The organism is Collinsella aerofaciens, assembly GCF_019131995.1.
GTDB lineage: Bacteria > Actinomycetota > Coriobacteriia > Coriobacteriales > Coriobacteriaceae > Collinsella > Collinsella aerofaciens_S.
In genome coordinates, this window is the sequence record NZ_JAHONA010000007.1 from 1 (window position 1) to 57,671 (window position 57,671).

Genomic DNA, 57,671 nt, shown 5'->3' on the forward strand with positions numbered 1-57,671 from the left:
TCGAACTGGTGATCTCCGCCTTGAGAGGGCGGCGTCCTAAACCGCTAGACGAACGAGCCACATGACATCTGCACTGCCGTGCTGCGAGGAAATATATTACGGGACAAAAAACGTCAGCGCAAGAAGAAATTCCAAATTGCCCAAATATTGTCGGCAGGTTATGGAACACGCAGGTAAACTGGGTAGCTAATTCAAGTTGAGATGGACCAAAAGAGCTTCGCGCTCGTTGGGAATATTGTCTTCGATCACGGCGTCGAGGGCGGAGTTGAGAAGCTGACCCAGTTCCGGCCCGGGCTTGACTCCGGCACGGATCAGGTCGCCGCCGTTGATGGCGAGCATCTTGAGCGTATGGGGCTCCCCTGCCTTCAGCAGCTCGTGCGCCAGCGCGCGCATCTCCTCAATCGTCTCAACGTAATAGAAGCACGATGGGGCCTTGCCAAGCGTGTCAGCACGCTTGAGGTCCATGAGCTCGTCAATCAGGCGGGCCGTGTCGACGCCCTCACCCGAAAGCGCGCGCATCATATTGAGCAGACAGGAGCGCTCGGGGCGCAGCGGCTTGTCATGGTATTTGATGAGCAGGCACACGTCGCGCACCAAGTCGTGCGAGAGCGCCAGGCGATCCATAATGACGCGCGCCTTCTTGGCGCCGAGCTCGGGATGACCGTAGAAGTGTCCGCTACCGGCATGGTCGACCGTGAAGCACTCGGGCTTGGAGACATCGTGCAAAAACGCCGCCCACATAAGGCTCGACGATGGCGCGACGCCGTCGCACAGCGCCAGCTCCCCTGCCACCGTCAGCACACGGGCGATATGCTCGTAGACGTTAAACGCATGATAGACACTTCGCTGATCAAACCCGCGACCCGCTGCCAACTCGGGCACAGCGGCGCAGATGAGCTCGGGATAGCGAAGCATCGCGTCTCCCCCATGACCGGTCGAAAGAATGCCCTCGAGCTCAATACCCACACGCTCGCGCGCCACGGCATCGAGCAGCGGCGCGCACTCGGCAAGCGCACGCTTAGTCTCGGGCTCAATCATAAAGTCCAGACGGCAGGCAAAGCGCACCGCACGCAGCATGCGCAGGGCGTCCTCGTTAAAGCGACGCTTGGGATCACCGACAGCGCGAATCAGCTTGCGCTCCAGATCACCCTGGCCGTCGTAGCGGTCGACAAGCCCGCGCTCGGGATGCCAGGCCATGGCGTTGACGGTAAAGTCGCGACGGGCCAGATCGTCCTCGAGCGAGGCGGCACGCTCGACACTCTGAGGATGGCGCCCATCGGTGTAAAAGCCATCCAGGCGGTACGTGGTGACCTCGATACGCTCGCCATCGGAAATAGCCGTGATTCCGCCAAATTTAATGCCCGACTCCACGACCGCGATATCAGCGGCCTCGAGCGCCGCCTTGGACTCCTGCCACAGGCCGCTACAGCACATATCAACATCGTGGCTGGGGCATCCCATCAGGGCGTCGCGCACCCAACCGCCCACGTACCAAGCCTCAAGACCAGCCGCCTCAAGCGCACGCAGGACACGGATGGAGGCATCGGACGGTTGCGTACCGTTGAGCGAAACATTGCACATGCCTATGGCCTCCTGCACTTGCGAGCGTTAATCGATGGTTCTCAAGAAGTCTAACAAGAAACGAGAAAGCAGACGCCACATACGTTCAGCGCACAAAAAACACCCGCCTCGGAGATCCAAAGCGGGTGTTCGGCAGCGATTTTTCGATGCGGCTAGCAGACCTGGCGAACCTCGATGTGCTTCTTGTATTCGTCCACCTTGGCAAAGTCGCCCAGGCCCGGGCACTCGACCACGTTGGCGCCGGTAGCCATCGAAAGGCGCAGGGCATCCTCGACTCGCTCGGGGGCGTCGTGCCATACGGACAGGAAGGCAGCCAGCGAGGAATCGCCGGCGCACACCGTCGACAGCAGCTTGACGTCGAAGGTGCGGTTGGCAAACCAGATATGCTCGCCGTTGGAGAAGTACGCACCGGCGCCACCAAGGGTCAGCAGCACGTTCTTGGCGCCCTTGGCGTGCAGCTCGGCCATAGCGCCCTTGACGGACTCGTCGTCGCCACCGCTCACCTTGATGCCAAAGATGTCAAGCAGCTCGTCGTCATTGGGCTTGATCAGCAGTGGCTCCAGAGCAATGAGGTCTGCCAGCTGATGGCTCGAGATGTCGAGGACGAACTCGGCCCCCTTGGCCTTGACACGGCGCAGGACCTCGGCCAAGAAGCCCTCGGAAGTGTTGGGAGGCAGCGAGCCGCTGATGACCAGGCAGGTCATGTCATCGAGCGAATCGATAAGTTCAAACATCTCCTGCTCGTTGGCCTCATTGATGGCGGCACCGGCATTGACCATGTTGTACTCGGTGTCGGGACCGGCGTTGAGGAACACATTGACGCGCGTAATACCGTCGGTCCACACGGGCTTGACGGGCACGCCCAGGGCCTCGGCGCCCTTAACGATAAACTCACCCGAGAAGCCGGCGAAGAAACCCAGGATCGTGGTGTCGACACCATAGTGGTCAAGCGTAAACGAGACGTTGAGGCCTTTGCCGTTGGGCGTGTAGACGGCATTGCGGGTACGCGTGACGGTATTGGCAGTAAGGCCGTCGCAGGCGATGTTGTAATCAATGGCGGGATTAGCAGTGAGCGTGTAAATCATGAATGTTCCTTTCACGAAGCAACGTGTTAATGAAAGTATATTCCACGCATCGGTAAAAGGCTAGGACAACTCGCTGAACGGTGTGGAAGCGATGAAGTACGGCAGGACACCTCTCCCCCATGGCGGAACAAAAAAGGCGCCCCGGCCGAAACCGGGGCGCCGCATGCGCACGAATATGTCGCGTTTCGATTACTGACGATCGAGCTTGCGGACAGCAACGCGCTTGCTGTACTCGTCGACGTGACCGAAGTCGCCGATGCCGACGGACTCGGCAACGTTGGCGCCGGTGGCCATAGCGAGCTTCATGGCCTCCTCGACGTTGTCGCGATCCCTGTACCACTTGTGCAGGAACGCAGCGAGGGTGCAGTCGCCGGCGCAGACGGAAGAGACCAGCTTGATGTTGAACTCACGCTTGGCGTACCAGATGTCCTCGCCGTTGGAGAAGTAAGCGTCGCCGCGGCTACCACGGGTGAGCAGCACGTTCTGAACGCCAGCGTCGTGAGCCATCTTCATGGCGACACGAACCTCGTCGTCGGTGTCGACCGGCACGCCGAAGATGGCCTTCATCTCGTGATGGTTCGGCTTGATGAGCAGCGGCTTCTTGTGAGCGAGCTCCTTGAGCTTGTCGGAGGACAGGTCCAGGACGACGTCAGCGCCACGAGCCTGAGCGTGCTCCATGACCTGAGCCAGGAAGTCGGGCGTAGCTTTGGGAGGCACGGAGCCGGAGACAATCAGGCACTCGAGATCGCCCGCGGTGTCCAGGATGTTGTAGAGCTCCTCCTGGTGCTGCGGCGTGATCGGGGCGCCGGGGTTCAGGATGCCGTACTCGTGCTGGCCATCGTTGACGTAGGTGTTAATGCGCGTGATACCGTCGGTCCAGACCGGGCGGCAGAGGCAACCCAGGTTCATGACCTCCTCGACGATGAACTTGCCCGTGAAGCCAGCGAAGAAGCCGAGCGCGACGGTGTCGACGCCCATCTTCTTAAAGGCGAAGGACACGTCGAGGCCCTTGCCGTTAGCCGTGTAGCTGGCCGAGCCGGTGCGGACGTTCTCGTCGGGCTCGAGCGGAGAGCTCGAAACCGTCATGTCGACAGCCGGGTTAGCGGTTAGCGTGTAGAACATTTACAGTACCCCCTGTATATGTGAGGGCCGCGTGGCCGGCCCATTCCAACCACGCGGTTACCTCTGATACCAAATTAGCGAGCTGCGGACTCGAGCAGTGCCTTGACCTCGGCTGCGGTGTTGCAGGCGAGCGCCTTCTCGGCGAGCTCGTCGCACTCGGCCTTGGTCCACTGGCTGATGGTCTTGCGGGCGCGCAGGATAGAAGGAGCGCTCATCGAGAACTCCTCCAGGCCCCAGCTGATCAGCAGCGGCTCGAGCAGCGGATCGGCAGCTGCTTCGCCGCACATACCGACCATGATGCCGGCCTTCACGCCGCTCTCGATGATGTTCTTGAGCGAGCGGAGCACGGCGGGATAGTAAACCTGGTACAGGTTGGAGATGGTGTCGTTACCACGGTCGGCGCACATGGTGTAGCCGATCAGGTCGTTGGTGCCGATGGAGAAGAAGTCGGCGACCTCGGCAAGACGGTCTGCGAGCAGCGAAGCGGCGGGCGTCTCGACCATGATGCCGACCTCGATGTTCTCGTTGAACTTGCGACCCTCTTCGGTCAGCTCGGCCTTGCACTGCTCGACGAGCTCCTTGACAGCCAAGACCTCCTCGACGCAGGTGACGAGCGGGATCATGATCTTGACGTCACCGAAGGCGCTAGCGCGCAGCAGAGCGCGGAGCTGGACCTTGTACTGGTCGGGATTGGCCAGGCAGTAACGCACGGCGCGGAAGCCCATGAAGGGGTTATCTTCCTTGACCATGTGCAGATACGGAATCTCCTTGTCGCCGCCAACATCGAGCGTGCGGATGATGACCGGAGCACCCTTGAGCGCGCTGGCGACCTTACGGTAGGCGTTGAACTGCTCCTCCTCGGAAGGAAGCTCAGCAGAGTCCATGAACAGGAACTCGGAGCGGAACAGACCGATGGCCTCGGCGTCGTGATCGAGCGCGTTGGGCACGTCATCGGGGTTACCGATGTTGCAGGCGATGATCTTCTTGATGCCATCGGCAGTCACGGACGGCTTGCCGCGGAAGGCCTCGAGGGCTGCCTTCTCGGCAGCGAAGGCCTCGGCCTTGGCGGTGTATGCGGCGAGCGTCTCCTCGTCGGGATCGGCCTCAACGATACCCTTGCCACCGTCGACGACAACGGTCATACCGTTGCGCAGCGCGGTGCAGCTATTGGAAACCGAAAGGACAGCCGGGATCTCGAGGGCGCGCGCAATAATCGCGGAGTGCGACGTGCGGCCACCGGTCTCGGTGACGATACCGGCAACGTGGGCCTTATCGATCGTGGCGGTCATGGACGGCGTAAGGTCGTGAACGACAACGACAGTATTCTCGGGCAGGACGGAGAGGTCGACGACCTCCTTGCCCAGCAGCTCGGCCAGAATACCGGTGCGGATGTCGGCGATGTCGGCCGCGCGCAGACGAAACATCTCGTCGTCCATAGACAGGAACATGTTCTCGAACATGGTCGAAGTGTCCATGAGCGCCTGCTCGGCGCAGGTACCGCCGTCAATGGCGGCGTTGATGGCGTCGGTCATGCCCGGGTCCTGAGCCAGGACAATGTGTCCGCTCATGATCTCGGCCTCGGCCTCACCCACCGTCTCCTTCATGTGGTCGGCCTGAGCCTGGGTCTTCTCGCAGAAGACCGAAAGAGCGGACTGATAGCGCTCCTTCTCTGCTGCCGAATCAGCAACCTCGTGCGGCTCAAACGTCAAGTCGGGATCGACGGCGACCATGACGGTGCCGATACCGATGCCCTCGGAAGCGTTGACTCCCTGATACATTCCCATTCCTCTCTCCGTGTCATGTGATAAAGCGTTTTGCCATATCCATGACAAAAGAGCGCAGCTACCTTACAACAGGTCACTGCGCCCCCAAATATGAACTTAGTTGTTCAACATGCGACCCGTTTGAGTTCTACTCGCCAAGACCGCTCTTGATGAGCTCGATGGCAGCAGCCAGAGCCTCGGCCTCGTCAGCGCCGTCGCACTTGACCTCGACCTCGGTACCGCAGGGGATACCAGCAGCCATGAGGGCCATCGGGGACTTGCCGTTGACCTCCTTCTCGGGGGTGACGACCGTCACGTCACAGGCGTACTTGCCCATGGTGGAGGCGAACAGACCAGCCGGACGCATGTGCAGACCCTGAGGATTAACGAGGGTAGCCTTCTCAGAAACCATAATTGACTCCTTTTTGTGTTTAACCCCTGTCATGCATGTGGCAGGAGTCAGATTCACGACGTTGTTTATATTAACTCACATCAAACGGTTTTTCATTGTGTTTCAGACGAATTATTGGACAGATGTGTTTGTCGTCCGCTTGCTCGCCGGGCGGGGCGATTAAGTTTGCTGCTCTACAGTCCTGCGCAAGACGGAAAGCACATTAAGTGCTTTCCTTTGCGTGCGGAACTCGCGACAAACTTAATCGCCCCGCCCGGCGAGCAAGCTGCGGAAAATCGGTCGGTCCAGAGTTATGTCGGCTGAAAGGAATTCTGGCTGATGAACTGTTCGCGATAAAGACTCGATAGGTAGCCCCCTCTATACCCTTTTATAAGTTGCGGTGAAATAGGGGCTGAATTTGGGGTTGAATCGTTTAAACAGTCCCTATTTCACCGCAACTTATTTGGGGATGAAAAAGACGGAGACCCTGGGGAGGGACTCCGCCTTATATACAGGGTGCGATGTTATTCGCGTAACGTGGAATTAGACCAGGCGGGCGTTGATCGTCTTGGCGATCTCGGCGGCGTCGGTGGAACCCTTGACGGTGGCACGGAAGTCCTCGTCCATAAGCGCCTCGGCGACCTTGGACAGGATCTTGAGGTGCGTGGTTCCAGCCTGAGCGCCCGGGATGAGCAGGGCGATGGCAACGTTGACGGGAGCGCCGTCCATGGTGTCCCAACCGGTCACGCCAGAGTCGTCCTTGACGACGATGACAGCGGCCTCGGTGATGGCGTCGGACTTGGCATGCGGAATGGCGAAGCCCTCCATCATGCCCGTGGTGCCCTCGGCCTCGCGGGCCAGGAAGGCGTTCATCACGGCGCCGGCATCGCCGGCGATACCGGCCTTAACGGCCTGGTTGGAGACAAAGCTCAGAGCCTCGTCACGAGAAGCGAAGTCCTCGGCGACAAAGACGTTCTCGACCTTCACGAAGTCAGCAGCCTCGGCCTTGGGGGCCTCGACGGCAGCGGCCTTGGGGGCCTCAACCGGCTTGGTTGCAGGAGCGGCCTTCTGGTTCTTCTCAAAGTCGTACTTCTTAAAGGCCACGAACAGGATGCCACCGACCACAGCGCCGATGAGGATCGCGAGGACCCACTGCGGGCCGTTCTCGACAACGGGCAGGACCAGGAAGCCACCGTGAGGCGCCGGATCGTGAACGTTGAAGAAGATGGTCAAGATAGAAGCGATGGAAGAACCGAGCATCATGATGGGCATGACGGGCCAGATGTTCTTGGTCATGAACGGAATGGCGCCCTCGGTGATGTGGGTGCAACCAAGGATGAGGTTGACGATACCGGCGTCATGATCCTCCTGGCTGAAGTACTTCTTGCCGACAACGACGGCGAAGGTGGTGATCAGCGGCGGAACGATGCAAGCGGCGGAGACGGCAGCCATGAAGTTGGTGCCGAAGTTGTAGGTCTCGGTGCCGACGCCAGCTTCGAGAGCGGTACCGAGCAGGAAGGTGCCAGTAGCGTAAGCAGCCTTGTTGACCGGGCCGCCCATATCAAAGGCGCACATGCAGCCGATGGCCAGGCCAAGGATCACCGGACCGGAGTTACCGAGGCTCTGCAGGAAATCCATCATGCCCTGGTTAATGGCAGCCATGGGGCCGGAAATACCGAGCATGACCAGGCCGACGATGGCGGTAGAGCACAGCGGATACAGGAAGATTGCCTTCAGGCCATTAAGGCTCGCGGGAATTTTAGAGAAAGCCTTCTCGAGCAGCAGGATGACATAGCCAGCGAGGAAGCCGCCGACGATGCCGCCCAGGAAGCCGAAGCCCACACCCGAGCCTCCAGCGTCGATCATGCCGGTATCGGCGTTGATGGGAAGACCCTGGATGGCAATCATACCGGCAACAAAGCCGGGGACGAGCGCCGGGCGCTTGCCGATAGACTCGGCGATGTAGGCGGAGAGCACCGGAACCATGAGGTTCATGGCGATACCGCCGATAATCTTGAGCATCGCGGCAAAGCTGTTGTAGTCGGCAGCCGTCGAATCAAAGGACGTGATGCCCCACAGGAACGAAATGGCGGTCAGAACACCACCGGCAACGACGAAGACCAGCATGTGGCTGACGCCGTTCATGAGGTGCTTGTAGATGACGTGACCGATGGACTCCTTCTCCTCGACCTCGTCCTCGACATCGGCGGCAGCGGCAACCGTGTCGTCGCCCTTGGCGGCGAGCGCGCGGTCGATCAGCTTACCAGCAGCCTCGACAGACAGGGCCTTGGAAACACCAACGGAAACCATGGGCTTACCGGCGAAACGCTCAGCCTGGACATCCTTATCGGCTGCGACGACGACGGCCTTGGCACCGGCGATCTCGCTCTTGGTGAGCTCGTTCTCGACACCGACCTGGCCATGTGTCTCGACCTTAATGGTCAGACCACGCTCGGCAGCTGCCTTCTCCAGCGCCTCCTTCGCCATGAAGGTGTGCGCAATGCCGGTCGGGCAACCGGTCGCGGCGATGATGTCAAACTTAGCCATGTGTCCCTCCTTCTTGAGTACAGCGCCCGCGGGCGCTCCCCTACACGCGCGTCCTTGCGCGCTTTTCCACAACTGAAAGATACCAACCTACCGTCCGCGTGAGAAGAGACAAGGCGCAATTCTCCGGTGAAAGGTTCTTTCATAACCGTAAACGGTAAGTGAAAGTTTACCATCAACACTTGAAACGGCAAGGTGTATCTTGTAATTGAAAATCCCCCTATACTATGACATTACAAAACGAGTCCGATTTTCATGCCAACCAGGAGCCATCCATGACCGATAGTAGCAAGAGCGCACTTTCCCTCATTAGTACCCATCAGGGATACAGCGAGTCCGAGCAGCGCATTGTCGACTATATATTGGAGCACCAGTCCGAGGCGCCACGCCTCACGGCGGCTCAGCTCTCGCGCGCCGCCGCCACGTCCGAGGCGACCGTTTCGCGCTTCTGCCGCAAGCTTGGCTTTGGCAGCTTCCGCAGCTTTCAGTTTTCGTTGGCGCGCGACTTGGAGAGTCAGCGCAACGAGGGCCTGACCGACGAGGTATCGCTCGACAACATGGAGCAGAGCCTTAAGAACATCCTGGCTGCCAAGGTGAGCGAGCTTAATGCGACCATCGACGGGATCGACCACGATACGCTGGCGGCTGTTGTGCATGCCCTTAAGCATGCAGGGGTTATTGAGTTTGCAGCTGTGGGCAATACGAACGCGGTCGCGCTCGATGCGACGTTTAAGTTTTCGCAGCTGGGCCTGCGCTGCATGGCGAGCACCATTAGCGAGACATCAATCGGCTTTGCGCTCACGTTGCGCCCGGGTGACGTCATCGTGCTAATCTCAAACTCCGGCAAATCGCGCCGACTGAATCGCATGGCAAAAGCGGCTCGCAACTGCGGCGCAACCGTAGTCGTCATCAGCAGCGACAGCAAATCCCCGCTCGCGCGTCTGGCAGACTACACTTTTAATACCGTCAACCACGAAGCGCTGCTGACGACAGGCGACTTTGCGTTCTCTAAGATCAGTGCCACGATGATCATCGAAGTCATCTACAACTTCCTGCTGCCCGAGATTGAAGACGCTCGCGAACATATCAGCTACTACGAGGAGCTCATCCAGCCGGATAAGGTCGTTGAGTAAAACGCGTAGTGGGACAAAAATTTCAGTCTATTTTGTCCCATCAACACCGCTGATACGACCTAACCTCGAGCTTCTTTGAGCATCTGCTTTGCGTGGGCCAAGCTTGCCTCCGATTGATCGCCGCTCAACATGCGGGCGATCTCGGCGGTACGCGCTTCGCCGGTTACCTCGTCCAAATGCGTCCGGGGAACATCGCCCGGTTCCTTGCTGACAACATAATGCTTGTCAGCCATGACGGCGACCTGCGCCAAGTGGGTTACGACAATCACCTGATGCGTAGCGGCGAGATTTGCCAGCACGCCCGCGAGCGCACGCGCCGTAGAGCCGCCGACACCAGCATCGACCTCGTCGAACACCAGTGTATCCACGCCATCCGCGTTGCCGAGGACAACCTTGCTCGCCAGCATAACGCGGCTGAGCTCGCCACCCGACGCAATACGGCGCAGGGGACGCGGCGTCAATCCAGCGCCGCTGCGATACAAAAGCTCATAGCTCGAAGGGCCAGCAAGCGTCCACTCGGCGCGGGGAAGATCACGCGACTCCCAGACGAGTTCGGCGCCCCCCATTTCCAGACGCGCCATTTGGCGGCCAACCTCATGACAAAAACGCGGGGCCGCCGTATTGCGTGCACGTTTAAGCGCCTTGGCGGCGGCGAACAGTTCATGCTCCGCTGCGCCAAGCGCTTCACGCGCCTTCTTGATCTGCCCATCACCATCGTCTACCAGCGACAACAGCTCTTGTGAGCGATCGCGCATGGCAAACACGTCATCCATGGTAGGACCCCACTGACGCAGTAGGCCCTTGAGGTCTGAATATCGCTCGCGCATGCGAGCGAGCTCGCGAGGGTCAAACGCAACGCCATCGCGATAAGCACGCAGCTCGTTGGCACAATCCTCAAGTGAGATGCAGGCATCCGAAAGTGCATCGGCGATGTCACCGAGCTTGCGGTCAACGGTCGCCATGCGTGAAAGCTCGGCAACGGCGCCATTCACGGCATCGAGCGCTCCCCCTTCGGCAGCAAGCGATGCATGGGCCTCGTTGGCCGTCGCAACCAAGACCTCGGCGTGCTCCGAGCGCGGCAGCAGCTCCTCGAGCTCCTCGTACTCGCCTGGCTTGGGGTCGACCTCGGTGATACGCTCAAGAGCAAAACGCGCTTCCTCGACGCGACTTCCCTGCGCGCGTGAGGCTTCCTCCACACGGCGAAGCTCCTTGGCGGCGGCACGCGAAGCCTTAAAGCAGGTGCGATACTTCTCGAGCGCCTCAAGCGCCGCGCGCCCAGCCCAAGCATCGACCATGGCAACATGGTGCGCCGGGTCGAGCAGACGCTGATGTTCATGCTGGCCGCATAGATCCATCATCACGCCAACGCGCTCCGAAAGCTCGCGCACGCTGGCGATGCGGCCGTCAATTTTTACGCGGCTGCGGCCCTCGGCAGAAAGGCTGCGCTGTACGGTAAAACCCTCCGTGTCGTGCGGGCCGTCAAACAGGCGCGCCTCGACGCTGGCAAGCGCCTCGCCCTCGCGAACCGTCGACGAATCCGCGCGCTCGCCCAAAATGAGCTTGAGCGCCGAGAGCAGCGCGGTCTTGCCAGCACCGGTCTCGCCGGTCAGGACGGTCAAGCCGGTACTCGGAACCAACGTCGCCTCGCGAATGAGCGCGATGTTGGAAACCTGCAGCTCATCGATCATGGCGCACTCCATAGAACACGCGGCTCACCGAGTTATAGAAGCTCTCGGGGCCGTAATCCAGCAGCAGCACATCGCCGGGACCGCGACGAACAGCCACGCTCTCGACCGTGCCATCGCAGGTAATAAACTGTCCGTCGATAGCGATGGCAGGCACGCTCGGGCGATCATCGGACATAAAGATTTCGACGACATCACTCGGCGAGGTCAAGAAGGCGCGAGCCTGAATGGTATGCGGAGCAATCGGCACGCAAACCATGCCCGTGTAATCAGGGCTGACGATAGGGCCGCCGGCGGAGAGCGCATAGCCCGTAGAGCCGGTCGCCGTCGACACGACGACACCGTCACCGCGCAGGCGATCGATATGATGGCCGGACACCGTGATGTCAAACTCGACCATATCGGACAGGGGCCCACGCGTGAGCGCCATATCGTTGAGGGCGAACGAACGCACGACATCCTTCGTGCCGTCATCGCGCACCGAGACGATATCCGCGGCGATGGTGGCGCGGCGGCTCACGTGGAGCTCACCGGACAGGGCATCGCTCACAACCTGCAAAATATCGCGTTCCTCGGGACTGGCCGCCGTCAAAAAGCCCAGGTGGCCATAGGAAAGACCCAAAATGGGAATCTCGCGGTAGTTGAGAATACGAGCGGCGCGCAGCAGTGTGCCGTCGCCGCCGAGCGTGATGACCAAGTCGGCATCGTCAACATCGGGCGTGCTCTGGATCTTGGAGCGCTGGTCGGCAGCCCATGCAACCTCGTAGCCCTGGCGCGTCAGCCAGAGCTCGAGCATCAGGCCGCTCTCGACCGCCTCTTGCTTGTAGTAATTGGGAACCAGAAAGACCTTCATAGCGTTGCCGCTTTCTCGCTCAAAGCCGATACCTGGGATTGCAACTCATCTTCGGCGCGCTCGCCGGGGGCAAACCTCGTGCCGTACAGGAAAAACTCAACGTTGCCCTTAGCGCCATGGATTGGCGACACGCACACATCGAGCGGGAACAGGCCCTTGGCGGCAAAGAGCTCAATCGCCGCCACGAGTGTATCGCGGCGGACGGCAGGGTCGGTCACGATACCGCCCTCGCCCACCAGCGCAGCCGGCGCCTCAAACTGCGGCTTTACGAGCGTGCAAAACGAACCCGAAGGCTTCAGGCACGCCAGCACGGCGTCGATGATATTCGCGATACTCGTAAACGACACATCGCACACAGCCAGGTCAATAGCAGCGCCGTAGCCGAGCTCGGGCAACTGCGTCACATTCGTGCGCTCGTGGAGCGTCACGCGATCGTCTTGGCGCAGCGACCAATCAAACTGGGCACGGCCCACGTCGACCGAGACAACGGTCGCGGCGCCGCGCTTGAGCAGGCAATCAGTAAAGCCGCCCGTGGAGCATCCCACATCGAGGCAAGCAAGGTCCGTCGGATCGATCCCAAACGCATCGAGCGCGCCCTCGAGCTTAAGGCCGCCGCGCCCAACATACGGGATGCGCCCCTTAACGTGCAGTGGCAGGCCCGGCGTCACCTTGAGCCCCGGAGAGGTCAAACGCTCACCGCCACTCGAAACCAAGCCGGCCATAAGAGTGCGAAGGGCATCCGCGCGATCGGCGCAGATGCCCTGTGAAATCAGTTCGTCATCGAGACGCACGCGTTTCATGAATGCCATCAACCATTCGTATCCGGAGATGCAGCCTGTCTATCTTGGGACTCGTTTGCCGCATCCTCATCGTATTCCTGCTCGAGCTTGTCGGCCTCACGCGGCGTCAGCTCAAACTTGTCGACCATATCGACCGCTCGGGAGCCCAGCTCAATCGCCTCGTCAAACAAATCGAGCGAACGCTCCAAGGACGTATCCTTGGAGCGAACGGTGGCGATGATCTGGTCCAGGCGATCCGAGATCTCATCGAAGTTGCGGACGGAACCCTCTGGCATGGCTACTCCTCGACGGAGTCGGCCTCGACGGCCCCAGCAGCGTCCGCATCCTCGTCAAGTACACCGGCGGCAGCCTGAGCAGCAGCGACCTTGGCGGCTGCCTCGGCAGCCTGTGCCTCCTCGCGAGCGCGATCCTCGGCCAGCAGCTCCTGGTACAGGTCCTCGCCCGGCAGCTCCTCGCTGCGAGCGATCTTGCCCAGCACGCCGTTGACAAACGATGCGGACTGGTCGGTACCATAGGCCTTAGCGATCTCGACGGCCTCGTTGATGACGATGGCGTCCGAGACCTCCTCGTCGGTGAGGAAGCGCATCTCGTAGACGGCGATACGCAGCAGGTTGCGGTCGGCACCGGGCATGCGCATAAGATCCCAGTTCTTGGCGACGGCGCGCAGGGCACAATCGATGCGATCAATGTGCTCGTAGGCACCGCGGCAAAGCTCCAGCGCATAGGGGTCGAGGGGACCCTTCGAGATCAGGAAATCGCCCTCGAGGACGCGCTCGAGCGGGCTGTCCGTGGCTTCGGCCTGGAACAGCAGCTGCAGCGCCTGACTGCGGGCAAGCGTGCGCCCGCGATAAACCTTAAGGCTCAAAGGTTACTCCTTGGGGAAAACGAGGCCGTCGATGCAAACGTCAACGCGCTCGACCTCGACGCCCACCTGGGCATCGATGGCGGCGACCATGGCGGCGCGAACGGCCTCGGCGAGCTTCTTGAACGGATAGCCAAAGAACACCACGACACGCACGGTGAGTGCGAGCTTGTCGCCGACGACCTCGGCCTCGACCGCCGGCTCGGAAGCCGGGGCCTTGGACGAGAGCATCATGGAGACAAGGTTGGTGGCAAGGTCCTTGACGCCAACGGAGGCGATGCCCTCGACATCCGACACGGCGCGCGAGACGATGGCGGTCAGAACATCGGGCGAAATGCCGATGCCGTCAATCTTGATTTCCTGGGGCATGAGTCCTCCTAGAAGAGTTGGTTGCTAGACGCGGGAGACGAACTTGCCGTCGCGGGTGTCAACCTTGATGACCTCGCCCTCGTTGAGGTACATGGGGACCTGGATGACAGCGCCGGTGTCGATCGTGGCCGGCTTGGTGGAACCCTGGACGGTGTCGCCCTTAAAGCCCGGGTCGGTCTGGACGATGGTGGTCTCGATGAACATCGGCGGGGTCACGCCCATGAGCTCGTCGTCGGCAAAGAGCAGCTGGCAAATGTCGTTCTCGCGCAGCCACTTGGAGTTCTCGCCCACCATATCCTCGGGAACGGGAACCTGCTCATAGGTCTCATTGTCCATGAAGATGTAGTCGGCGCCATCGTTGTAGAGGTACTGGAACTCACGGGTGGTGAGCATGACGCTCTCGAACTTGGTGCCGGCGTTGCAGGTGTTCTCGACGACGCGGCCGCTCTTGATGTCGCGGGTCTTGTAGCGCACGAACGCGCCGCCCTTGCCCGGCTTGACATGCTGGAACTCGACGATGGTGTAGACCTTGTCCTTAATGCGGAGACCGAGGCCGTTCTTGAAGTCGGCGGTAGAAATGGTAGGCATAGCGACCTTTCTTGTTATGGACAGAACGCACAAGCGTCCAAATTACATACGACCAAAATTATACACTTGCAGAGCTCGCCTGCAGCGAGCGCATAAAAAGAGAACGCGGGGCGTCCGAATCATTTCGAACGCCCCGCACCAAACTATCTACAAAGTAGACTAGCAATCGATGACGTGCAGGTCGTGCGGGGTCTTGGTGAAGGGCTCGTAGCCGTTCTCGGTGACCACGCCGTAGTCCTCCAGGCGCACGCCGCCCACACCGGGCAGGTACACGCCGGGCTCCATGGTGACAACCGAGCCAACCTCGATGATATTCTTGCTGCGGTTGAAGTTGGGCAGCTCATGGATGTCGATACCGACGCCGTGGCCCAGGCCATGGTTGTAGTAATCGCCATAGCCGGCATCGCCGATGATCTTCTTGGAAAGCTTGAAAATGTCGTTGCCCTCGACGCCCGGATGGATAGCAGCGACACACTCCTCGTGGGTGCGGCGTACGAGCGCGTACAGGTCGAGCTGCTCCTGGGTAGGCTCGCCCATCACGACGGTGCGCGTCATGTCGGAACGATAATCGCAGTAGCCCGCGCCGTAATCCATGAGGACGAAGTCGCCCTTCTCGATCACGCGGTCACTCGGGACGGCATGCGGGTTGGCGGTGTTGGGACCACTTGCCACAATAGAGCCAAAGGCCAGGCTGTCGGCGCCGTTGGCGAACATAAAGTTCTCGAGCTCGTTGCGAACCTGCTTCTCGGTCATACCGGGCTTAATAAAGCCGAGCATGTGCTGGAAGGCGGCGTCGGTAATCGACTGCGCATGGCGCATGAGCTCGATCTCCTCAGCATCCTTGATGGCGCGCATCTTGCGGATGTCGTCGTGCATCAGCGGCAGCATACAGGCGACGGAGCGGTCCTCCAGGCCGCGCAGAATACCCTGGTAGAAGTTGATCTGCATGTCGTCCTCGACAGCGCAGACACGGCACTTGTTGGCCGCGATCTTGCCGGCGACCCAACCGGGGATGGTGCCCTCGTCCATGTCGTAGACCCAGGGGCTGCCGGCGGGCGTGTTCTCCTCAAAGCTGTTGAGGTAGCGCGAGTCGGTATGAAACAGGCAATGGTCAGCCGTAATAAACGCCGCGTGCGGGAACTCGAAGGTGTAGTCGAAGACGCCCTTCACGCCCGTGAGCCAACGAAGATTGGCCTCGTCGCGTACCACGATAGCGTCGTAGCCGCGCTCGACCATCAGGGCACGGACACGTTCGATACGACCGGCAGGACCGGCAGCAAACTCAGACATGCAGATTCCTTTCTTATTGTCTCCATAAAGACGGGACGGGCCTCGATCGGAAGATGGATTCGCATGCGATCCGCAACCGATTGGAAACCCGCCCCTCAACATGATACGAAAGACGATGGATGTCAATAAATCTTAGAGAAGTTCTTTGCGAGAAGCCAAGTAGGCGTGAGCATGGCGCTCAAGAACCTCGTCCTCGACGCTCGTTAGGCGAATGGCGCCGAGCGCCGCGGGCAGCGGCAGCATGCTGCGGTTCGAGCGGACAAACTGCTGTCTGCGGAACTCCTCGATATATGCGGCAGGCTCCAAGTCGAAGGCAAGCTCCTCGATGCCAAAGTCCTCCAGGCAGTCATCGAGATCAAACACATAGTCGATATCGAAGTCGCAGGCATCGTGTGCTAGGCGCGCCTCAAAGCGCATGCCCTCGGACAACAGCTGGTAGGCAGGGACCTGCGAAGCGGCATCGCCCAAGCAAGCGCGCAGGGTGCGCTCCCCCGTCTTGCCAAAATCGAGCGCATGGCGAGCGCTCGGGTTCGTGGCCGTCAGCACGTCCTTGCGGGCAGTCTGAGACCATTGAACGGCATTGACGAGTGCGACCTCCTCGCCCGCGAGAATCTCGGGGACGGTCTCAGTAAACTGATTCCAGCGGGACTTGCTGCTCGAAAGCATGGTGCCAACAAGTACCGCATAGCCGAACTTGAGGTCCTCGGGTTCCGCCTCGCGAACAAGGTCGAGGTCACACACGACCAAGCCCGGTTCGGGACGAAACGCGATAGCGGGAAGCGCATTGGCCGACGAGGCGACGAGCGGCTTCATGGTCGTCGCGACCGTGAGCATGGCGTCGAACGTCGTCGGCAGCAGCGCGCACTCGGTGCGACCGCACCACTGGTTGGCGCACCAGCTAACAACCGAGCAGGTTGCGGCATCGCCAACGGCGACAACCAGATCGTCGCAGGTAATGCCGTTGGCAGACAAGGCGCCAAAGATAGCATCGGCATCGGCCAGCGTGGCACCAGCAGGCGAAACCTCGAGGACGAGCAGCGACACGGCAAAACCGGCGTCGACCAGCGCATGCTCGACGACCTCATCAAAACGTTCTGACGAGGCGGAGTTCCAAACCACCATCGCGCGCTTAGGCTTGCCCACAGCCGAGGCAAACATGCGCGACAGCTCCTCGAACGCGCCCAATCCGACACGGACATCGACGCTGCGGTTTTGGAAATTGATCAGTTGACGGCGAATCATAGCAGCCCACGCTCCAAAAGCATCTCGGCACAAAGGTAGGAAACGTCCTCGAAGGACTTGTTGCGAATATCAAGGGTAATATCGGCGGCCTGGCGATACAGCGGACGGCGATGCTCAAACAGACGCGCGGCATGCTCGGGCGAGCGGAAATCGGGGCGCGTGTCGGACCGACGAATCTGGCGAATCGAATCCTCGAAGTCGCCCTCGAGGTACACGCACGTACCCATTTCGTGCATCAGCTCAATATTCACCGGCGTCTCGACGATACCGCCCCCGCACGAAACCAACAGGCTGCGCTCGCTTTGGAGCGAACGGAGCGCCGAGGTCTCGAGCTCACGAAAACGATCCTCGCCCTCGGTCTCAAAAATCTCGGTTACCGACTTGCCGCAGCGGCGCACGACCAGGCGGTCGGTATCGATAAAACGCCGCTTGAACATAGTGCCGACGTTGCGCGCGAGCGTTGATTTACCCGCGCCCAAAAAGCCGATAAAGAAGATATGGTCGCAGCCGTGTTTAGTGTGCTGGGACATAGCGAGACCTATTCCTCGCAGGGAAGGTCGCGCAGGGCCCGGCGCTCAAAGATACGGAAGATCTGCGTATACCACAGGTCCTGCGTCGCCTGCGGCTTTACCAGGATGGTATCGACGCCGGCGAAGTTACCGCTCCACACGTCCGTGTAGAGCTGATCACCGATCAGCACCGCCTCGTCGGCCGTGGCGCCGAGGCGCTTAAGACCCGCCTTGAGAGCAAACGGCGCCGGCTTCATGGCGTGGCTGATGGCCTCGAGTCCCAGCTCGCGTGCAGAGCTCATGACCTGGTCGCGATGCCAGTTGTTGGACACCATGCACAGCTTGAAGCCTTTGGCGCGGGCGGCGTCAAGCCAAGCGGAAACCGCGGCGGGAACCTGCTCGGTGTCGCGCGGCACCAGGGTGTTATCGCGATCGAGCAGAATGGCGCGTTTGCCGTCGGCCCACAGGGTATCGAGGTCGATGCGATCGACCGAGGAAACGTATCGTTTGGGGCTAAAAATCCTCATGCTAATTCCAAGACTGTTGATGCTCTTCGTAGGTTTGCGAGAAGTACTCCTCGTCCTGCGTAATGTAGAAATACAGGTCATCGGAGTCGGTCGGCTCAAGCGTGGCCTTGAGTGCCTCGAGCGACGGAGAGCAGATGGGCGTGGGTGGCAGACCCTCGTGCTTATAGGTGTTATACGGACTATCGCTCTGCAGGTCGTCGGCGGTAACCTCGCCACCGGTGACATACATCATGGTCGCATCGCTGTTGAGATAGCGCAAACCATCGAGCTTGCCGGCAAGGCGGTTGTAGAAGACCGAGGCCACGTGCGCACGCTGATCGGCGTTGAGGCCCTCGCGCTCAACGATAGAGGCCAAATTGACGATGTCGTAGTCGGACATCTCCACACCGTAGCGCTCCTTGATCTTGGCTTCGCAGCTCGCAAAGTCAAGCGACTTATACTCGGTCTTAAACTGATCGAGCATAGCGCGAATCACGTCATCGGCCGTCGGCGAATCGCCCAACGAATAAGTCTTGGGGAACAAGAAACCCTCAAGCGAGTCATTGGCGGCGCCCTTAAGGAAGCTATAGTCGTCCACGTAGTTGGAGGCCTTGGCCTGGTTGAGGAAGTCTTCCTTAGAGATGCTGTCGTAGGCCTGGGCCACACGGTCGGCGACTTGATCGACCGTTAGGCCCTCAGGGATAGTCAGCGCATTGGAGCCCGCGTTGGGGCCTTCCATGAGCTGCTGAACCACCTTAGTCGCGTCCATGAGCGTGTTGAACGAGTAGGTGCCAGGCTTAAGCGACATATCGGCGTTGAGCTTTTTCACCGCCGCATAGTAATCCTTGGGATTTTCGACGATATGGTTCTCGGAAAGTATCGAGGCGATCGTATCGCCCGATGCACCGTCGGGAATGGTTACCGTAACCTGCTGACCAGCCGTGACCTTCGTATCCCCACCGGCAAAGAAGCCCTTGACGGCCGGCACAACAAAGAAAGCGATCGCAGCAAGCGCAAGCACCGCCACCACAACGCCGATGATCATGGGAACCGGAGAGCTCTTCTTTTGAGAACCGCGACGAGTATGCGTGTTGTAGCTCGAGCGGGTCGCCGGAGCAACGCCATGCGAACCGCGAGCGTGACGCGAATGCGATTGGGGGGCCTGCGTTCGCTGGGTAGGTGCCTGCTGCTTAAAGCGGGTACCGCCTGCAGGCTGGGCCGTACGAGCAGCGGGCTGCTGAGCCGCGTGAGAAGCCGGATGCTGAACCGAACGAGCAGAAGGCTGCTGACCCGTCCGTTGAACAGGATGGGCCGAACGAGAGAAGGACTGCACCGGGCGCGCGGCAGACTGAGCCGCGCGCTGCGTCGGCTGTGCTGGACGCTGGCCAGGCTGGGCAGGACGCGACGCCGGCTGCTGCGTACGATTCGGCTGGCGCGGATCGGAAGCGCTAGACATGCTGGACCTCCTCGTTTTTACGATCGAGCCACGTCTGCAAAAACAGGCTGGCGGCAATCATGTCGATCTTACCCCTCATCTGCTTTTCGTTGAGGCCCTGCTCGCGCAGGATACGCTTGGCCTCTTGCGAGGACAGACGCTCGTCCTCAAACTCCAGCGGAAGATCGAGCTCGTCGGCGATCTTTTGCGCCACGGCGGCAACGCGCTCGGCCTGGGGGCCGGGCTCACCGGCCATGGTCAGGGGACGTCCGCTTACCAATATATCGGGCTCATAGTCCTCGATCAGGTAGCGAAACGTCTTTGCCATGCCAGTGACCTCGGCTGCCGGAAGCACCTTGACAGGCATCGCCATCTTGCCATCACGGCTCGAGACGGCAATGCCAATCCTGGTCTCCCCAATGTCCAGTGCGAGCGCGACCACAGCGACTACTTAGGTTCTTAGGCGCCGAGCGCGGTCTTGGCGGCCGCGAGGGCATCGGCGATACCGGCGGCGTTCTTGCCACCGGCCTGGGCCATGTTGGGACGACCGCCACCGCGACCGTCGACCAGACCCGCGATCTGCTTGATCACGTTACCGGCGTGGAACCCGGCCTTCACGGCGTCATCGGTGCCGGCGGCGAGCAGGGCCGGGGTGCCCTTCTCGGTCACGCTGGCGACGACGCAGGCGACGGGACCGGCGACCTTCTGGTGCACGGTATCCCAAACGTTGCGCAGGTCGGCAGCCTCAAGGCCCTGGAGCTCAGCGACGACTAGCTTGTAGCCGCCGAGCTCGACAGCACCCTCGATGGCACCGGAAATGGCGTCGGAGGAGCCACCGGTCAGAGCCTTTTTGAGCTTGTTGGACGTCTCGCGCAGCTCGGCCTGCAGGTTCTCCACGCGAGCGGGAACCTCGTCGACGCGGCACTTGAGCGCAGCGGCGGCGGCGTCAACGAGCGCCAGGCGGTCGGCCATGTAGTCGAGGGCACCCTTAGAGGTCACGGCCTCGATACGGCGGACATTGGAGCCCGTGGAAGACTCGGAAATGATCTTGAACAGGCCAATCTCGGCGGTATTGGCGGCATGGGTGCCACCACAGAGCTCGCGGGAGAACGGCTGGTCCTCGGCGCCCACGGAGACGACGCGGACGACATCGCCGTACTTCTCTCCAAACAGAGCGACAGCGCCGGCAGCCTTAGCCTCGTCGATGCCCATGACACGGGTCACGACCGGCTTGGAAGCGAAGATCTGCTGGTTGACCAGATCCTCGACAGCCTTGAGCTGCTCGGAGGACAGGGCCTCGAAGTGCGTAAAGTCAAAGCGCAGGTGCTCGGGCGTCACCAGCGAGCCGGCCTGGGAGACGTGCTCGCCCAGGACCTGCTTAAGGGCAGCGTCGAGCAGGTGCGTGGCGGTGTGGTTGCGGCGCAGGAAGCCACGGCGCTCGGCGTCGAGCGCGGCGGTCACGGTAGCACCGACGACCAGCGTGCCCTCGGCAACGTGGGCGACGTGAGCATACAGGCCGTTGTGGTTCTTGGTGTCGGCAACGGTCAGAACAACGCCCTCGGCGGAAAGCTTGCCGGCATCGCCCTGCTGACCACCCATCTCGGCATAGAACGGGGTGCGGTCGAGCACAACCTCGACGTCCTCGCCGGCGGCAGCGGACTCGACGGACTCGCCGTTGCACACGATGGCGACAACCTTGGCGCCCTCGATCACATCGTTGTCATAGCCGTCGAACTCGGTCGCAGCGACCTTGTCGGAAAGCTCGACCCACACGTCGTTGAAGCTGCCCCAGGCGTCGCCCTTGGCATTGGCGCGGGCGCGGGCCTTCTGGTCCTCCATGCAGGCAGTGAAGCCGTCCATGTCGACATCGTGGCCAGCGGTGCCGGCGATCTCGACGGTCAGATCGATGGGGAAACCAAAGGTGTCGTGCAGTTTAAAGGCGACATCGCCCGGAAGCACGGCGCCCTCGGCAAGCGCTGCCAGGGCCTCGTCCAGATAGACGCGGCCGTTGTCGAGCGTCGTGGAGAAGCGCTCCTCCTCGGAGGCGACGATACCCTTGACGAGCGCGACATTCTTGAGCAGCTCGGGATAAGCCTCGCCCATCTGAGCGTTAACCTCGTCGATGAACTTGGTCAGGAAGGCGCCCTCGATGCCCAGCAGGCGACCGTGGAACACGGCACGACGGAGCAGGCGGCGAAGGACGTACTCGCGACCCTCGTTACCGGGAAGGATGCCGTCCGAGATCATAAAGTCGACGGCACGGGAGTGGTCGGCGATGATACGCAGGGAGCGGCTGGCGCCAGAGTAATCGTCGGCGTCATAGGTCTTGCCGCTAATCTTCTCGCCCAGCTTGATGAGGTGCTGCATCAGATCGCCGTCGTAGTTGGCGGTCTTGTGCTGCATGATGGCGGCCATGCGCTCCAGGCCCATGCCCGTATCGAGGTTGCGGTGCGGCAGCTCCGGCATGGAGCCGTCCTCCTGGCGGTCGTACTGGGTAAAGACGAGGTTCCAGAACTCCAGGAAGCGGTCGCAGTCGCAGCCAGGCTTGCAGTCGGGGCTGCCGCAGCCGACCTCCTCGCCCATGTCAAAGTAGATCTCTGAGCACGGACCGCAGGGACCGGTGGGGCCAGCGGCCCAGAAGTTGTCGTCCTCGCCCAGGCGGGAGATGTGGTCCTCAGCAACGCCCAGAGAACGCCACACGTCGTGGGTCTCGTCGTCCTCGGTAAAGACGGTAAAGTACAGGCGGTCGAGCGGCAGCTTGAACTCCTTGGTGATGAGCTCAAAGGCCCAGGCGCAAGCCTGCTCCTTGGAGACGCCGCCAAAAGAGAAGTCGCCGAGCATCTCGAAGAAGGACAGGTGACGGCCGTCCTCGCCGATGCAATCGATGTCGTTGGTGCGGACGCACTTCTGGCAGGAAATCGCGCCGATCTCCTTCATGGTCTTCTTGCCCTGGTAGTACTCCTTAAACTGGTTCATGCCAGCGTTGGCAAGCAGCAGCGAAGGATCGTCGGGGACGAGGGACGAAGAAGGATAGAGCTTAAGACCGCGCTCCTCAAAGAAGTTGAGGAACTTGGAGCGAATCTCGGCCGTAGTCATTGACGGGTAGTCAGCACTCATAGAGGGAATCTCCTCGGTTTCACATCGAAACAGTTCAAACGTAACGATATTACCATCCCACCGCGCAAGTACAAAAAAGAGGGCCGCCAAACAGCGACCCTCCAGCGAAATTGCATGTTAGCACGTATGAATGTTAACCCGAATTACCCCGCTAGTTATCGTCATCGTCCATGGAGCCGTCGATGCCGGTTTTGGTATCGTCGTCCGAGTTGGAGTCATCGTCTTTGGCGAAGGGGTTCTTGAAGAAGCCCGTGGCATCGGGCTGCAGACCAGAGAGCTTAATCCAGGGATTATCGAGCTCGGGCTTGGGCATGGCCTTGGCCTCGGGCGCAGTCTCGTTGCCGATGAGCTCAGACTCGTAGATGAAGGTGTCGTCGCCGAGCGCGTCGTAGGCGGCGACCGGGTTGCCATCGGCATCGCGGTACGGCGTGCCCTTAAACACGGCGCCGTCATAGGCCACAAGCTGGCGGCCGGTCTCATTCTCGAAGTAGTACACGAAGATACCCTTGAGGGCCGCACACAGCGGGATGGCAATAATCATGCCGATGGGCCCCATGAGTGCCGAGCCAATAACGAGCGCCGTGAGGCTCATGATGGGATGCACCTGCACCGAGCTCTGCATGACCTTGGGCGAAATGACGTTATCGGTGACGTTTTGCGCGACCATCGTCACGATGAGCGTCCATAACGCCAACATAGGGCTGAACATGAAACCGAGCACTGTGGCGATTGCTGCGCTCACCCAAGGACCGACGACCGGAACCAAATGTATGATGCCGGTAAAGATAGCCATGAGCGCCGCATACGGATGGCCGATGATCATAAAACCGATAAAGGCGAGGAAACCACCGCAGATGGACGTCACGACCATACCGCGCATGTAGCCGCCGACAGAGCGAGAAAGAATGGCGACCATAAAGCGGTACGAGGTCTCCTTCTCCTGACCGATGATGGTGCAAATCTCGTGGTGCATGCGAGGGTAGTCGCAGGCCATCCAGTAGGCAAGCACCAGGCCAAGGAAGATAACAAACAGCTGCGACGCTGTATTGGTGATGAGCGGGAACACACCACGACCAAGCTCGGCGGCAATCTGAGACACATACTTCGATGCCACGGCAACCAGCGACGAAAGATTATCGTCCAAATACTCCTTGAGCGGCGTGTTGTTGAGCGTCTTGGCATGCGAGATCATCTCGTTGAGATCACCGCCCGCAACACGAAGCTGCTCGGGCAGGCGGCTCAGGACTTCCATGATCTGACCAAAGAGAATCGGCGACAAGATACAAACGACACCGACGAGCACGGCAACAACAACAATAAGCGCGATAAGCGAACCGATGCCGCGATTCACGCCATGGTGCTCGAGCCAGTTGGTGATCGGGGACATCACAAAAGCAATGATGGAGCCGACGGCAAGAAACTCAATAACCGGCGCCAGGATGCCCATAAGGTTAAAGATGACAGCGGCGATGACAATGCAGCCGACAACAGCCCAAATGCGCAGCGTCAGAATGCGGGTGTCGCGCAGCACGCGATCGGTTTGTTGGGGGTGCTCACTCATGAACGAATCATCACTCCGTCGAGGTCGATCTTGTCCTGAATCTTCTTAAGCGTGCGGCGCAGCAGACGTGAAACCTGCACCTGAGAAATACCCAGCTTCTTGGCGATCTCGATCTGTGTCATGCCCTTCACAAAGCGCAGCTCGATCACCTCGCGCTCGCGCGGCGAGAAATCACGGATGGCTTCCTCGATCACTAGGCGGTCATCGGTAAAGTCGAGCTCGTTGTCGTCGTCGGCGTAACGGTCGAGAATCGAGGGGGCATCGTCGGAATCGGCCGCACCAGGAGCCTCGATGGGCACCGAGGTATAGGCCGAAGACGATTCCATAGCCTCGAGGACCTCATCGACAGTCACATCTAGATACTCAGCGATCTCCTCAACCTTGGGCGAACGCTGCAGCTCGTTGGTAAGTTTGTCAGTAGCCTGGTTGACCTTGGCAGAGAGCTCCTGCAGGCGACGCGGAACGCGCACACTCCAGCCCTTGTCGCGGAAATGGCGTTTGATCTCGCCCAGGATAGTGGGTGTTGCAAACGTCGTGAACTCGAGCCCGCGCTCGGGGTCAAAACGGTCGATAGCCTTGAGCAAACCCAGATAGCCGACCTGCATGAGGTCGTCGAGCGGCTCGCCGCGATTCTTAAATTTGTTGGCAAGAAACCTTACCAGGTTCATATGGGACATGACGAGCTGCTCACGGGCGTCCGGATCACCGGTCTCCTTGTAACGACGAAACAGCTCGCGGGTTTTCTCCTTGTCCCAAGCGGTCTTGCCGCTCCGGGAACGTTCGGTCATATTAGATATCCGCCTTGAGGTCGAGGGAAAGCGTCAGGGGCGCCGTAGTCTTTTCGTAGGAGTCGCACACGCTCGCGAGGATGAGCTCGGCATACACCGCAGCCTGGTCATCCTCGTCGACGGTGGCCTGATCGCCAAAGGTAAAGGTCATGCCAACGTGAGATTCATCGACATCGAATTTGATTGAGATGTCGTCGGAATCAACAGCCGTGCAGCCAAAGATAAAGGCTTCCTCGGCAGCCATGCGGATGTCCTCGATGCGATCGACAGACATAGAGCACAGGGCACCAACGTTGGCTGCCGTCATGCGCACAAGGCGAGCGAGACGCGGGTCACCGGCAACAGTCAGCGTGATAGGGCAGGTTGCTTCGCTACTCATCGCAGGACTCCTCAGAGGTCTCGGCGGGCGTATAGGTGTAATACTGAGCCGGCTTGGATACAGACTTCTGACCATCATCGTCGCCCGCGGCGGCCTCGTCCTCGCCAATTAGGACGCGCTCGGTAGGCTGCTCGGCCTCCGCAGCGGCAGCGGCGAGCTTGCGATCGGCGTCGGCTGCAGGAGCCTTCACCTTATTGAAGAGCTTCTGCACAGCACCGGCGGCAGAGTCGGTCACGCTCGACACAGCATTGCTGGCCTCGGCCATGCTGCCCGTAACCTCGGAAATGTCGCGAACCACGGCTTCGACCTCTACGAGATTGGAGGTAAGGGCATCAACTGCCGTCTTGCTCGACTTAAGCAGCGGCTCCATCTGGGCAAGCGCCGGCGTAAGCTCATCGACAGCGCCATCGAGCTTTGCCACCACAGGCTGAGCCTCGGCGATGGTGTTGTTGAGGTCGTTCACGGTCTTATCGAGCGAGTCGACAACATTGCGTGTCTTGCGCAGGGTAAGCGCGAGCTCAGCGATGGCCCACACGCCGGCAACGGCGAGCAGCAGCAGGGCGATTTGAATGGGACTCATACAAGCCTCCCGGAAAAATCGAAATACAGACGCTTTTCATGGTACCCCAAAGGGGACCGAACATGCCAAGAGCAGCAACGTGGGACAAAATTATCAGCAGCTACTTCGGTGCATTCCCGCTGCGGTCGCGCTCGCTTTGCTCTACGCGCCACTCTTCCCAGCCGCGCCCGGCAGGCTGCCAGAACGAACCGCGCTCCAGCCCCTCGGGCAAATAGCGCTGATCGACCCAGCCTTCAGGATAATCGTGCGGGTATTTATAAACACCGTATTCATCGCTGCCTGGGCGATGGCGATCGCGCAGATAACTCGGCACCTCGCGAAGCCCACTAGAATGGATATCGGCCAGCGCCGCATCGATCGAAGCCTCACACGCGTTGGATTTAGGGGCCAAACACACATAGAGTGCAGCCTGAGCCAGGTTAATGCGGCACTCGGGATAGCCAATGACCTCGGCAGACTTAAACGCGGCATACGCCACCAAAAGCGCCTGCGGGTCGGCGTTGCCAACATCCTCAGAAGCCTGAATCATAATACGGCGAGCGATAAACTTGGGATCCTCCCCCGCATCAATCATGCGCGCGAGCCAATAGATCGTGGCATCGGGGTCGCTACCGCGCATGGACTTAATAAACGCACTGATGATGTCGTAGTGCATGTCGCCGTTTTTGTCATACGAAAATCCACGACGCGGGTTGGCGATCTTCACGTCATCCACGGTGATGGGATAGCGCTCCCCCGCCGCGGGCGCTGGCGTTCCCTCGGTATCGGGACGCGTGACGGCAATCTCGCTCGCAAGTTCGAGCGTCGTGAGCGCCGAGCGAGCGTCACCCGCTGCCAGCGTGCAGATGGTCTTAACCGTATCCTCATCGGCCGAGAACTTGCCGTTCAAACCCTGCGGCGCCTCGAGCGCACGCTCGATAAGCGTGGCGATATCCTCGTCTTTAAGATGCTCAAGCTCCACCACGCGACCGCGCGAGAGCAATGCCGAGTTGACCTCGAAGTACGGATTCTCCGTCGTGGCGCCAATCATAATGACGGTACGGTTCTCAACTGCATGCAGCAGGGCATCCTGCTGCGACTTAGAGAAGCGGTGAATCTCATCGATGAATAGAATGGTGCGGCGGTCGTAGGTATTCAGGCGCGTCTTGGCCTCATCAATCACGCGGCGCAAGTCCTTCACGGTGCCCGTCACAGCGCTGACCTCGACAAACTCGCTCTTAGTATGGTTGGCGATAATATGGGCCAGCGTCGTCTTACCCGTACCAGCCGGCCCATACAAAATCACACTGGAAAGCACGTCGTGTTCGATCGCGGCACGCAACCATGAGCCATTACCGACGGCCTTTTGCTGGCCCACATACTCGTCGAGCGAATTGGGGCGCATACGCACCGCAAGCGGCGCATTCTGAAAGGAACGCTCGCGCGTCGAAGCAGAAAAAAGGTCGTCCATAGCCATCCCGTGTATCAATCAAAAACGTTTTCAACTAACCAGTATACCGAAAGGATACGAACTACCGTTCGTTAATATAGGTACGATGCGGAAACTTTAGACCCGGGAACAGCTTGCTCGTCAGTTCGCAGAAATAACCGTCCGTCATGCTCGCGATATAATCCACCACGGCTTGATCCTTGTTCTCCTGCCAGGCATAGGTGCGATCGTAGTAGGAAAGCTGCTGCTCAATGCGCGAAATATGGTGCTTAAAGATGTAAGAGGGCTCGTCACCACTGTTTAGATCCCGCAGGCAACGGTCGTAGAGCTTTTCGAACGCCTCGCGCAGCTCCACCTCGGAATCGCCTTCGATACCGCCCTTGCTATAGATCTTCTCGTAGTTCTCGCGCTTGGCTCGGCGGATTTCCTCAAACAGCTCCTCGCTCATCTCGATGCGCGGATTGCCATAGCTGTGCTCAACGATATCGATGGAGGCATGCGTCAGGATCCAGCTGTTGTATGCCCCACCCAGGCCATCGTCAAAAGCATCGGGCGCCAGCAGGCCCGCCGCAATGGCGTCTTGGCGATCGCGCCCAACGTAGGCAAGGATATCCGAGATGCGGACCACGCAGCCTTCGAGCGTCATGGGACGCAGGTGCTCAATTGCGCTATAGCCCTTGGCAATACAGTCCTCAACCGTCTGATCGAACTGGTCAAAGGAACACATGTCCGAGAGCTCAAACACGCGTTGCTCGTACTCGCCGTTATGGCACAAGACGCCGTCGAGCGTCTGGAGCGACACGTTGCGGCCATACAGCGCGTCGAGCACGCGGACCGACTGCACGTTATGGAAAAAGTAGCGACCGGTACGCTCGTGGTAAATATCGTTGAGAAAGCGCTCACCGGCATGGCCAAAGGGCGTGTGTCCCAAGTCGTGGCCGAGGCCAATCGCCTCGATCAGATCGCAGTTGAGCCCCAGGGCGCGACCGATATCGCGCGCAATGCGCGAGACAAGCTGCACGTGCAAACCGCGGCGCGACAGATCATCATTGCTACGGAAGCTAAAGACCTGCGTTTTGCCTGCATAACGGGTGTACGCCGGAAGATGAAGAATCTTTTCGGTATCGCGCATAAATGCCGGTCGCATAAGCGTGCCTTTGTCGGCAGCGCGATCAATACGACGAATGACCTGGTTGTCGTTGCAACGATACGGGTTGACAGAACCCGAAGCACGATCGGCGGAAATGCGCTCGACAAGCTCGGGCGACAACGCCGACGGAATCCGGTCCATGCGCGCCTTAATGACGGCCGTTTCTTGATTAGTTGCCATGGCATGCTCCTTAAGAAGGCTGCACAATCGGTTACAACGTGCAGCCCACGACCTCGATTATGGCAAAAATCGGCACCAAAAACGGGAGCAATGGCAGGGAGCGCGATTTTGTGAAGAGGCAGGAGAGGGCAAGGACCAGGAGTGCGACGGCAAATGCCACGATGCCGCCCAGAGGGTCAAGCGTGCAAAGCGCGAAGAGCGCCTTGGCATCCCCCATGCCGATGCCGGGGGCGTGGCGGAGGCACCGCCAGAGCGACTCAGTGAGCACAAGGGCAAGGTAGACGATGACCGCAAGACCGGCGTGGTCAAGCGCCGTGGTAACGCCCTTGTCGAGCCAGACGCCTGCCAACGCCGCCACCGCACACACGCCGGCAAGCTCATTGGGAAACCGTCGCTCACGGGCATCAACCAACGCACCGGCAAAGATGCAAATCCAGAACGGGATGTAGGACATCGCGCACCTCCTTGGGCAGCTACTCGAAAGCAAAAACCACCACAAAGGTGCCTGTCCCCTTTGTGGTGGTTTTGGTGGTGGTTATTTGGCGCCTTGCATGACCTCGTCGAGGGTAACGTTGACGGCGTGCTGGGTCGGCACCCAGTCGACCTTTAGGAACAGCGCCGCCACCGTGATGGGGATATAGCTGAACATAAAGATCGGGAAGGTAAACAAGTTGGTCACCAAACGCCACTTTTGCGCGCAGTGAATATGCTTGTACTCAAAGATGGTCGTGAGCAGCGCAAGGATAAAGAAGGTCTGGTACATCATCGCGAAGGTCATGATGAGCGAGGCGGCGCACGCCTGCATCTCGACCTCGGTGGCCAAAAAGCCGTGCGAAAGACCGCCCACGACGAGGAAGGTCACGTTGGCGAGCATGGAGATCAGGGACAGCAGCATGCCCGGAGCGATGGTCATAAACATGTCGTAGGCGGCAAAGCGATGATAGCGGAAGGTCGACTTGACCAGATGCTTACCGTAGGTAAAGAACACCTGGTAAAAGCCCTTGGTCCAACGCATGCGCTGCTTCCAGGACGCCTTAAACGTCACGGGCTGCTCGTCAAAGAACTCCGCCGGCGCATAGCCAATGCGGATGCCGTGAATGGCGCAGAACGTGGTGAACTGGATGTCCTCTGTCAGCGTATGGAACTGCCAGCCGTGCATGCCCTCGATCACGCTGGCGGAGATGAGGTAGCCCGAACCCGAGACGGCGCAAGACGTCTTGCAGATGTTACGCGCGTTGTTGAGAAAGCGCGCCTCGCGCAGATACCAGGTGGCATTAGCTGCAGAGATCCATGAGCTGCCGAAGTTCTTGGAATTACGATAGCTCGTGACCACATGGAAGCCCTGGTCAAAGGCATCGTTCATCTTAGACACGTAATCGCGGGAGATAACGTTGTCGGCATCGAAGATAAAGTAACCCTCAAACGTGTCGGGATACTCGTTGAGAATGCGATCGAAACCAAAGTCCATGACCCAGCTCTTGCCCTTGCGGGCCAGGTCATTGCGCTCATAGACGATGGCACCGGCCTCGCGCGCGAGCTGCGCGGTGTTGTCGGTGCAGGCGTCGGCAACGACAAAGACCTCGATGAGCTCGGACGGATAGTCCTGATCCTTAATGGAGCGTACGAGATTGGCAATTACTGCTTCCTCGTTATGTGCCGCAATAAAGAAGGCGTAGCGGTGGAGTTTTTTGGCCTTGGGCGGCGCGACCTCGCCACGAAGAGCGCCGATGACAAAGAAGACCACCTGGTACAGAAAGCAGACCGTGAGCAGCGTGACGACAATCTGGTTGAAGATCACGATGGGCGTGTTGGTTTGTAAAAAGGCGAGCATGCAGGCTCCCAGGAACGCGTTACGTAAACAATCGTATATCTTACCGCAGGCTTAACGAGTTCAAGAAACCACCTAATACCGGCTAGGCTTCGAGCAGGCCGAGCTGCGGGACGATGTCGTCACCGGCAGCGGTGCGGCCGAGCGAACGCGGGGCCAGGTCGTCAAGAACCGCAGCGAGATCCCACGGCAGCTCATCGCGGCACTCAATACGCTCCCCCGTCACGGGATGGTCGAATGCGACGCGCCAGGAATGAAGGAATTGCCTGGTCAGGCCCTGATCGGCACGCGCATCGCACTTGCCGTAGAGTGGATCGCCCACGCAGGCGTGGTTGATATGGCGCATGTGCACGCGAATCTGATGTGTGCGGCCCGTAAACAGATGGCACTCGACGAGCGTATAGCCGTCGTCAAAACGCGTGGAATCGAAGCGCTCGAGGACCTTAAAGGTCGTAATGGCCTGGCGCGCGAAAGGATCGTCAGAAACCGCCATCTTCACGCGATCGCGCGTCGATCGGGCGATACCGGTGTTAATGGTTCCCTCGTCCATGGCAATGTGCCCGTGAACAAGTGTGATATAGCGACGGTCGAGCGTACGCGTGCGGATGAGATTTTGGAGCGCGCGCTGGGTGTCGTCGTCCTTTGCCGCAAGCATGAGACCCGAGGTATCGCGATCCAGGCGATGCACAATACCGGGGCGGTCCTCGCCCTGCACGGTGCCCAGATGGTCGATACCGCAGTGATAAACCAGGGCATTCGCGAGCGTACCGCTCTCATGACCATGCGCAGGATGGCACACCAGGCCGCGCTGTTTGGAGAGCACAATGAGATAATCGTCTTCATAGCGAATGTCGAGCGGGATGGCCTCGGGAATCACATCGGTGGGATCGTGCGGCTCGGGCAAATCGACCGAAATGCGGTCACCGGCTCGCACGGCGTACTTTTTGGACAGGCAGGTCTCGCCATTGACTACTACTGCACCGCCCTCAATCAGATGCGCGCAGGCAGAGCGCGTAGGGCAGCTGTCATTGGCGCCCAGATAGGCGTCAAGACGCTGACCAGCGGCATCGTCAGCAACAAGGATATGGATGTCGGCCATTAGCGCTCATTCCTTTCGCGAATCTTGCGGGCACGCTCCCCACGCTGCTGGGCCTTGCGCTTAGCGCGGGCCTCGTCACGGGCGTTAAGCTCGGCGGTCGCATCGACCTCACGGGCGGCGGGACTCAAGAACATGTAGCCGAAAAGGGCGAGCACGACGCCCAAGGTAATGCCGATATCGGCCACATTGAAGACGGGGAAGTCGATGAAGGTGGTGGCAATAAAATCGGTCACGAAGCCAAAGGCCAAACGATCGATAGCGTTGCCGATAGCACCGCCCGCAACCATCGCCATGCCCACAACCTCAAGATGGGCGAGCTGGGGTGCACGAACGAGGTACACGGCAATAGCGATAATGACCGCCAACGCCAGCACGGCAAACGCGATGCCATGCCCCTCACCCATACTAAAGGCAGCGCCGATATTGCGGACAAACATAAAGTCGATGACACCGGGGATGACAGTCACATGCAAAGCTTCGCCCACGGCACGAACCGCAAGCTTGGTCAGCTGGTCAACAAGCAGCACAACCAGCGCCACCCCACCAGCAACACCCAACCGCCAACGCAAAGGCGGCGTCATATCCCCAGTACGACCCAAATCAATCCCCTACCCTCAAGATCATCGAATTACGTTTAATGCAAATCAATATCTTATATTGACCAGCAACGAAATAGCCGATGATTCGTTACCGACAGCGAAAACCCGCCAGAGCGAGCAAGGTGCCTTGAAGCGAGGCGGCATAGACCTTATGGTCATGCCGCCGAAGCTGAAAGGCAGATTGCCGCTCTGGCGGGTTTGCAGCGTCGAGCCGTTACGCGGTTTGGTAAAACCGCGTAACTACAGCGCGTCAGCGCAGCGCTTGCAGATATGCGCGTGGCCGTTGTACTCGCCGACGGTGGTGCGATAGTTCCAGCAACGGTCGCAGCACTCGCCCTCGGCAGCCTCGATGGCAACGGAGAGCTCCTCGCCCTGGGTCAGCTCAACATCGGAGACGATGTAGAACTCGGCGAGGTCGACGGCCTTGTCGCCAGTCAGCAGCGCGTACATCTCGGCAGGAACGACCGCCTTGACGCGAACCTGCTGGCTCTTGGTGAAGGTGCCGGCAGAACGGGCATCCTCAAGGGCCTTGGTCACAGCGCTTCGGAGCTCGAGCGAAGCCTCGAGCACGCCCTCAAACTCATTGGCCTCGTCGACCGTGATGGGCGACTTGTACCAATCGAGCAGCGCGGCGTACTTCTGGTGATCGACGCAGCCGGCGGGCGCATAGGCCATGGCCTCGTCGACCGTATAGGACAGGATCGGCTGCAGGTCGCGCATGAGCATCGAGAAGAGCTCGGCCAGCACGGTCTGGGCGCTGCGGCGCTCGAGCGAGCCGGGCTTGTCGCAGTACAGACGGTCCTTCAGGGCGTCGAGGTACACGTTGGAGAGCTCGGTAACCACGAAGTCGTAGAGCGCACGGTAGGCGCGCGGGAACTCGTAGCTGGCGTAAGCGTCGTCGACCTCGGCCTGGACCTGGGTCAGACGGGCAACCATGAGCTTGTCGAGCGGCAGCAAGTCGGCAAAGGCGACGCCGTCGGTCTCGGGCTCAAACTGGCCCTCGAGCTCGGAGAGCAGGAAGCGCAGCGTGTTGCGGAAACGACGATAGGCATCGGACGTACGGGCAAGGATCTCGTGGTCGATGGACACGTCGGAGCTGGTATCGACGGATGCAACCCACAGACGGATGATGTCAGCGCCCATCTCGTCGCAGACCTTATTGGGGTCGATGACGTTGCCGAGCGACTTGGACATCTTACGGCCCTGGCCGTCGAGGGTGAAGCCCTGCGAGACAACCGCCTTGTACGGAGCGTGGCCGTTGGCGCCCACCGAGGTGAGCAGCGAGCTTTGGAACCAACCGCGGTGCTGGTCGGAGCCCTCGAGGTACACATCAGCCGGATACTCCAGCTCGGGACGGTACTCGCAGACGGCCTTCCAAGAGACGCCGGAATCCCACCACACGTCGAGGATGTCCTTATCGGCCTTGAGGTGATGGCCGCCGCACTTGGGGCAGACGCAGGCCTCGCCCAGGTAGCTCTCGGGAGCGTCGGTGAACCAGGCGTCGGAGCCCTTCTCGTGGAAGAGCTTGATGACGGCGTCGAGCGTGGCGTCGTTCATGACCTTCTCACCGCAGTCGGCGCAAGTGTAGCTGGGGATAGGCACGCCCCAGTTGCGCTGACGGCTGATGCACCAGTCGGGACGCTGCTCGACCATGGCGCCGATGCGGTTGGCCGCGTGGGCCGGATACCACTTAACGTTCTCGCGGACCTCTTTGCCAGCCTGCTCGCGCAAGCCGGTCTTGTCCATCGAGACAAACCACTGGTCGGTAGCACGGAAGAGCACCGGGTGCTTGCAGCGCCAGCAGTGCGGATAGCTGTGCGTGATCTTCTTCTCGAGGACCAGGGTGCCGCGCTCGCGCAGGAACTCGATGATGTGCGGGTTGGCCTCGTCGGTATCCATGCCGCTGAAGGGGCCGCCGGTGCCAAACTCCTCGCCGGTGTAGAACTTGCCGTCGTCATCGACCGGCATGCAAATGTCGGTGATGCCCTCCTTGAGGCAGGCGAAGTAGTCGTCGACGCCGTGACCGGGCGAGTTGTGGACGATACCGGTACCGTCATCGACACCGACGTAATCGGCCAACAGTGCCACGCCCTCAACACCGTCAAAGATCGGCTGCTTATAGTGAATGTGATGGAAGGTCTCGGCGGGAACCACATAGGGCTTGCCGTCGACCACAACCGGGGTGTACTCCCAGCCAAACTCCTCGCAGCACTTGGGAGCCAGGTCCTCGAGCATGACCTCGGCGCGGTCGTCGTGCTCAACGGCGACGTAGGCGGCACCGGGCTTGAGAGAAACTGCCTGGTCGGAGGGGATGGTCCACGGCGTGGTCGTCCAGATGATAAAGTCAACCGGGCCGTCGAAGTTCTCGAGGCCGACGGGCTTGGAGGTCATCTCAAAGCGCACGAAGATGGACGGGCTCGTCTCGTCGGAGTACTCAATCTCGGCCTCAGCAAGTGCGGTATGGCAGTGCTTGCACCAGTGGACGGGCTTGTGACCGCGATAGATCATGCCCTTGTCGAACATGGCCTTGAAAACCTCGATGTCGGCGGCGTCATGCTGGTGATAGAGCGTCAGATAGGGGTTGTCCCAATCGCCGAGCACGCCCAGGCGACGGAAGCCGGCCTTCTGCAGCTCGATGTTCTCGACAGCGAACTTATTGCAAAGCTCACGGATCTTAGCCGTGGGGGTCTGGTTGAACTTCTCGGTGCCGAGCTTCTCCTCGACCTTATGCTCGATCGGCTGGCCATGGCAGTCCCAACCGGGAACATAGGGAACCTCATAGCCCTGCATCATCCAGTAGCGGTTGATCATGTCCTTGGAGATCTTGTTCATGGCGTGGCCGATGTGGATCGGGCCGTTGGCGTACGGAGGGCCGTCGTGCAGCACGAACTTCTTGTGACCCTCGTTCTTCTTCAGAACCTGCTCGTAGACCTTGTTGTCCTGCCAGTCCTTGAGTCGCTTGGGCTCGGACTTGGAAAGACCGGCACGCATGGGAAAACCGGTTTTGGGCAGATTCATCGTCTGCTTGTACTCGTTTGCCACGGTACCCCTTTCATGTCGTGGGCGCGCACGCCCGTTGGGCACCAAAAAAGCGCCCGTCCCTACAAGCTGGGACGAAGCGCCACAAAAACGGGCTGTATGCCCGCAAAAGCTCTTCGTTTAACCACCCAGCTTAGATGCCCTCGCCCGCGTATTCGCGCGCTCGCATCCGTTACTCGGCTGGCCTGTATCGACGACCATCTCGGCGATATCTACTAAGACGTGCCTGCGCGGCACGTCCGTTGGGACCGCAGCTCCGGGGTGATTTTCATCGGTCGCATGCACGGGTTCTCAGCGCTCCCCGCTCTCTGTGGCATGCGGACGGCCGACTACTCGTCCCCATCAACGCTTATGCGGAGTATGCTAGCACGTTCCGCGCCGGCGAAAAACCCTCAACACTGGTTTTATACGTTCGAAATTTCTCGCGGCTGTGGACCTTCTCTAGGAGCAAAATACCTGAAAGCACTTTATCGAAAGAAAGAAGGTTGCCATGCGCACGATTGGAATGAGTGATTATACCGTTGGCGAGGATTGCTTTACCGAGCTGCCCGCCGCACTGGCCGGGTACGGAGCGACCAAGGTCGCCATCATTGGCGGCAAGCGAGCCCTGGCTGCGGCGCTGCCGGGAATCGAGGCGGCACTTGAAGGTACCGATGTCGAGGTCCTGGAGACGCGCGTCTATGGCACCAACAGTACGCGTGCCAATATCGCCAAGGTCGTGAACTCCCCTGCCTGCCAGGAAGCCGACGCGCTCATCGCATGTGGCGGCGGCAAGGCACTCGACACCGTGAAGACCGCAGCCATCGAGCTCAAGAAGATCGTCTTTACCGTACCGACGATTTGCTCCAACTGCTCGGCCGCGACCGCCATTGCCGTTGTCTACAATGACGATGGCTCGCTCGAGGGCTATTCGTACCCCAACCGACCGGCGCACATCTTCATCAACCCCAAGATCATCGCCGAGGCACCGGCAGAGTACTTCTGGGCCGGCGTGGGCGATGCCCTGTCTAAGCAGCCCGAGGTCGAGTACGCCACGAGCGCCGGTAATTTGGAGCACACCGCCGGTCTTGGCCTGGCACTCGCCCACACCTGCTCCGAGCCGCTGTTTACCTATGGCGTCCAGGGTCTTGAGGACGTGCGCCAAGACCTGTCGACCGAGGCCGTAAAGCAGATCGCGCTCGACATCGTGGTCAACACGGGCTATGTCTCGAACCTGACCAACCAAAACGATTACTACTACAACTCGAGCGTGGCGCACGCGTTCTACAATGCGACGTGCAGCATTGCGCGCGAGGGAACCTATCTGCACGGCGAGGTCGTGAGCTTGGGCGTGCTCGTCCTGTTTGCCTATACGGGCGATACCGAGAACCTTGTGCGCTACGCCGCCTTTAACAAGCAGATGGGCCTGCCCGTGACGCTTGAGCAGGTCGGGCTTTCCGAGGCCGACATCCCTGCCCTGTGCGAATACGCGCACGCCACCAACGAGTGGAAGCAGGGCAACCCTGAGCCCTTCACTGACGAAAAGTTCGCCGCCGCCATCAAGGCCGCCAACGCCTACGGACACACGCTCTAGCTCTAACCCAAAACCACCACAAAGGGGACAGGCACCTTTGTGGTGGTTTTTATTGCTCCAACATGCTGGGGTCGAACTCGCTTGCCGGGATCACACGGTAGCCGTGGCGCAGGAGCAGGTCGACGAAAACACCGTTGCCCGCGGTGAGCGTACCGCTAAAGGTGCCGTCGTAGATGTGACCCGCACCGCACGAGGGGCTGCGGTCCTGAAGGATGCACGCGACTATCTCTTCCGGTCCGCCTGCCTGCTCGCACATATCGAGCGCACGTTGGGCACCCAGGCGAAATTTGCGATCAACCGAGATGCCCTCGCAGGTACGGACCTCGCCGTTCACAATCTCGGACGGCTTGCGCGGCGTGGGCAGGCCGCCAAAGACCTCAGGGCACACCAAGAGGACCTCGGTCCCCGTGCGCTCGCAAGCCTCGATCAGCTCTCGATGATAGTTGTCGAGCCCGTTATACTTGCAGCTCTCGCCCATTAAACAGGCGCTCACCACGATCTTCATTTCCATCCCTCTCAAGCAAAACGCCCCATTTGAGAAAGCTGCTCAAATGGGGCGTCGGCGTTTACTGGATCGGCCGCGGCGTTACTGCTGATTGGGCATCAACGGATTCTCACGCGTGAGGAGGTTCATGAACTCCTCGCCCGTGATGGTCTCCTTCTTGTACAGATAACGAGCCAGCTCATGGAGCTTGAACTTGTTCTCCTTGAGGATCTGCAGAGCGCGATCGTGCGCGTCCTCGATTAGCTTAGCGACAATCGCGTCCACACGCTCGGCCGTACCGGGGGCGCAGGTGAGCGACGTGTCCTGGTTGAGATACGCGTTCTGCACGGTACCGAGCGCCATCATGCCAAACTCGTCGGACATACCAAAGCGAGTCACCATATTGCGGGCGAGCTTGGTGGCCTGCTCGATATCGTTGGCGGCACCGGTCGTCATCTCGCCAAAGATGAGCTCCTCGGCCGCACGGCCGCCGCAGTAGACGGCGAGCTTGTCCAAGACCTCCTGGCGCGTCGTCAGGAAGCGCTCGTCCTCCTCGACCTGCATGGTATAACCAAGAGCACCGCTCGTGCGCGGCACGATGGTGATCTTCGTGACCGGCGCAGAGCCCTTCTGGCGAGCAGCAACGATGGCATGGCCGATCTCGTGATAAGAAACGACCTGCTTCTCGTGGTCGGACAGCACCGTGGACTTACGCTGTTGGCCGGCAATGACGACCTCCACCGACTCCTCGAAGTCGTCCTGGGTTGCACGCTTGCGACCCTCGCGAACGGCGCGCAGGGCGCCCTCGTTGATGATATTGGCCAGGTCGGCGCCCGAGGCACCGGGCGTGGCACGGGCAATCGTGGTCAGATCGATCGGCGGCTCGGTCTTCACACTCTTGGCGTGGAGCTCGAGGATGTTCTTACGGCCGGTCAGATCGGGCAACTCGACGGGGATGCGGCGGTCAAAACGACCGGGGCGCAGTAGAGCGGGATCGAGACTGTCGGGGCGGTTGGTTGCGGCAAGGACAACGATACCCTTGTGGTTATCGAAACCATCCATCTCGGTCAGCAACTGATTGAGCGTCTGCTCGCGCTCGTCGTTGCCGCTAAAGCCGCCGCCATCGCGCTTCTTACCGATGGTATCGATCTCATCGATAAAGACGATACACGGGGCCTTTTCCTTGGCCTGCTTAAACAGGTCACGAACCTTTGCAGCGCCGCGACCAACAAACATCTCAACGAACTCAGAGCCCGAAATGCTAAAGAACGGAACACCGGCCTCGCCGGCAACAGCCTTGGCAAGCAGGGTCTTACCGGTACCCGGAGGGCCAACAAGGAGAGCACCGCGCGGCAGCTTGGCGCCGATCTCCTCGTAGCGCTGCGGCTTCTCCAGAAAGTCGACGACCTCCTTGAGAGACTCCTTGGCCTCTTCCTGGCCGGCGACGTCCTTAAAGGTCACGCCCACGTCCTTGGAGGCGATCACGCGCGCGCCGGACTTACCCAGTCCGCCGCCGCCAAAACCGCCGCCGCCAAAGTTCATCGACGGGCCGTCATCGCCCATAGCCTTCTTCATGCGGCGGTTGAGCCACCAACCGATGAGGAAGAAAATCGCCATGGGAAGAATGAGTGTGAGCAGGTAGTAGGTCATCAAACCCGAGTTTTTATCGGGAACGACCGACTCCAGCGAAGCGCCAGACTCAAGCACGCGATCGGTAAAGCCCGCATCGTTCGGCACACCGGTCGTCTTATAGGCGATGTTCTCGTCCTCGCCCTTCTTGGTGTAATAAATCGAGTAATCGTCCGTGTTGTACTCGACCTTGTCGACACTCTTCTTATCGAGCGCCTTGACAAACGTCGAGTAATCGGTCTTCGTAATCTGCTGCGTGTGACCGATGTTGGGGAACAGAACGGTCGAGAGCACGAGGTAGACGACGAAGGCGATGAGCACGTAGAGGATCATATTCCGTCTACGCTTGTTGTCATCCATCTCCATCTGCTTGAACTCCATCTACTGGGGTTGATAATGGTTTCTAGAATACCCAACCCGAGCGACGATAAACCGACGCCGGGCACGAAAGGACAGAGATGGCATCACTGTAAGTCGGCAAGGTTCAAATCTATACAGGCGACGGCAAGGGCAAGACGACGGCTGCTTTGGGGCGCGAGAGGATGTCGAGGAACTGATTGCGATAAAGCCCGCCACCACGGAGCTCGTGCTCCCCGGCCGCGGCTTGCTACCCCTCGCCGACCTTGCCGACCTAGTAACCGAAATGCGCCCCGTCAAACACTACTTCGATGAAGGTCTCCTAGCCCGCCAAGGCATCGAATACTAATTGATTCGTTTTCCGCCAACACCTAAAGCTCATAAGGAAGTTGCGGTGGAATAGTACTTGTTTGACGGTCCGCAAGGACTTTTCAGGAACTATTTCACCGCAACTTATCAGGGGTATCCGACGGATGAGCTAGGCGGTGGCGCGACCTAGCCAGTTGCCGCTGTGGTGGTAGATGGTGAACATGGTTGCGGTGATGAGCCAGGTTACGGGGTAGACCAGCAGCAGGTGCTCAAGCGACGGGTCGAACGGCATAATCGCAAACACCCAGATCACTCTGAGCACGACGGTGCCAAAAATCGTGAGCAGCATGGGCTGCAAGCTCACGCCGGCGCCGCGAATGGATCCCGACGCGTTCTCGATAATCGAGAAAATCGCATAGAACGGCGCAATGAAATGGAGGATGGTCGTGGTGTACGCCGAAATCGAAGCATCGTCGACAAACAGACGAGACAGCGGACCCGAGAATACCAGCAGCACGGCAGACAGGCCACCAATGAGCATAAACGACAGCACGAGCGACGTATGGTAGCCCTTGCGCATGCGCTCGTAGTTGCGCGCGCCAAAGTTCTGTGCCGAGAATGTGGTGATCGACACGCCAAGCGCCTCGGTAACCATCCAGACAATGCCATCCAGGCGGCCCGAAAGACCCCACGCCGTGGTGACATCGGCACCAAACGAGTTGACCGACACCTGAATCAAAACGTTGGAAATCGAGTACGCAGCAGACTGAAAGCCAAGTGGCAGACCACACGAGATCATGCTCTTACAAATAGCAGGATCAATGCCGAGTTTGGACAGTGAAAGCCGCCACGCACCCGGTGCGTGCATCATACGAATCACGATCATCGTGGCATTGGAGCAAATGGTCAGCGCCACCGCGATGCCGCAGCCCAGAGCCTCCATATGAAGCACGGCAACGAAGATGACATCCAGCACCGCATTAACAAGGCAGCCGGAGGCGATGATCACAGCAGGCCCGCGCGTGTCGCCCACGGCGCGCAGCAATGCCGTTCCCATATTGAGCAGCAGCGCCGCAACCATAGCGGCAAAATAGCAACGAGCATAGGCCACGCCCTCGGCCAATAGTTCATGCGGCGTGTTCATAAGCACCAGCATGGGCTCAACGAACACTATGCCAAGAATCGAGAAGGCGATGCCGCCCACCAGCGCGAGCGTCATGGCCGTATGGACCGATCGGCTCAGGCGCTCGTCATCGTGCTGGCCAAAAAACTGGCCCGTAATGACCGCGCAGCCGGCACCGACGCCAACGCAAAAGCCAATGCAGAGCTCGGTGAGCACCATCGTGGCCTGAATGCCACCCAGCGCGAGCTTGCCGCCAAACTGACCGACGATATAGGTACCGATAAGCGTGTATGCCTGCTGAAAGAACGAACTAAAGAAGATGGGAACGCACAGCGACAGCAGCTGCTGCCAAATGACACCCTGCGTTACATCGATAGCCGTAGATTTCTTAGCCACACGCCCTCCCCACTAGCGTACGTCATACAACACATCAATAGTACGGCAAAGCCGCTATCAGCTTAACACCGACCGAAGGCAGTCGAAACACCTCTGGCGGCAAAGCTCGAGAGCACCCCGCTAGTGATACAGCCCCGGCTGGTAGTGGTACTCGTTGCTCACATGCGGGCACAGCTGCCAAAAGGCGACAGCACTTGCCGCGGCCACGTTAAGCGAATCGACCCCGTGCGCCATCGGAATGCGCACGGCTCGGTCACAGCCCGAGATGGTCTTGGCGCCCAGGCCGGCACCCTCGGTGCCCATAAAGATTGCCAGGCGGTCAATCTCCTGCAGCGCGGGATCGTCCAACGACACCGAATCATCCGTCAACGCCATCGCGGCACACGAAAAGCCGGCATCGTGCAGCGCCGCCAGCCCATCATGCGGCCATACGCGCGCCTCGCTGCCAATGCGTGTCCAGGGCACCTGGAACACCGTGCCCATGCTCACGCGGGCCGAGCGACGGTACAGCGGATCGCAGCACGTAGGGCTCACCAAAATGCCATCGACGTTCAGCGCAGCCGCCGAGCGGAAAATCGCGCCGACGTTGGTGTGGTCGACAATACCCTCGAGCACGCACACGCGCACCGGGCGCTCCCCCGCCGCCTCGACGACGCCGCCCAAGAACTCATCAACCGGAATCTGACGCGGGCGACGGAACGCCGCGAGCGCACCGCGCGTCACGTTAAAGCCCGTCAGCTGCTCCATAAGCTCCATCGAGGCCACGAACACGGGAACCGGGCCCGCACCTTCGCGCACAACCAGGCGCTCAAACAGCGGCATCATCTGGTCGAGCCAGCGTTCGCCCAAAAGAAAGCTCACCGGCTCGTATCCGGCACGCACTGCGCGCTCGATAACCTTGGCACTCTCGGCGATAAAGATGCCCTTTTGCGGCTCCAGCACGCAGCGCAGCTCACGCTCGGTCAGTCGCACGTAGGCATCAAGCCGCTCGTCCTCGAGCGAATCGATTCGCAGCACCTCAACGGCATCAGTCATAGCAGCCTGCCCGCACCCTTCTTTACAGTACATCTATACCAAACGAGGCGACGCTAAGCGCCGCCCCATGCATTCAAACAACCCGATGATACCGTTCACGCCAGACGATTTACGCCTCAACGCGACGATACGTCACGAACTCATAATCGACGCCCTCGTCGCCCTCGTCGGCGGCAATCGTGGCAACACCGCAACGCCGCGCAATCTCCCACGCGGGATCGGCATCCAGATCGGGAAAGTACGTATCCACGTCATGCACGCAATGGTTATGCGTAACTTCGGCCTCCACGCAATACGGCAAAAACTGCCGATAGACATCGCCGCCACCGAGCACCCATGCAACAGCCTCATCGGCAACCGCGGCGAGCGCTTCGTCAATGCTATGCACCACGTCAACGCCCTCGGGGGCAAAGCCCTCGTCGCGCGTGAGCACAATGTTGCGACGATTCTTGAGCGGACGCCCGCCGGGAAAACTCAGCAGCGTCTTGCGTCCCATAATGACCGGGCAACCTTTGGTGCACGCCACAAAATGACGCATGTCGGCGCGATTGGACACCACCATGTCACCCTCGCAACCAATGCCCCAGTCGTCGCACACGGCGACAATGGCAGAAAGCTTACACGTCATGCGCGTCACCTACACCGCAATGGGAATGTTCTTGACCTGCGGGCCGTGCTCGTAGCCCTCGACGATCAGATCATCGGTCGTAAACGCATAGAAATCGTGCACGTCAGGGTTAAGCGTTACCTTAGGCGCCGCAAACTGCGGACGCTCGATAAGCTCGCGAACGATATCGACATGACGGTCGTAAATATGGGCATCGGCGATCACGTGCAGCAGCTCGCCGGGAATCATATCGACCGACTGCGCAACCATCATCAGCAAAATGGCGTACTGGCACACATTCCAGTTGTTCGCGGCCAAAATATCCTGGCTACGCTGGTTGAGAATCATGTTGAGCGTCGGCTTGTCGTCCTGCGGGCGCTGCGTCACGTTATACGTCACGCTGTAGGCGCACGGATACAGGTGCATCTCGGACAGGTCGCTAAACACATAGGTGTTGGTCATGATGCGGCGGCTGTACGGCGTGTGCTTGAGGTCGTACAGCACGCGGTCCATCTGATCAAAGTCACCCTCGGCATAATGGCTCTTCTGCCCAATCTGGTAGCCGTAGGCTTTGCCGATAGAGCCGGTCTCGTCGGCCCACTCATCCCAAATATGGCTGTTGAGGTCATGCACGTTATTGGACTTCTTCTGATAAATCCAAAGGATCTCATCCATGGCAGATTTGAGCGCCGTACGACGCAGCGTGAGCGCCGGGAACTCCTCGCGCAGGTCGTAGCGCGCCGTAACTCCAAAGTTTTTAATGGTATAGGCAGGGGTGCCATCCTCCCACACCGGGCGGACCTTTTGGCCCTCGGTGGTGGTGCCATGGTCCAAGATATCGCGGCACATGGTTACAAACTGTTGATCAGCCTTGCTCATTGACCCTCCTGTCAGTCGCCTACAAGCGAGATTCATTGTAGCCCAGGCACACGCGGCCCCACAGCCCAAACATAAGCCCTCATTTTCTGACATATGCCAAAAATGCCTTGCTCTGCAGCGCACACGCGTTATTCTATTGTTGACATATGTCAGATAAGGAGTGCGCATGGCAGGAAGACGCGAAAAATTGCGCCGTGTTGGGATCATCCCCGAATATCGCGGCTTTACCCCCGACGGCCTTGCCAGCGGAGACGCCATCGACATGACGGTCGACGAGCTCGAAGTCCTACGCCTATGCGACCTGGAAGGCCTCAATCAGGAGGCAGTCGCGCAGCAGATGGGCATCGCGCGCGCCACGGTGGCGGCAATTAGCAGCCGCGCGCATCGCAAGGTGGCAAACGCGCTGGTCAACGGACGGGCGATCGTCATCGAAGGCGGTAACATCGCATACTCCCCCATTACCACGACAACGGCCGCATGGCCAGCAAAGGAGATCGGCACCATGAGGGTGGCAACCACGTACGACAACGGCAACATCTTTATGCACTTTGGCCGCAGCGAGCAGTTCAAGATCTACGACATCCAGGACGGCAAGGTGCTCAACGAACAGGTCGTGGGCACCGGCGGCACCGGCCACGGTGCCCTTGCGGGCCTGCTCGCCAACGGTGGCGTGGACGCGCTCATCTGCGGCGGCATCGGCGGTGGCGCTATCAACGCGCTTGCCCAAGCCGGCATCACGGTATACGCAGGTGCCCAGGGCAACAGCGACGTTTGCGTCGAGGCCCTTATCGCCGGCACGCTCGCACAGAACGGCGAGGCCACGTGCGGCTGCCACGGCCATGACCACGACCACGCCCACGAACACGGCGAGTCCTGCAGCTGCCACGACCATCACGAGCACGAGGGCCACGAGGGCTGCAGCTGCCACTAACGGCACGACACCGCGAGCTCGGGGCGCGACGCCGAACTCAACCCAACAATCAAAGCCAACAACAAAGGCCACCCGGTAGCTTCCGAGTGGCCTTTGCCATATCAAGCTGGAATTACAGCCCTATTTCTTATTACGCATCTGCGCTTCCATCTGGCGCAGCAGCTCCATATCGGACTTAGGACCGCCCGTACCCAGGCCGCCCATGCCGCCCAGACCCATAGCGTCCAGGCCAGGGATATTGGGCATGCGCATCTTCTTGCCCTTCTTACCCTTTTTGCCCTTCTTGCCGCCGGCCTGTGCCTGATTGGCCATCGTGCGCATGCGGCCCATCATCTTATTCATCTCGCCCCACTGCTTCATAAGGCTGTTGACCTCGGTGGGGGTTACGCCGGCGCCCTTGGCGATACGCGCGCGGCGCTGGCCGTTGATGATGGAGGGACGCAGGCGCTCCTCCTTGGTCATCGACATGATGATGGCCTCGTTCTTATCGAAGATGCCCTCGTCCAGGTTGCCGCCCATCTGGTTGAGCGCGCGCTGGCCACCGGGAAGCATGCCCAGGATACCCTTCATGCCGCCCATCTTTTTGACGGCTTTCATCTGGTCGAGCATATCGTTCATGGTGAAGCCCTCGCGCAGCATACGCTCGGCAGCCTCAAGCTGCTCTGCATCGGCTGCCTCCTGGGCCTTCTCGATAATGCCGACAACATCGCCCATGCCCAGAATGCGCTTGGCCATGCGATCGGGATAGAACGGCTCAAGCGAATCGGGTTTCTCGCCCATGCTCACAAACTTGATGGGCTTACCGGTCACCTGACGCACCGAAAGTGCGCCGCCGCCACGGGCATCGCCGTCGAGCTTGGAGATGATCACACCGTCAAAGTCGGTGCGATCGGCGAAGGTCGAGACGACGTTGACGATGTCCTGGCCGGTCATGGCGTCGACGACCATCAGCACCTGGTCGGGCTTGACAGCCTTCTTGATGTCGACGGCCTCCTGCATCATCTGCTCGTCGATCTGAAGACGACCGGCGGTATCGACGATGACCACGTCACGCAGGTGATCGACGGCCTCTTGGATGGCGCCCTTGGCAATATCGACCGGGTGCGCTCCGTCACCGCGGAAGACCGGCACGCCGATCTCGCCACCGAGCGTGGCCAGCTGGTCGGCAGCGGCGGGACGGTAGACGTCGCACGCGGCGAGCAACGGCGAACGGCCCTGCTTCTTGAGCAGGTAGGCCAGCTTTACGGCCGCCGTGGTCTTACCGGAGCCCTGCAAGCCCACGAGCATGATGACATTGGGAATGCGGTTGCTAAAGACGAGTTTGCTCTCGGTTGAGCCGAGCATCTCGGTGAGCTCGTCGAGCACGATCTTGACGACGTTTTGCGCCGGCGACAGCGACTCCATGACCTCGGCGGTCATGCAGCGCTCCTTGGTCTTGGCGACGAACTCCTTGACGACCTTAAAGTTAACGTCGGCCTCGAGCAGGGCCATGCGAATATCGCGCATGGCCGAAGTAATATCGGCCTCGGTCAGCTTACCCTTGCCGCGCAGGCGGTCAAATGTGTCGTTGAGGCGATCGCTCAGGGAATCAAACACTGGTTACTCCTTAGTTGGACTCGCCCACCAGGGCGCGGCAGAAATCTTTGGCGTTAAACTCCTGCAGGTCATCGACCTGCTCGCCCACGCCGATGCGCAGGATCGGGAGCTTGAGCTTCTCGGCCACGGCCATGGCGATACCGCCCTTAGCCGTGCCGTCGAGCTTAGTCATGATAATACCGTCCAGGCCCAGCGCCTCGTTAAACTCGAGAGCCTGGTTCAGACCGTTCTGACCCGTAGCGGCATCGATCACAAGCACGACCGAGACAGGCATGGGACCGGCGGCCATATTGGCGGCGCGCTTACGGGTCACATTGACCACCTTGGCGAGCTCGCGCATGAGCTCGGGACTCGTGTGCAGACGACCGGCGGTATCGATGAGCACCAGGTCGCTGCCGCGCTTATCGGCCTCGTCGAGCACGTCATAGCACACGCTCGCAGGATCGGAGCCGCGGTCACGCTTGATAACCGGTACGCCGGCACGCTGACCCCACACATCGAGCTGCTCGATAGCGGCGGCGCGGAAGGTGTCGGCCGAACCGATCACCACGTTCTTGCCGCGGGCGGCCATGGCGCTCGCAATCTTGCCGACCGTAGTGGTCTTGCCGGCGCCGTTGATACCGACAAACAGCACGCAGCTCGGCGTATCGGAAAACGGGTCGCGCTCAACAGGCACAAAATGGCCCTCGAGCTGCTCGGCCAGGGCGCGACGAAGCTGCGGGGCGGTCTTGAGGTTCTTCTTGGCGGCGGCGTCACGCAGGTCATCGGAGACCTGAATGGCGACCTCGGCGCCCATGTCACCCATGACGAGGGTGTCCTCAAGATCCTCCCAAAAATCCTCGTCGACCTCACCGCCAAAGTAGAAGACCTCGTTGAGGGCCTCGCGGCTGCGCTCAAGTCCGCGCGAGAGTGCGTCAAAGAATCCCATTATGCATTCACGACCTTTCCGGTTTCGCGATCGAGTTTTTGCGAGACGACGCGACTGACGCCGTCGGCTTGCATCGAGACGCCATAGAGGACGTCAGCGTCCTCCATAGTACGGCGCTGATGCGAGATTACCAAGAGCTGCGTATCGGAACGCAGCACATCGAGGGCGCCGATGAGCTTGGACAGGTTGGCGTCGTCGAGTGCCGCCTCGACCTCGTCCAGCACATAGAACGGCACCGTACGCGTGCGATACACGGCAAAGAGCACGGCGAGCGCCGTCAGGCTCTTCTCGCCGCCCGACATGAGCATCATCTTGGTGATGCGCTTGCCGCGCGGCTGCGCCACGACCTCGATACCCGTCTCGGCAGGATGCTCGGGATCGGTCATCTCCAGATGAGCCTGACCGCCCGGGAAGAGCATGGCGAAGATCTCGCGGAAATTCGCATCAACCTTCTCAAACGTCACCAGGAACGCCTTGCGCATCTTGCGGTCGATCGCCACGGTGATCTTGGTGAGCGCCTTGCGCGCGCTCTCCAGATCGGCCAGTTGCTCCTCGATGTAATCGGCGCGGCGCTTGAGCTGCTCGTACTCCTCCATGGCAACCTGGTTCACGGGGCCCAGATTGTTGATTTGGCGCACGAGTTGGTTGAGCTCGCGCTCGGCAGCGTCGCGATCGGTGGGCGCCGGCAGCATGAGCGCTTCCTCGAGCACCGTAGTGCCATCAGCGGTGATGGCCTTGATGGCAGCCTCGACCTGCACCTCGAGCTTGCCGCGTGCGACCTTGAACTCGTTTTGCGTCGCCGTGGCAGCATCGACCCGCTCCTTGGCGCGGGCGACCTCGGTCTTGGCGTCCTCGATGGTCTTCTTTAGCGAAGCCGAGTCCGCCTCCTCAAGCGTTGCCTGATCGCGCAAGCGCGCAGCCCAGTCCGAGGCGCGCTCCAACAGGGCAGAATAGCGCTCGTGCATGGGATCGACGCGAAGGCGCAGCAGCTCAAGCGAGCGCGAGGCCTGGCGTGTTCCGCGGATACGGCGGTCGATGCCTTCCAGGCGATGCTCAAGATCGGGCACGCGGCCCTTCAGCGAACGCAGGCGCTCGCTCGTCTGGGCCAGGCGGACCTTAGCATCGGCGAGCTTGCCGGCTGCCTCGGAATCATCACGGCGCACGCGATCGAGCTCATCATTGGCCTCGGCAATCTGCAAGCCCAGATCGCTCGCTTGCGCACGAGCCTCGTCACGCGAACGGGTAAGTTCATCCACGCGCGGACGTGCAGCACGAACGGCCTCGGCAGCCTGCTCGCGGCGCTTGGAAATACGCACGCGCTCGACCTCGGCGTTGTTGGCACTCTGCTCCAGGCGGCCGATCTCGGACAGCAGGGAGCGACGCTCGCCCTCAAGGCGGGCAATCTCGCCGGCAGCATCGCCCTCGGCAGCACGGGCCTCCTCAACGGCCGCATTGGCCTCGACGACCTGATCAGAAACATGCTCAAACGCGGCAGTAAGATCGGGCTCCAGGCCCTCCAGCTCGCGGATACGACGCTTGCGCTCCAGGGCGCCCGAAGCCTCGCCGGCATCAAGCCCCACGCGAACCAGGCCGCCGCAGGCAACGCGAGCGCCATCGGGAGTCACATAGGTCACGCCATCAACGACCGGCGCGGACAGCGCGGCAGCCAAGTCATCGACCACGTAATAGTCGCCGAGCAATGCCTCGACGACCGGACCGTAGCCCGCACGCACGGACAGACGATCAACAAGACGGGTACCGGCGGCACCCTCGGCAGCCGCAGAGCCGCTCACGCTGCGCGCCACCAGCAGCGCCTCGCCCGAGGCCTTCTTCTGGTCCAGCGCAGCGCGACCGGCGCGCTCAAGTGCGGCAGCGTTATCGAACAACAGGGCATCGATATCGCCGGCGAGCAGCTGCTCAACCAGGCCCTCAAGCTCACGAGGTGCCTCGAGCACATCGCCCAGACGACCCGAGACATCGTCGCCCAGCGCGCCCACCAGACGGCTTACGAGCGGCGAGCTGTCGGCCATGCGAGCATCAAGCTTCTTTTGGCTGGCAAGCTCCGAGCGCACCTCGGACAGCTTGTTGCGTGCCTCGCCTTCGCGGGCACGCAGGTCCTTGAGGGCAGCGCGCGCCGTCTCGGTGGCCTCGCGTGCATCGCTCTGGGCCTGACGGGCCGCCTCAAGCGCACTCTCAAGCTCCTCGACACGGTTGCGGCGGCTATCAAGCGATGCCGTGACCTCCTCGAGCTGCTCATCGATCTGCTCCAGGCGCGAGGCATACATGTTGTCTTCGACCTCGGCATTGGAAAGCGAATCCTTTATCTTAGCGAGCTCGAGCGCAGCATTATCGGCAACGCGCTGCACATCGCGCTGCTCGCGCGTAAGCTGCGAAATCTGCGCATCAAGCGCCACGCGGCGCTCGTGAAGCTCGGCGGCGGCAGGGCCGGCGGCGTCGACGTCGTCCTGGGCCTGCATGTGCGCACCGGTCACTTCCTCGAGCTGGGCACGCGCATCCTCGAGCTCCTCGACCACGCGCCGGCGCTGATGCTCGGAGCTCGAGATCTGGCCGCGCATGTCGGACAGGCGCGACACCATGTTGTGGCCCTTTTCCTCGAGCAGGCGCATGTCGGAGTTAATGCGACCGACCACATCTTGCATATGGCGGCGTTGCTCGCCCAAGTCGCCCACAAACAGGCCCTTTTCCTCGAGCATGACCTGGAGCTTCTCGAGCTCGCGCTCTTTCTCACCCAGGCGGTACTGCGCGAGCTCAAGCTCGGCAGCGCCCTCCTTGGAGCGGCTCTCCAGGTCGTTCCACTGCGACTGCAGCGAACGAAGCTCATCGACGGCCAGCATCTGCGTAAGCTCGTTCGCGCGCGAGGACAGCTCTTTGTACTTGCGCGCGCGATCGACCTGACGCTCCAGCGGTCGCAGCTGACGGGCGATTTCCTTGTTGATATCGCGGGCACGGGTCAGGTGCTCGTCCATCGACTTAATCTTTTTGAGCGCACGCTCCTTGCGACGCTTGTGCTTGGAGATGCCGGCAGCCTCCTCGATCAGGGCGCGGCGCTCCTCGGGGCGGCTCTGCAAAATGGCATCGAGCTTGCCCTGGCTGATGATGGAGTGCGTATCCTTGCCCAGTCCCGAATCGTGCAAGATGTCCTGGATGTCCATCAGGCGGCACGGGCTCGAGTTGATGAGGTACTCGCTTTCGCCCGAGCGATACATACGACGGGTGATGGCGACCTCATCAAAGTCGACGGGCAGCATATGGTCCGAGTTATCGAGCACCAACGTGACCTCGGCAACACCCACCGGCTTGCGCGCCGACGAGCCCGAGAAGATGACGTCCTCCATAGCCTGGCCGCGCAGCTGCTTGGCGCTCTGCTCGCCCAGGACCCACAGAATCGAGTCGGAGATGTTCGATTTTCCCGAGCCATTGGGACCGACGATGACGGTCAGGCCCGGCTCAAACGTCATGTGGGCGCGGTCGGCAAACGACTTGAACCCTTTGAGCGTGAGGGACTTGAGATACACGGTTCCTCGCTTAAACAGGCTTCTTGTTGAGAATCACGCCGTTGGTGGTGTAGCCCATGCGGTCGAGTGCCTCGAGCGCAGCGGCCCCCTCGGCCTCCTTCTTGGAGGAACCGGTGCCGCGGCCCTGGCGAATACCGTCGATGAGCACCACAGCGGTAAAGGTGGGCGCATGCGCGGGGCCCTCGGAACCGACCAGCTTATACGCGGGAGGCTCGTGGCCGTCGGCCTGCACGCACTCCTGCAAAAACGACTTGGGGTTCGCGGGGTGCTCGGCACGCTCGGAGGCCAGGTGCGGCTTAAGCGTGCGGTGGATGAACTCCGCCGCCGCATCCCAGCCGGCATCCAGGTACAGGGCGCCCACGAGCGACTCGTAGACGTTCTCGAGCGCCGAGTGCAGACCGCGCGCGCCCGTGCCGGTCTCGGAGGCACCAAAGATGATGATGTCGTCGATGCCCAGCTCATGGGACACCTCGGACAGCGTGGCGCCCGAGACGAGCGACACCTTCAGGCGCGTAAGCTTGCCCTCGTCAAACTCCGGATAGGACTCAAAGAGTGAGCGGGCAACCACGGCGCCCAAAATGGAATCGCCCAAAAACTCAAGGCGCTCATAACTCGCCGAGACGGGCTGACCTTCCACGGCAGAAGGGTGCGTGAGCGCCGCGCGCAGCAGCACCTTGTTATTGAACTCGTGGCCCAGGATTTCCTGGGCGCGTGCAAGTCGTTCAGATAATGCCAAGACTTAGGCCTCCTTGGCGTTTTCAATAGCGTCGACAGCGTCGGCGACAGAGTTGAGCGACAGCAGGGTCTCGTCATCGATCTCGAGGTCGAACTCGTCCTCGATGGCCGTCACCAGCTGCAGACGCTCGAGCGAATCGGCATCGAGATCGTCAAAGGTAGTCTCGTCGCTAATGTCGGCGACATCGACGCCCAGAACGTCAGCGGCGACTTCGGCGATCTTATCGAAGATTTCGGAGCGGTCCATAGCGCTTCCTCTCGTATTGCGTGAACATCAACGAGCTGGCGCCGCAAGCGCAGCGCCAAGACACGGTTTTGATTCTACCCCACGACGAAGGCCGCGAGGCACATAACAGCGCTCTAACTCGCTCCTACAAAACGATGCCGTCCATAGAGTTGGCGACGTTCTCGACCAGCCCGGCGCGCACGGCCTCCGCCGCGGCAAGCGTACCGTTTTTGACGGCCTCGACCGAGGTGGCACCGTGGCCGATCAGGACCACGCCACGCAGGCCCAGCAGAATGGCGCCGCCCTTAGCATCGCCCGAGAGCTTTGCCTTGATCTCGCGCATCTGCTTTTTGATGAGCAGCGCGGCGATCTTGGTGCCGAGCGAAGCCATAAAGGCACCCTTGAGCTCTTGCAGCAAAAACTTAGCGGCGCCCTCGGTTGCCTTGAGCGCGATGTTGCCCGACATGCCATCGGCAACGACGACGTCAAAGTTACCCGAGGTCAGGTCGGTGCCCTCGCAGTTGCCCACAAAGCCGGGAACCGCGGCCTTCATGGCCGGGAAGCATGCCTTGGTAAAGTTGGAGCCCTTCTCATCCTCGGTGCCGTTGCCGAGCAGACCGACGCGGGGATACTCAATGCCCAAGACGACGCGTGCATAGGCACTACCCATCTGGGCAAAACGCACCATGTCGTCGACCTCGACATCGGGGTTGGCGCCCATGTCGCACAGAACCGTCAGGCCGCCGGCGCGGTTGGGCAGTGCGTTGGTGAGGCACGGACGTACCGGTTGCTTCTTGCCCTCGGCCTGATACCTAAACGGCGTCACGTAGGCGGTAGCGGCAGCGGTCATGGCGCCAGTGGAGCCGGCAGAGAAGAACGCATCCGCGTTGCCCTTCTTAATGGCTCGGCAGGCAAGCACGATCGAGGACTTGCGCTTGGTCATCACGGCTCGAATGGGATCGTCATCCATGGCGATGACATCGGGCGCCTCCAAGGCCTCAACGCGAGCGTGAGCCGCGGCAAAGGGGTTCACGATCTCTGCGGGACCGACGGCCAAGACCTCGATATCGGGATCCGCCGCAAGCGCCGCCTCGATACCGTCGAGGACAACCTGAGGCTTCTCGTCTCCGCCCACAACGTCTACACAAACGCGAACGTTACTCATATACATGCTCCTTATACAAAAATGGCCGACTCATTGAGCCGGCCATTGTGGTTCCAGTTGGAACGGCATCACATCCAGAGTATACAGTTACTCGGTAACGATAACCTCGCGGTCCTTGTAGAAACCGCAGCTGGGGCACACGTGGTGCGGGAGCTTGACAGCGCCGCAACGGGGGCACGTGGACTGAGCCGCAGCCGAGATCTTCATGTTGGCGGAACGGCGGGTGTGAGTGCGGATACGACCCTGCTTTTGTTTAGGTACGGGCATAGTGACCTTCCTTATGAACTATCCAGTGTGGCGATTACGCGCAAGTAGCGATACTACCACAGTTTTACTCGTCAAGCTTGAGATTCTTCAATGCTGCAAATGGATTTTCCGTGGCAGCGGCCCATTCGGCCTCTGCTTGAGCGGCGCAATCGCATTGCTCGACGTTGAGATTGATGCCGCAGGTGGGGCACAGGCCGCGACAATCGGGCTTGCACAGGACAACGAACGGCGTGTCCATGACGACCGCGTCGTTGATGGGCTCGCCCAGATCGACGATGCGATCCTCGCCCAGCAGCTCGTAGCCGTCTTCGTAGGCCTCGGGGTCCTCGGGCTCGTTAAAGAGATAGAATTCCTCAATCTCACCGGCGATATCAAACGAAGCGGGCTCCAGGCAACGGTCGCACTCACCGGTTGCGTGCGCGCGGACCATGCCCGTAAGCAGAACACCGGTGCCGGCATTGGTAAAGACCACGTCGTAGTCAATGCCGTCCTGCAGCTGGTACTCCTTCTCGCCCACCGTATAGGCGGCGACATCGACCTTGCCGGTCAGCGGATACGAGTCTCCGGGAAACTCGAGCTGCTCGGAAAGATCGACGGTAACGTTCGGGAACTCAGCCATTACCACTGACCATTCTGCTGGGCGGCACCCTCGTTAAGCTGCTGGCGACAACGGGTGACGGTGCCGGTCAGGCTCTTGAGGTTCTCCTCGAGGTGCGTAAAGACCTGCTCGGCGTAATCCTCGGCGGCATAGCGCGTCTCGCGCTCATACTGCTGGGCACGGTCGCGGATGTCGTCGGCCTGCTGCTGCGCTAAGCGGACGATCTCCTGCTCGCCGGCAATGGTGAGCGCCTGCTGCTGAGCATCGGCGATGATGGAATCGGCCTGAGCGGCGGCGGAAGCCATAAGCTCCTCGCGCTCCTTGAGGATACGGCGGGACTTCTGCCATTCCTCGGGATAGCTCATGCGGATCTCGTCGAGGATGTTAAAGAAGACGTCGGCATCGATAACCTTCATCTGGGCGTTCTTGCCGAACGGCGTCTTAGCCTCTTCGATGAGCCCCTCGAGCTCGTCGACAAGACTCACGATCCTGTCGCCAGGAAAATTCTCGCCCGGCATCCGGTCTCCTTTCATAGGTAACATATCATCGTGTTAGTTTACCACATGCCACCAGGCATTAAAAAACGTCACGAAAAGCGATGTTTAAGCGCCTTGACCACATTGGGCGGAACAAAATTAGAGACGTCGCTACCGAGCGAGGCAATCTGGCGAACCACCGAGCTCGAGATATAGCCGTACTGCGGCGCACTCATGACAAAGATGGACTCCAGCTCGCTATCCAGGCGGTAGTTGAGGTCGGCCTGCTGCAGCTCGTACTCAAAGTCGGTCATGGCACGCAGGCCCTTGACCACGGCTCCTGCTCCCTGTTCGCGGGCAAAATCGACCAAGAGCCCGGTGAAGGGCAGCACCTCGACGCCGTCAATATCACCGAGCGCCTCACGGGCCAGCGCCACGCGCTCGTCGAGCATAAACGTGGTGCCGACGCCGTTTTTGCCCTGCGACTCGGCAACGGCCACAATCACGCTGGGAAAGATGCGGCGGGCGCGGCGGATGACGTCGATATGGCCAAACGTGATGGGATCGAAGGTGCCCGGGACGATTACGCGGTTAATGGTGTCACTCATGGGCATCCTCCGTGGGTGCGTCGCTATCGTTGCCATCATCCTCGCCGTTGCCAACCCAGCGAAGCAAGTCAACCGAGGTTATGCCGTAACGCTTCTCGCGCACGGTCTCAAAGCCTGCCGGATGTGCGCCCGTATCGGCCGCAGCGTGCTCAAAGAGCGCGTAGGCACCCTGCGACAGCAAGCCTTGCTGAGCCAGGTTCTGCAGCAGCTCCTCGACCGGCTCGGCACCAAAAGCATAGGGCGGGTCGAGCAGGACCAGGTCAAAGGGACCGCCCGGCACGCGGCCGCGCGAGGCGCTTGCCAGCACGTCACCCGTCACCACGCGCCAACGCGCACGGTCACGGCACAGCGACTCGATATTCTTGGTAATCAGACGAGCAGCGTTGCGATCGATCTCGAACGTGGTGAGCGAGCGGGCACCACGCGAGAGCATCTCAATGCCCAAGGCGCCGGAGCCGCCAAAGGCATCCAGCACGCGGACCTCGTCCAGATCGAAGTCGAATGCCGACATGACCATAGATGCGCACGCCTCGCGCACGCGATCGGTCGTGGGGCGGGTGACATCGCGACCACGGGGCTCCTCGATCTTACGACCGCGCCATTCGCCGCCGATGATTCTCATCCTCCGCTGACCTCCTTAAAGATGTGTCGATACCGCATGGCGACCGCATCGCGTAGAGGGCGCGTCGCCACGGAGTCAAGGTTGCAAGCATACCGCAAGAGCTCGACCGCGTCCAAATGAGCCCACTCGATCAATTCCTCGTCGGCATCCAGGTCCACAAAGCGCAAGGTCACGCCGCCATGCTGGCGGTAACCCAGGATTTCGCCCTCGTGGCGCAGACGCAGGTCCATCTGGGCGAGCGTAAAGCCGTCCGAGGTCTTCTCGAGCGACTGGAGGCGGTCTTGAGCCGCCGACGCGCCGCCGTTGCCCTTGGAGTGCGTCATGACCAGGCACGTACCCGACACGCTGCCGCGGCCTACGCGCCCGCGCAGCTGATGCAAGGCCGCCAAACCAAAGCGCTCGCCATTCTCGATGACCATGACGGTGGTGTTGGGCACGTCAACGCCCACCTCGACCACCGTGGTCGATACGAGCACGTCGATCTCGCCGCGCTTGAAGGCATCGATGACCCGGTCCTTCTCCCCCGCCGGCATGCGGCCATGAAGACGATCGATGGCAAGCCCCGGTAATGCCAGACGAAGGCGATCGAGCTCGGTCGCCGTGTCATGCAGAGGCACGGGCACGGTCACGCGGCCTTCGTCGTCGCGAGCGATGCCGGGTACGTCTTCGAGTTCATCGGCCGAATCGCTCGGCTCCACGAGCGGACAGATAACATAGGCTTGCTGCCCCTTTTCGTGCGCCTCGCGGATGGCGCCATAGGCCAGGTCGCGACTCGACTCGGTGAGAACGCGCGTCGTCACGCCGGCACCCGGAACGGGGCGATGGCGGATGATGCTCGTATCCAGGTCGCCGTACACCGAAAGCGCCAGCGTACGCGGGATCGGCGTGGCAGTCATGACCAGCAAGTCGGCACCCGGGCCTTTTGCGCGCAGGGCGTTACGCTGGCCCACGCCAAAGCGGTGCTGCTCGTCGATCACCACAAGCGACAAATGCCTGAACGTGACGTTCTCCGAAAGCACCGCATGGGTACCAAAGAGCACGTCGAGCTCGCCAGACTGGAGCCGAGTATGAATCTGTTCACGCTCGGCCGCCGGCGTGGCTCCCGTCAGGAGCGCCCAAGTCATGCCAGCCTGCGAGAGTAAGGGGCCGGTCTTATCGGCATATTGACGCGCCAGCACGCCCGTGGGCGCCATAACGCAGGCCTGGGTGCTGCTATCGGCCGCAACCGCCAACGCGCAGGCGGCAACGGCGGTCTTACCGGTACCGACGTCGCCCAGCAGCAGACGGTTCATCACGCGACCGCCATCGCACATGTCATGCAGGATGTCTTGAAATGCAGCCTCCTGCTCATCGCTCAGCGAAAACGGCAGGGCCTGTTTAAGCGCAGCCAAATGCTCGCCCGCGGCATGCGCATAAGGCACTACGTCGACCATACCGCCGTCATTGCGCAGGCGCAACGCGAGTTGCAGGTAGAGACACTCCTCGTAGGCGAGACGCCGGCGCGCGATGTCGCGCTCGGCCATGCTCGAGGGAAAGTGAATCGAGCGCAGGGCACGGGCATTGCTCATGAGCTTCCGCTTTGCACGCAGCGGTGCGGGAATGGGATCAAACGGATAGGCAGCCACTTCGAGCGCACCGCTCACGATACGGCGCATCCACGCCTGGCTCACACCGTCGCTTACGTAGTGGACCGGCAGGATGGTGCCGGCAGCACGCCCCTCCTCGAGCTTCTCGAAGTGCGGGGAGGCCATCTGCTTAAAGCCGTAGGCAAACTCGACCTTGCCCATCACCGCCAGACGGTCGCCCCGTTTGAGCTGCTGGGCAATCCAAGGCTGACGGAAAAAGGCAACCTGCAGCACGCCCGTCTCGTCCACGAGCGAGACCTCAGTCACCTGCATGCGCGGACGGGGCTGTTTTTGCACAATACGGTCGACCGTGGCGATGATGGTGCATACGGTGCCGATGGGCGCCATCTCGATGGACCACGAGCGAGTGAAATCCAGGTAGCGATGAGGAATATGGAGAAGGAGGTCCCCCACCGTCCGAATTCCCAGACGGCGAAGGGCCTCCTCACGTTTACCCGA

53 protein-coding genes and 1 pseudogene (1 of these 54 running past the window's edge) are annotated in these 57,671 nt (G+C 60.5%); 5 read left to right on the forward strand and 49 right to left on the reverse strand.

The features are described 5' to 3' along the window. Positions 1-186 precede the first annotated feature (186 nt). From KSY82_RS03380 to KSY82_RS03405, 6 genes are all read right to left on the reverse strand, one after another. Positions 187-1,581 carry a CCA tRNA nucleotidyltransferase gene (locus KSY82_RS03380; RefSeq protein ID WP_217750033.1) on the reverse strand — a complete coding sequence of 465 codons (1,395 nt, stop codon included), beginning with the start codon at positions 1,579-1,581 and terminating at the stop codon, positions 187-189. A 152-nt stretch (positions 1,582-1,733) separates the two neighbouring features. Continuing rightward, the gene (locus tag KSY82_RS03385) at positions 1,734-2,666 is read right to left on the reverse strand and encodes a 1-phosphofructokinase family hexose kinase (RefSeq protein ID WP_006233968.1); all 933 of its coding nucleotides are present in this window, start codon (positions 2,664-2,666) and stop codon (positions 1,734-1,736) included. 189 nt (positions 2,667-2,855) lie between these two features. Beyond that, positions 2,856-3,788 (reverse strand): 1-phosphofructokinase family hexose kinase, encoded by a 933-nt coding sequence (locus tag KSY82_RS03390; protein ID WP_006233969.1) that lies wholly within the window; start codon positions 3,786-3,788, stop codon positions 2,856-2,858. A 74-nt stretch (positions 3,789-3,862) separates the two neighbouring features. Continuing rightward, on the reverse strand, positions 3,863-5,566 hold the full coding sequence (gene ptsP, locus KSY82_RS03395) for a phosphoenolpyruvate--protein phosphotransferase (RefSeq protein ID WP_035138206.1): 1,704 nt from the start codon (positions 5,564-5,566) through the stop codon (positions 3,863-3,865). 133 nt (positions 5,567-5,699) lie between these two features. After that, entirely contained in the window at positions 5,700-5,963 is a 264-nt protein-coding gene (locus KSY82_RS03400) for an HPr family phosphocarrier protein (protein ID WP_022094575.1), read from the reverse strand. Positions 5,964-6,485: 522 nt separating this feature from the next. Further along, positions 6,486-8,489, reverse strand: coding sequence for a fructose-specific PTS transporter subunit EIIC (locus KSY82_RS03405; RefSeq protein WP_217750034.1), 2,004 nt, complete (start codon positions 8,487-8,489; stop codon positions 6,486-6,488). 272 nt (positions 8,490-8,761) lie between these two features. Here KSY82_RS03405 and KSY82_RS03410 point away from each other — a divergent pair, with 272 nt between their 5' ends. Further along, positions 8,762-9,619, forward strand: coding sequence for a MurR/RpiR family transcriptional regulator (locus KSY82_RS03410; RefSeq protein ID WP_226790721.1), 858 nt, complete (start codon positions 8,762-8,764; stop codon positions 9,617-9,619). Between the two features lie 59 nt (positions 9,620-9,678). On the opposite strand, the gene KSY82_RS03415 is transcribed toward KSY82_RS03410, so the two are convergent. The 25 genes from KSY82_RS03415 to ileS form a co-directional block, all read right to left on the reverse strand. After that, the gene (locus KSY82_RS03415; protein WP_217750035.1) at positions 9,679-11,307 is read right to left on the reverse strand and encodes a DNA repair protein RecN; all 1,629 of its coding nucleotides are present in this window, start codon (positions 11,305-11,307) and stop codon (positions 9,679-9,681) included. Continuing rightward, a complete protein-coding gene (locus KSY82_RS03420; RefSeq protein ID WP_217750036.1) occupies positions 11,297-12,157 on the reverse strand; it encodes an NAD(+)/NADH kinase in 861 nt (286 codons plus the stop codon). The genes KSY82_RS03415 and KSY82_RS03420 overlap by 11 nt, the downstream gene beginning before the upstream one ends. Further along, the gene (locus KSY82_RS03425) at positions 12,154-12,957 is read right to left on the reverse strand and encodes a TlyA family RNA methyltransferase (protein WP_217750088.1); all 804 of its coding nucleotides are present in this window, start codon (positions 12,955-12,957) and stop codon (positions 12,154-12,156) included. The genes KSY82_RS03420 and KSY82_RS03425 overlap by 4 nt, the downstream gene beginning before the upstream one ends. Before the next feature lie 8 nt (positions 12,958-12,965). Continuing rightward, positions 12,966-13,232: an exodeoxyribonuclease VII small subunit gene (locus KSY82_RS03430; RefSeq protein WP_089571754.1), complete on the reverse strand. Its 267-nt coding sequence runs from the start codon at positions 13,230-13,232 to the stop codon at positions 12,966-12,968. Positions 13,233-13,234: 2 nt separating this feature from the next. Continuing rightward, positions 13,235-13,822, reverse strand: coding sequence for a transcription antitermination factor NusB (nusB, locus tag KSY82_RS03435; protein ID WP_217750037.1), 588 nt, complete (start codon positions 13,820-13,822; stop codon positions 13,235-13,237). A gap of 3 nt (positions 13,823-13,825) precedes the next feature. After that, positions 13,826-14,188 (reverse strand): Asp23/Gls24 family envelope stress response protein, encoded by a 363-nt coding sequence (locus KSY82_RS03440; protein WP_217750038.1) that lies wholly within the window; start codon positions 14,186-14,188, stop codon positions 13,826-13,828. A 24-nt stretch (positions 14,189-14,212) separates the two neighbouring features. Next, on the reverse strand, positions 14,213-14,776 hold the full coding sequence (gene efp, locus KSY82_RS03445; protein WP_117806186.1) for an elongation factor P: 564 nt from the start codon (positions 14,774-14,776) through the stop codon (positions 14,213-14,215). A 159-nt stretch (positions 14,777-14,935) separates the two neighbouring features. Continuing rightward, the gene (locus tag KSY82_RS03450; protein WP_217750039.1) at positions 14,936-16,066 is read right to left on the reverse strand and encodes a M24 family metallopeptidase; all 1,131 of its coding nucleotides are present in this window, start codon (positions 16,064-16,066) and stop codon (positions 14,936-14,938) included. 132 nt (positions 16,067-16,198) lie between these two features. Further along, positions 16,199-17,308: a hypothetical protein gene (locus tag KSY82_RS03455; protein ID WP_217750040.1), complete on the reverse strand. Its 1,110-nt coding sequence runs from the start codon at positions 17,306-17,308 to the stop codon at positions 16,199-16,201. Beyond that, positions 17,305-17,838, reverse strand: coding sequence for a shikimate kinase (locus tag KSY82_RS03460; RefSeq protein WP_138374852.1), 534 nt, complete (start codon positions 17,836-17,838; stop codon positions 17,305-17,307). The genes KSY82_RS03455 and KSY82_RS03460 overlap by 4 nt, the downstream gene beginning before the upstream one ends. Positions 17,839-17,846: 8 nt before the next feature. Continuing rightward, positions 17,847-18,344, reverse strand: a complete 498-nt coding sequence (locus KSY82_RS03465; RefSeq protein WP_217750041.1) for a YqeG family HAD IIIA-type phosphatase — start codon at positions 18,342-18,344, stop codon at positions 17,847-17,849. Position 18,345: 1 nt separating this feature from the next. Continuing rightward, complete coding sequence (gene mltG / locus KSY82_RS03470; protein ID WP_254881701.1) at positions 18,346-19,779, reverse strand: endolytic transglycosylase MltG; 1,434 nt, start codon at positions 19,777-19,779, stop codon at positions 18,346-18,348. Further along, complete coding sequence (gene ruvX / locus KSY82_RS03475) at positions 19,772-20,200, reverse strand: Holliday junction resolvase RuvX (RefSeq protein WP_217750042.1); 429 nt, start codon at positions 20,198-20,200, stop codon at positions 19,772-19,774. Before ruvX ends, mltG begins: the two co-directional genes overlap by 8 nt. Positions 20,201-20,217: 17 nt before the next feature. Further along, the gene (gene alaS / locus KSY82_RS03480) at positions 20,218-22,875 is read right to left on the reverse strand and encodes an alanine--tRNA ligase (protein WP_217750043.1); all 2,658 of its coding nucleotides are present in this window, start codon (positions 22,873-22,875) and stop codon (positions 20,218-20,220) included. Positions 22,876-23,026: 151 nt separating this feature from the next. Beyond that, positions 23,027-24,436: an AI-2E family transporter gene (locus tag KSY82_RS03485; protein WP_217750044.1), complete on the reverse strand. Its 1,410-nt coding sequence runs from the start codon at positions 24,434-24,436 to the stop codon at positions 23,027-23,029. Next, positions 24,433-25,224 (reverse strand): RNA polymerase sigma factor SigF, encoded by a 792-nt coding sequence (locus tag KSY82_RS03490; protein ID WP_217750045.1) that lies wholly within the window; start codon positions 25,222-25,224, stop codon positions 24,433-24,435. Before KSY82_RS03490 ends, KSY82_RS03485 begins: the two co-directional genes overlap by 4 nt. Position 25,225: 1 nt before the next feature. Continuing rightward, complete coding sequence (locus KSY82_RS03495; RefSeq protein WP_217750046.1) at positions 25,226-25,603, reverse strand: ATP-binding protein; 378 nt, start codon at positions 25,601-25,603, stop codon at positions 25,226-25,228. Continuing rightward, positions 25,596-26,183 carry a hypothetical protein gene (locus tag KSY82_RS03500; RefSeq protein ID WP_138374846.1) on the reverse strand — a complete coding sequence of 196 codons (588 nt, stop codon included), beginning with the start codon at positions 26,181-26,183 and terminating at the stop codon, positions 25,596-25,598. The genes KSY82_RS03495 and KSY82_RS03500 overlap by 8 nt, the downstream gene beginning before the upstream one ends. Before the next feature lie 100 nt (positions 26,184-26,283). Further along, on the reverse strand, positions 26,284-27,633 hold the full coding sequence (locus tag KSY82_RS03505; RefSeq protein WP_217750047.1) for a replication-associated recombination protein A: 1,350 nt from the start codon (positions 27,631-27,633) through the stop codon (positions 26,284-26,286). A 61-nt stretch (positions 27,634-27,694) separates the two neighbouring features. Continuing rightward, positions 27,695-28,942 (reverse strand): deoxyguanosinetriphosphate triphosphohydrolase family protein, encoded by a 1,248-nt coding sequence (locus KSY82_RS03510; RefSeq protein WP_217750048.1) that lies wholly within the window; start codon positions 28,940-28,942, stop codon positions 27,695-27,697. Between the two features lie 31 nt (positions 28,943-28,973). Beyond that, positions 28,974-29,396, reverse strand: coding sequence for a prepilin peptidase (locus tag KSY82_RS03515; RefSeq protein WP_217750049.1), 423 nt, complete (start codon positions 29,394-29,396; stop codon positions 28,974-28,976). Between the two features lie 81 nt (positions 29,397-29,477). Next, positions 29,478-30,773 (reverse strand): glycosyltransferase family 2 protein, encoded by a 1,296-nt coding sequence (locus KSY82_RS03520; protein ID WP_217750050.1) that lies wholly within the window; start codon positions 30,771-30,773, stop codon positions 29,478-29,480. An 82-nt stretch (positions 30,774-30,855) separates the two neighbouring features. Further along, positions 30,856-31,869: an RluA family pseudouridine synthase gene (locus KSY82_RS03525; RefSeq protein ID WP_217750051.1), complete on the reverse strand. Its 1,014-nt coding sequence runs from the start codon at positions 31,867-31,869 to the stop codon at positions 30,856-30,858. Continuing rightward, entirely contained in the window at positions 31,869-32,468 is a 600-nt protein-coding gene (gene lspA / locus KSY82_RS03530) for a signal peptidase II (protein WP_254881702.1), read from the reverse strand. The genes KSY82_RS03525 and lspA overlap by 1 nt, the downstream gene beginning before the upstream one ends. A 240-nt stretch (positions 32,469-32,708) precedes the next feature. Further along, the gene (gene ileS / locus KSY82_RS03535) at positions 32,709-35,486 is read right to left on the reverse strand and encodes an isoleucine--tRNA ligase (RefSeq protein ID WP_217750091.1); all 2,778 of its coding nucleotides are present in this window, start codon (positions 35,484-35,486) and stop codon (positions 32,709-32,711) included. A gap of 511 nt (positions 35,487-35,997) precedes the next feature. Here ileS and KSY82_RS03540 point away from each other — a divergent pair. Continuing rightward, entirely contained in the window at positions 35,998-37,080 is a 1,083-nt protein-coding gene (locus KSY82_RS03540) for an iron-containing alcohol dehydrogenase family protein (RefSeq protein ID WP_217750052.1), read from the forward strand. Positions 37,081-37,129: 49 nt separating this feature from the next. Here KSY82_RS03540 and KSY82_RS03545 read toward each other — a convergent pair whose 3' ends face one another. Both KSY82_RS03545 and ftsH read right to left on the reverse strand, forming a co-directional pair. Further along, complete coding sequence (locus KSY82_RS03545) at positions 37,130-37,585, reverse strand: 2-thiouracil desulfurase family protein (protein WP_217750053.1); 456 nt, start codon at positions 37,583-37,585, stop codon at positions 37,130-37,132. An 81-nt stretch (positions 37,586-37,666) separates the two neighbouring features. After that, positions 37,667-39,559, reverse strand: a complete 1,893-nt coding sequence (gene ftsH / locus KSY82_RS03550; protein ID WP_217750054.1) for an ATP-dependent zinc metalloprotease FtsH — start codon at positions 39,557-39,559, stop codon at positions 37,667-37,669. 122 nt (positions 39,560-39,681) lie between these two features. Between ftsH and KSY82_RS10350 the strand changes: the two genes are divergently transcribed. Together KSY82_RS10350 and KSY82_RS10355 are read left to right on the forward strand one after the other, a co-directional pair. After that, positions 39,682-39,750, forward strand: coding sequence for a cob(I)yrinic acid a,c-diamide adenosyltransferase (locus KSY82_RS10350; RefSeq protein WP_148331513.1), 69 nt, complete (start codon positions 39,682-39,684; stop codon positions 39,748-39,750). Continuing rightward, a pseudogene (locus KSY82_RS10355) lies at positions 39,741-39,899 on the forward strand (cob(I)yrinic acid a,c-diamide adenosyltransferase); the annotation flags it as partial. The gene KSY82_RS10350 and the pseudogene KSY82_RS10355, both read left to right, overlap by 10 nt. Before the next feature lie 129 nt (positions 39,900-40,028). On the opposite strand, the gene KSY82_RS03560 reads toward KSY82_RS10355, so the two are convergent. From KSY82_RS03560 to thyA, 4 genes are all read right to left on the reverse strand, one after another. Continuing rightward, positions 40,029-41,378, reverse strand: coding sequence for an MATE family efflux transporter (locus KSY82_RS03560; protein WP_217750055.1), 1,350 nt, complete (start codon positions 41,376-41,378; stop codon positions 40,029-40,031). A 120-nt stretch (positions 41,379-41,498) separates the two neighbouring features. Further along, a complete protein-coding gene (locus tag KSY82_RS03565; protein WP_217750056.1) occupies positions 41,499-42,413 on the reverse strand; it encodes a TrmH family RNA methyltransferase in 915 nt (304 codons plus the stop codon). Positions 42,414-42,522: 109 nt separating this feature from the next. Next, positions 42,523-43,041, reverse strand: coding sequence for a dihydrofolate reductase (locus KSY82_RS03570; RefSeq protein WP_217750057.1), 519 nt, complete (start codon positions 43,039-43,041; stop codon positions 42,523-42,525). 9 nt (positions 43,042-43,050) lie between these two features. After that, positions 43,051-43,899, reverse strand: coding sequence for a thymidylate synthase (gene thyA, locus KSY82_RS03575; protein ID WP_055309513.1), 849 nt, complete (start codon positions 43,897-43,899; stop codon positions 43,051-43,053). Between the two features lie 166 nt (positions 43,900-44,065). Here thyA and KSY82_RS03580 point away from each other — a divergent pair, with 166 nt between their 5' ends. Beyond that, positions 44,066-44,830, forward strand: coding sequence for a DUF134 domain-containing protein (locus KSY82_RS03580; protein ID WP_217750058.1), 765 nt, complete (start codon positions 44,066-44,068; stop codon positions 44,828-44,830). A gap of 120 nt (positions 44,831-44,950) precedes the next feature. Here the strand turns inward: KSY82_RS03580 and ffh are convergent, their stop codons facing one another. From ffh to recG, 12 genes are all read right to left on the reverse strand, one after another. Further along, positions 44,951-46,426 carry a signal recognition particle protein gene (ffh, locus tag KSY82_RS03585; RefSeq protein WP_117816780.1) on the reverse strand — a complete coding sequence of 492 codons (1,476 nt, stop codon included), beginning with the start codon at positions 46,424-46,426 and terminating at the stop codon, positions 44,951-44,953. Positions 46,427-46,436: 10 nt separating this feature from the next. Next, positions 46,437-47,354: a signal recognition particle-docking protein FtsY gene (gene ftsY / locus KSY82_RS03590; RefSeq protein WP_117564147.1), complete on the reverse strand. Its 918-nt coding sequence runs from the start codon at positions 47,352-47,354 to the stop codon at positions 46,437-46,439. Further along, a complete protein-coding gene (gene smc, locus KSY82_RS03595; RefSeq protein ID WP_217750059.1) occupies positions 47,354-50,890 on the reverse strand; it encodes a chromosome segregation protein SMC in 3,537 nt (1,178 codons plus the stop codon). The genes ftsY and smc overlap by 1 nt, the downstream gene beginning before the upstream one ends. A gap of 10 nt (positions 50,891-50,900) precedes the next feature. Beyond that, positions 50,901-51,626: a ribonuclease III gene (gene rnc, locus KSY82_RS03600; protein WP_217750060.1), complete on the reverse strand. Its 726-nt coding sequence runs from the start codon at positions 51,624-51,626 to the stop codon at positions 50,901-50,903. Positions 51,627-51,629: 3 nt separating this feature from the next. Beyond that, positions 51,630-51,872, reverse strand: a complete 243-nt coding sequence (locus tag KSY82_RS03605) for an acyl carrier protein (RefSeq protein ID WP_035138134.1) — start codon at positions 51,870-51,872, stop codon at positions 51,630-51,632. 124 nt (positions 51,873-51,996) lie between these two features. Next, positions 51,997-53,016 (reverse strand): phosphate acyltransferase PlsX, encoded by a 1,020-nt coding sequence (gene plsX / locus KSY82_RS03610; protein ID WP_217750061.1) that lies wholly within the window; start codon positions 53,014-53,016, stop codon positions 51,997-51,999. Positions 53,017-53,103: 87 nt separating this feature from the next. Then, complete coding sequence (rpmF, locus tag KSY82_RS03615) at positions 53,104-53,283, reverse strand: 50S ribosomal protein L32 (protein WP_022094017.1); 180 nt, start codon at positions 53,281-53,283, stop codon at positions 53,104-53,106. A gap of 64 nt (positions 53,284-53,347) precedes the next feature. Further along, entirely contained in the window at positions 53,348-53,902 is a 555-nt protein-coding gene (locus KSY82_RS03620; protein WP_035138128.1) for a YceD family protein, read from the reverse strand. Continuing rightward, positions 53,902-54,399, reverse strand: coding sequence for an ATP synthase subunit B family protein (locus KSY82_RS03625; protein ID WP_022094019.1), 498 nt, complete (start codon positions 54,397-54,399; stop codon positions 53,902-53,904). Before KSY82_RS03625 ends, KSY82_RS03620 begins: the two co-directional genes overlap by 1 nt. Before the next feature lie 68 nt (positions 54,400-54,467). Continuing rightward, complete coding sequence (coaD, locus tag KSY82_RS03630; protein WP_118065328.1) at positions 54,468-54,965, reverse strand: pantetheine-phosphate adenylyltransferase; 498 nt, start codon at positions 54,963-54,965, stop codon at positions 54,468-54,470. Then, complete coding sequence (gene rsmD, locus KSY82_RS03635) at positions 54,958-55,587, reverse strand: 16S rRNA (guanine(966)-N(2))-methyltransferase RsmD (RefSeq protein WP_217750062.1); 630 nt, start codon at positions 55,585-55,587, stop codon at positions 54,958-54,960. The genes coaD and rsmD overlap by 8 nt, the downstream gene beginning before the upstream one ends. Continuing rightward, positions 55,584-57,671: the 3' portion of an ATP-dependent DNA helicase RecG gene (recG, locus tag KSY82_RS03640; protein ID WP_217750063.1), read on the reverse strand. It continues 90 nt past the right edge of the window; only the last 2,088 of its 2,178 coding nucleotides appear in the window; the start codon falls outside the window, past its right edge; it ends in the stop codon at positions 55,584-55,586. The genes rsmD and recG overlap by 4 nt, the downstream gene beginning before the upstream one ends.

Coding starts and splice junctions, on each gene's coding strand:
- KSY82_RS03380 (WP_217750033.1), bottom strand. CDS start 1,581: ATGTGCAATGTTTCGCTCAACGGTACGCAACCGTCCGATGCCTCCATC.
- KSY82_RS03385 (WP_006233968.1), bottom strand. CDS start 2,666: ATGATTTACACGCTCACTGCTAATCCCGCCATTGATTACAACATCGCC.
- KSY82_RS03390 (WP_006233969.1), bottom strand. CDS start 3,788: ATGTTCTACACGCTAACCGCTAACCCGGCTGTCGACATGACGGTTTCG.
- ptsP (WP_035138206.1), bottom strand. CDS start 5,566: ATGTATCAGGGAGTCAACGCTTCCGAGGGCATCGGTATCGGCACCGTC.
- KSY82_RS03400 (WP_022094575.1), bottom strand. CDS start 5,963: ATGGTTTCTGAGAAGGCTACCCTCGTTAATCCTCAGGGTCTGCACATG.
- KSY82_RS03405 (WP_217750034.1), bottom strand. CDS start 8,489: ATGGCTAAGTTTGACATCATCGCCGCGACCGGTTGCCCGACCGGCATT.
- KSY82_RS03410 (WP_226790721.1), top strand. CDS start 8,762: ATGACCGATAGTAGCAAGAGCGCACTTTCCCTCATTAGTACCCATCAG.
- KSY82_RS03415 (WP_217750035.1), bottom strand. CDS start 11,307: ATGATCGATGAGCTGCAGGTTTCCAACATCGCGCTCATTCGCGAGGCG.
- KSY82_RS03420 (WP_217750036.1), bottom strand. CDS start 12,157: ATGAAGGTCTTTCTGGTTCCCAATTACTACAAGCAAGAGGCGGTCGAG.
- KSY82_RS03425 (WP_217750088.1), bottom strand. CDS start 12,957: ATGAAACGCGTGCGTCTCGATGACGAACTGATTTCACAGGGCATCTGC.
- KSY82_RS03430 (WP_089571754.1), bottom strand. CDS start 13,232: ATGCCAGAGGGTTCCGTCCGCAACTTCGATGAGATCTCGGATCGCCTG.
- KSY82_RS03440 (WP_217750038.1), bottom strand. CDS start 14,188: ATGCCCCAGGAAATCAAGATTGACGGCATCGGCATTTCGCCCGATGTT.
- efp (WP_117806186.1), bottom strand. CDS start 14,776: ATGCCTACCATTTCTACCGCCGACTTCAAGAACGGCCTCGGTCTCCGC.
- KSY82_RS03450 (WP_217750039.1), bottom strand. CDS start 16,066: ATGTCTGAGTTTGCTGCCGGTCCTGCCGGTCGTATCGAACGTGTCCGT.
- KSY82_RS03455 (WP_217750040.1), bottom strand. CDS start 17,308: ATGATTCGCCGTCAACTGATCAATTTCCAAAACCGCAGCGTCGATGTC.
- KSY82_RS03460 (WP_138374852.1), bottom strand. CDS start 17,838: ATGTCCCAGCACACTAAACACGGCTGCGACCATATCTTCTTTATCGGC.
- KSY82_RS03465 (WP_217750041.1), bottom strand. CDS start 18,344: ATGAGGATTTTTAGCCCCAAACGATACGTTTCCTCGGTCGATCGCATC.
- mltG (WP_254881701.1), bottom strand. CDS start 19,779: ATGTCTAGCGCTTCCGATCCGCGCCAGCCGAATCGTACGCAGCAGCCG.
- alaS (WP_217750043.1), bottom strand. CDS start 22,875: ATGAGTGCTGACTACCCGTCAATGACTACGGCCGAGATTCGCTCCAAG.
- KSY82_RS03485 (WP_217750044.1), bottom strand. CDS start 24,436: ATGAGTGAGCACCCCCAACAAACCGATCGCGTGCTGCGCGACACCCGC.
- KSY82_RS03490 (WP_217750045.1), bottom strand. CDS start 25,224: ATGACCGAACGTTCCCGGAGCGGCAAGACCGCTTGGGACAAGGAGAAA.
- KSY82_RS03495 (WP_217750046.1), bottom strand. CDS start 25,603: ATGAGTAGCGAAGCAACCTGCCCTATCACGCTGACTGTTGCCGGTGAC.
- KSY82_RS03500 (WP_138374846.1), bottom strand. CDS start 26,183: ATGAGTCCCATTCAAATCGCCCTGCTGCTGCTCGCCGTTGCCGGCGTG.
- KSY82_RS03505 (WP_217750047.1), bottom strand. CDS start 27,633: ATGGACGACCTTTTTTCTGCTTCGACGCGCGAGCGTTCCTTTCAGAAT.
- KSY82_RS03510 (WP_217750048.1), bottom strand. CDS start 28,942: ATGGCAACTAATCAAGAAACGGCCGTCATTAAGGCGCGCATGGACCGG.
- KSY82_RS03515 (WP_217750049.1), bottom strand. CDS start 29,396: ATGTCCTACATCCCGTTCTGGATTTGCATCTTTGCCGGTGCGTTGGTT.
- KSY82_RS03520 (WP_217750050.1), bottom strand. CDS start 30,773: ATGCTCGCCTTTTTACAAACCAACACGCCCATCGTGATCTTCAACCAG.
- KSY82_RS03525 (WP_217750051.1), bottom strand. CDS start 31,869: ATGGCCGACATCCATATCCTTGTTGCTGACGATGCCGCTGGTCAGCGT.
- ileS (WP_217750091.1), bottom strand. CDS start 35,486: ATGAATCTGCCCAAAACCGGTTTTCCCATGCGTGCCGGTCTTTCCAAG.
- KSY82_RS03540 (WP_217750052.1), top strand. CDS start 35,998: ATGCGCACGATTGGAATGAGTGATTATACCGTTGGCGAGGATTGCTTT.
- KSY82_RS03545 (WP_217750053.1), bottom strand. CDS start 37,585: ATGAAGATCGTGGTGAGCGCCTGTTTAATGGGCGAGAGCTGCAAGTAT.
- ftsH (WP_217750054.1), bottom strand. CDS start 39,559: ATGGAGATGGATGACAACAAGCGTAGACGGAATATGATCCTCTACGTG.
- KSY82_RS03565 (WP_217750056.1), bottom strand. CDS start 42,413: ATGACTGATGCCGTTGAGGTGCTGCGAATCGATTCGCTCGAGGACGAG.
- KSY82_RS03570 (WP_217750057.1), bottom strand. CDS start 43,041: ATGACGTGTAAGCTTTCTGCCATTGTCGCCGTGTGCGACGACTGGGGC.
- thyA (WP_055309513.1), bottom strand. CDS start 43,899: ATGAGCAAGGCTGATCAACAGTTTGTAACCATGTGCCGCGATATCTTG.
- KSY82_RS03580 (WP_217750058.1), top strand. CDS start 44,066: ATGGCAGGAAGACGCGAAAAATTGCGCCGTGTTGGGATCATCCCCGAA.
- ftsY (WP_117564147.1), bottom strand. CDS start 47,354: ATGGGATTCTTTGACGCACTCTCGCGCGGACTTGAGCGCAGCCGCGAG.
- KSY82_RS03605 (WP_035138134.1), bottom strand. CDS start 51,872: ATGGACCGCTCCGAAATCTTCGATAAGATCGCCGAAGTCGCCGCTGAC.
- plsX (WP_217750061.1), bottom strand. CDS start 53,016: ATGAGTAACGTTCGCGTTTGTGTAGACGTTGTGGGCGGAGACGAGAAG.
- rpmF (WP_022094017.1), bottom strand. CDS start 53,283: ATGCCCGTACCTAAACAAAAGCAGGGTCGTATCCGCACTCACACCCGC.
- KSY82_RS03620 (WP_035138128.1), bottom strand. CDS start 53,902: ATGGCTGAGTTCCCGAACGTTACCGTCGATCTTTCCGAGCAGCTCGAG.
- KSY82_RS03625 (WP_022094019.1), bottom strand. CDS start 54,399: ATGCCGGGCGAGAATTTTCCTGGCGACAGGATCGTGAGTCTTGTCGAC.
- coaD (WP_118065328.1), bottom strand. CDS start 54,965: ATGAGTGACACCATTAACCGCGTAATCGTCCCGGGCACCTTCGATCCC.
- rsmD (WP_217750062.1), bottom strand. CDS start 55,587: ATGAGAATCATCGGCGGCGAATGGCGCGGTCGTAAGATCGAGGAGCCC.